This is a genomic window from Sulfurimonas sp., from assembly GCF_029027585.1.
Classification (GTDB): domain Bacteria; phylum Campylobacterota; class Campylobacteria; order Campylobacterales; family Sulfurimonadaceae; genus Sulfurimonas.
Genome location: NZ_CP093397.1, coordinates 1,038,089 through 1,095,759, shown reverse-complemented (window position 1 = coordinate 1,095,759; position 57,671 = coordinate 1,038,089). Strand labels below are relative to the sequence as shown.

General features: G+C 32.1%; 64 protein-coding genes (2 of these 64 running past the window's edge). 29 read left to right on the top strand and 35 right to left on the bottom strand.

The annotated features are described in order from the left end of the window. From MOV50_RS05740 to MOV50_RS05705, 8 genes are all read left to right on the top strand, one after another. On the top strand, positions 1–281 hold the 3' portion of the coding sequence (locus MOV50_RS05740) for an NFACT family protein (protein ID WP_321779439.1). The gene continues 1,048 nt to the left of window position 1, outside the view; 281 of the gene's 1,329 nt are visible here — the last part of the coding sequence; its start codon lies off the left edge, out of view; the stop codon is at positions 279–281. A gap of 117 nt (positions 282–398) precedes the next feature. Next, positions 399–704: a hypothetical protein gene (locus MOV50_RS05735; protein ID WP_321779438.1), complete on the top strand. Its 306-nt coding sequence runs from the start codon at positions 399–401 to the stop codon at positions 702–704. A gap of 46 nt (positions 705–750) precedes the next feature. Next, positions 751–1,515 (top strand): phosphatidate cytidylyltransferase, encoded by a 765-nt coding sequence (locus MOV50_RS05730; protein WP_321779437.1) that lies wholly within the window; start codon positions 751–753, stop codon positions 1,513–1,515. After that, positions 1,516–2,586, top strand: coding sequence for a 1-deoxy-D-xylulose-5-phosphate reductoisomerase (gene dxr / locus MOV50_RS05725; RefSeq protein ID WP_321779436.1), 1,071 nt, complete (start codon positions 1,516–1,518; stop codon positions 2,584–2,586). It begins immediately after the preceding gene. Then, a complete protein-coding gene (locus tag MOV50_RS05720; RefSeq protein ID WP_321779435.1) occupies positions 2,587–2,721 on the top strand; it encodes a hypothetical protein in 135 nt (44 codons plus the stop codon). After that, positions 2,718–3,695: a tRNA (adenosine(37)-N6)-threonylcarbamoyltransferase complex transferase subunit TsaD gene (gene tsaD, locus MOV50_RS05715; protein ID WP_321779434.1), complete on the top strand. Its 978-nt coding sequence runs from the start codon at positions 2,718–2,720 to the stop codon at positions 3,693–3,695. Before MOV50_RS05720 ends, tsaD begins: the two co-directional genes overlap by 4 nt. Positions 3,696–3,883: 188 nt before the next feature. Then, the gene (tpx, locus tag MOV50_RS05710; protein ID WP_321779433.1) at positions 3,884–4,399 is read left to right on the top strand and encodes a thiol peroxidase; all 516 of its coding nucleotides are present in this window, start codon (positions 3,884–3,886) and stop codon (positions 4,397–4,399) included. 151 nt (positions 4,400–4,550) lie between these two features. Next, positions 4,551–5,315, top strand: a complete 765-nt coding sequence (locus MOV50_RS05705; RefSeq protein ID WP_321779432.1) for a TIGR04219 family outer membrane beta-barrel protein — start codon at positions 4,551–4,553, stop codon at positions 5,313–5,315. On the opposite strand, the gene MOV50_RS05700 is transcribed toward MOV50_RS05705, so the two are convergent. Genes MOV50_RS05700 through MOV50_RS05690 form a run of 3 tightly spaced genes read right to left on the bottom strand, consistent with a single transcriptional unit; the run spans position 5,312 to position 7,266 of the window. Continuing rightward, positions 5,312–6,133: a UDP-N-acetylmuramate dehydrogenase gene (locus MOV50_RS05700; protein WP_321779431.1), complete on the bottom strand. Its 822-nt coding sequence runs from the start codon at positions 6,131–6,133 to the stop codon at positions 5,312–5,314. The two genes, MOV50_RS05705 and MOV50_RS05700, sit on opposite strands and share 4 nt — an antisense overlap. Then, positions 6,133–6,399 carry a flagellar biosynthesis protein FliQ gene (fliQ, locus tag MOV50_RS05695; protein ID WP_321779430.1) on the bottom strand — a complete coding sequence of 89 codons (267 nt, stop codon included), beginning with the start codon at positions 6,397–6,399 and terminating at the stop codon, positions 6,133–6,135. Before fliQ ends, MOV50_RS05700 begins: the two co-directional genes overlap by 1 nt. 3 nt (positions 6,400–6,402) lie before the next feature. After that, positions 6,403–7,266: a menaquinone biosynthesis family protein gene (locus MOV50_RS05690; protein WP_321779429.1), complete on the bottom strand. Its 864-nt coding sequence runs from the start codon at positions 7,264–7,266 to the stop codon at positions 6,403–6,405. A 154-nt stretch (positions 7,267–7,420) separates the two neighbouring features. On the opposite strand from MOV50_RS05690, the gene recA reads away from it, so the two are divergent. The 4 genes from recA (at position 7,421) to MOV50_RS05670 (ending at position 10,767) form a co-directional block, all read left to right on the top strand. Next, positions 7,421–8,458 carry a recombinase RecA gene (gene recA / locus MOV50_RS05685; RefSeq protein ID WP_321779428.1) on the top strand — a complete coding sequence of 346 codons (1,038 nt, stop codon included), beginning with the start codon at positions 7,421–7,423 and terminating at the stop codon, positions 8,456–8,458. A gap of 70 nt (positions 8,459–8,528) precedes the next feature. Further along, positions 8,529–9,794 carry a phosphopyruvate hydratase gene (gene eno / locus MOV50_RS05680; protein WP_321779427.1) on the top strand — a complete coding sequence of 422 codons (1,266 nt, stop codon included), beginning with the start codon at positions 8,529–8,531 and terminating at the stop codon, positions 9,792–9,794. Between the two features lie 9 nt (positions 9,795–9,803). Next, on the top strand, positions 9,804–10,082 hold the full coding sequence (locus MOV50_RS05675) for a hypothetical protein (protein WP_321779426.1): 279 nt from the start codon (positions 9,804–9,806) through the stop codon (positions 10,080–10,082). A gap of 37 nt (positions 10,083–10,119) precedes the next feature. After that, complete coding sequence (locus tag MOV50_RS05670; RefSeq protein ID WP_321779425.1) at positions 10,120–10,767, top strand: AMIN domain-containing protein; 648 nt, start codon at positions 10,120–10,122, stop codon at positions 10,765–10,767. 1 nt (position 10,768) lies between these two features. Here MOV50_RS05670 and MOV50_RS05665 read toward each other — a convergent pair whose 3' ends face one another. Together MOV50_RS05665 and MOV50_RS05660 are read right to left on the bottom strand one after the other, a co-directional pair. Further along, positions 10,769–12,451 (bottom strand): DUF4105 domain-containing protein, encoded by a 1,683-nt coding sequence (locus MOV50_RS05665; RefSeq protein ID WP_321779424.1) that lies wholly within the window; start codon positions 12,449–12,451, stop codon positions 10,769–10,771. Between the two features lie 195 nt (positions 12,452–12,646). Further along, complete coding sequence (locus MOV50_RS05660) at positions 12,647–13,030, bottom strand: DUF3015 family protein (RefSeq protein ID WP_321779423.1); 384 nt, start codon at positions 13,028–13,030, stop codon at positions 12,647–12,649. 126 nt (positions 13,031–13,156) lie between these two features. Here MOV50_RS05660 and mgtE point away from each other — a divergent pair, with 126 nt between their 5' ends. Both mgtE and MOV50_RS05650 read left to right on the top strand, forming a co-directional pair. Next, on the top strand, positions 13,157–14,485 hold the full coding sequence (gene mgtE, locus MOV50_RS05655; RefSeq protein ID WP_321779422.1) for a magnesium transporter: 1,329 nt from the start codon (positions 13,157–13,159) through the stop codon (positions 14,483–14,485). Positions 14,486–14,499: 14 nt separating this feature from the next. Continuing rightward, positions 14,500–15,540: a CNNM domain-containing protein gene (locus MOV50_RS05650; protein ID WP_321779421.1), complete on the top strand. Its 1,041-nt coding sequence runs from the start codon at positions 14,500–14,502 to the stop codon at positions 15,538–15,540. A 189-nt stretch (positions 15,541–15,729) separates the two neighbouring features. Here the strand turns inward: MOV50_RS05650 and MOV50_RS05645 are convergent, their stop codons facing one another. Together MOV50_RS05645 and MOV50_RS05640 are read right to left on the bottom strand one after the other, a co-directional pair. Then, a complete protein-coding gene (locus tag MOV50_RS05645; RefSeq protein ID WP_321779420.1) occupies positions 15,730–16,905 on the bottom strand; it encodes an NAD(P)/FAD-dependent oxidoreductase in 1,176 nt (391 codons plus the stop codon). A gap of 55 nt (positions 16,906–16,960) precedes the next feature. Next, complete coding sequence (locus tag MOV50_RS05640) at positions 16,961–17,824, bottom strand: DMT family transporter (protein WP_321779419.1); 864 nt, start codon at positions 17,822–17,824, stop codon at positions 16,961–16,963. 19 nt (positions 17,825–17,843) lie between these two features. On the opposite strand from MOV50_RS05640, the gene MOV50_RS05635 reads away from it, so the two are divergent. Genes MOV50_RS05635 through MOV50_RS05615 form a run of 5 tightly spaced genes read left to right on the top strand, consistent with a single transcriptional unit; the run spans position 17,844 to position 21,378 of the window. Further along, entirely contained in the window at positions 17,844–18,275 is a 432-nt protein-coding gene (locus MOV50_RS05635) for a hypothetical protein (protein ID WP_321779418.1), read from the top strand. Continuing rightward, positions 18,272–19,513, top strand: a complete 1,242-nt coding sequence (locus MOV50_RS05630; protein ID WP_321779417.1) for a dicarboxylate/amino acid:cation symporter — start codon at positions 18,272–18,274, stop codon at positions 19,511–19,513. Before MOV50_RS05635 ends, MOV50_RS05630 begins: the two co-directional genes overlap by 4 nt. Continuing rightward, positions 19,506–20,207: a tetratricopeptide repeat protein gene (locus MOV50_RS05625; protein ID WP_321779416.1), complete on the top strand. Its 702-nt coding sequence runs from the start codon at positions 19,506–19,508 to the stop codon at positions 20,205–20,207. Before MOV50_RS05630 ends, MOV50_RS05625 begins: the two co-directional genes overlap by 8 nt. A 51-nt stretch (positions 20,208–20,258) precedes the next feature. Further along, positions 20,259–20,942, top strand: a complete 684-nt coding sequence (locus tag MOV50_RS05620; protein WP_321779415.1) for a multiheme c-type cytochrome — start codon at positions 20,259–20,261, stop codon at positions 20,940–20,942. A gap of 34 nt (positions 20,943–20,976) precedes the next feature. After that, a complete protein-coding gene (locus MOV50_RS05615; protein WP_321779414.1) occupies positions 20,977–21,378 on the top strand; it encodes a hypothetical protein in 402 nt (133 codons plus the stop codon). Here the strand turns inward: MOV50_RS05615 and MOV50_RS05610 are convergent. From MOV50_RS05610 to MOV50_RS05555, 12 genes are all read right to left on the bottom strand, one after another. After that, positions 21,368–22,066: a response regulator transcription factor gene (locus MOV50_RS05610; protein WP_321779413.1), complete on the bottom strand. Its 699-nt coding sequence runs from the start codon at positions 22,064–22,066 to the stop codon at positions 21,368–21,370. The two genes, MOV50_RS05615 and MOV50_RS05610, sit on opposite strands and share 11 nt — an antisense overlap. Next, complete coding sequence (locus MOV50_RS05605; protein WP_321779412.1) at positions 22,056–23,540, bottom strand: ATP-binding protein; 1,485 nt, start codon at positions 23,538–23,540, stop codon at positions 22,056–22,058. The genes MOV50_RS05610 and MOV50_RS05605 overlap by 11 nt, the downstream gene beginning before the upstream one ends. Then, on the bottom strand, positions 23,533–24,273 hold the full coding sequence (cobA, locus tag MOV50_RS05600; RefSeq protein ID WP_321779411.1) for a uroporphyrinogen-III C-methyltransferase: 741 nt from the start codon (positions 24,271–24,273) through the stop codon (positions 23,533–23,535). The genes MOV50_RS05605 and cobA overlap by 8 nt, the downstream gene beginning before the upstream one ends. Continuing rightward, complete coding sequence (locus tag MOV50_RS05595; protein WP_321779410.1) at positions 24,273–25,412, bottom strand: cytochrome D1 domain-containing protein; 1,140 nt, start codon at positions 25,410–25,412, stop codon at positions 24,273–24,275. The genes cobA and MOV50_RS05595 overlap by 1 nt, the downstream gene beginning before the upstream one ends. 39 nt (positions 25,413–25,451) lie before the next feature. Beyond that, positions 25,452–26,573 (bottom strand): radical SAM/SPASM domain-containing protein, encoded by a 1,122-nt coding sequence (locus MOV50_RS05590; protein WP_321779409.1) that lies wholly within the window; start codon positions 26,571–26,573, stop codon positions 25,452–25,454. Beyond that, positions 26,573–26,878, bottom strand: a complete 306-nt coding sequence (locus MOV50_RS05585) for a cytochrome c (RefSeq protein ID WP_321779408.1) — start codon at positions 26,876–26,878, stop codon at positions 26,573–26,575. The genes MOV50_RS05590 and MOV50_RS05585 overlap by 1 nt, the downstream gene beginning before the upstream one ends. A 153-nt stretch (positions 26,879–27,031) precedes the next feature. Then, the gene (locus tag MOV50_RS05580; RefSeq protein WP_321779407.1) at positions 27,032–28,672 is read right to left on the bottom strand and encodes a cytochrome D1 domain-containing protein; all 1,641 of its coding nucleotides are present in this window, start codon (positions 28,670–28,672) and stop codon (positions 27,032–27,034) included. Positions 28,673–28,732: 60 nt separating this feature from the next. Then, positions 28,733–28,885 carry a hypothetical protein gene (locus MOV50_RS05575; protein WP_321779406.1) on the bottom strand — a complete coding sequence of 51 codons (153 nt, stop codon included), beginning with the start codon at positions 28,883–28,885 and terminating at the stop codon, positions 28,733–28,735. A gap of 11 nt (positions 28,886–28,896) precedes the next feature. Then, complete coding sequence (locus tag MOV50_RS05570; protein ID WP_321779405.1) at positions 28,897–30,330, bottom strand: cbb3-type cytochrome c oxidase subunit I; 1,434 nt, start codon at positions 30,328–30,330, stop codon at positions 28,897–28,899. Next, positions 30,320–31,006, bottom strand: coding sequence for a c-type cytochrome (locus MOV50_RS05565; RefSeq protein ID WP_321779404.1), 687 nt, complete (start codon positions 31,004–31,006; stop codon positions 30,320–30,322). The genes MOV50_RS05570 and MOV50_RS05565 overlap by 11 nt, the downstream gene beginning before the upstream one ends. Positions 31,007–31,048: 42 nt before the next feature. Continuing rightward, on the bottom strand, positions 31,049–31,375 hold the full coding sequence (locus tag MOV50_RS05560) for a hypothetical protein (RefSeq protein ID WP_321779403.1): 327 nt from the start codon (positions 31,373–31,375) through the stop codon (positions 31,049–31,051). Between the two features lie 158 nt (positions 31,376–31,533). Beyond that, complete coding sequence (locus MOV50_RS05555) at positions 31,534–31,722, bottom strand: hypothetical protein (protein WP_321779402.1); 189 nt, start codon at positions 31,720–31,722, stop codon at positions 31,534–31,536. A gap of 138 nt (positions 31,723–31,860) precedes the next feature. On the opposite strand from MOV50_RS05555, the gene MOV50_RS05550 reads away from it, so the two are divergent. After that, positions 31,861–32,175 carry a hypothetical protein gene (locus MOV50_RS05550; protein ID WP_321779401.1) on the top strand — a complete coding sequence of 105 codons (315 nt, stop codon included), beginning with the start codon at positions 31,861–31,863 and terminating at the stop codon, positions 32,173–32,175. A gap of 1 nt (position 32,176) precedes the next feature. Here MOV50_RS05550 and MOV50_RS05545 read toward each other — a convergent pair whose 3' ends face one another. The 6 genes from MOV50_RS05545 to MOV50_RS05520 form a co-directional block, all read right to left on the bottom strand. After that, positions 32,177–32,566, bottom strand: a complete 390-nt coding sequence (locus tag MOV50_RS05545) for a thioredoxin family protein (protein ID WP_321779400.1) — start codon at positions 32,564–32,566, stop codon at positions 32,177–32,179. Beyond that, positions 32,567–34,402, bottom strand: a complete 1,836-nt coding sequence (locus tag MOV50_RS05540) for a multiheme c-type cytochrome (protein WP_321779399.1) — start codon at positions 34,400–34,402, stop codon at positions 32,567–32,569. Beyond that, entirely contained in the window at positions 34,399–35,616 is a 1,218-nt protein-coding gene (locus MOV50_RS05535; protein ID WP_321779398.1) for a cytochrome-c peroxidase, read from the bottom strand. The genes MOV50_RS05540 and MOV50_RS05535 overlap by 4 nt, the downstream gene beginning before the upstream one ends. A 47-nt stretch (positions 35,617–35,663) precedes the next feature. Next, the gene (locus MOV50_RS05530) at positions 35,664–36,476 is read right to left on the bottom strand and encodes an SDR family oxidoreductase (protein ID WP_321779397.1); all 813 of its coding nucleotides are present in this window, start codon (positions 36,474–36,476) and stop codon (positions 35,664–35,666) included. 102 nt (positions 36,477–36,578) lie between these two features. Then, on the bottom strand, positions 36,579–37,499 hold the full coding sequence (locus tag MOV50_RS05525) for a helix-turn-helix transcriptional regulator (RefSeq protein WP_321779396.1): 921 nt from the start codon (positions 37,497–37,499) through the stop codon (positions 36,579–36,581). A 9-nt stretch (positions 37,500–37,508) separates the two neighbouring features. Beyond that, positions 37,509–38,309 carry an SDR family oxidoreductase gene (locus MOV50_RS05520; RefSeq protein ID WP_321779644.1) on the bottom strand — a complete coding sequence of 267 codons (801 nt, stop codon included), beginning with the start codon at positions 38,307–38,309 and terminating at the stop codon, positions 37,509–37,511. 107 nt (positions 38,310–38,416) lie between these two features. Between MOV50_RS05520 and MOV50_RS05515 the strand changes: the two genes are divergently transcribed. Together MOV50_RS05515 and MOV50_RS05510 are read left to right on the top strand one after the other, a co-directional pair. Beyond that, positions 38,417–39,310 (top strand): glycosyl transferase, encoded by an 894-nt coding sequence (locus MOV50_RS05515; protein ID WP_321779395.1) that lies wholly within the window; start codon positions 38,417–38,419, stop codon positions 39,308–39,310. A 200-nt stretch (positions 39,311–39,510) separates the two neighbouring features. Then, positions 39,511–39,651, top strand: a complete 141-nt coding sequence (locus tag MOV50_RS05510) for a hypothetical protein (protein WP_321779394.1) — start codon at positions 39,511–39,513, stop codon at positions 39,649–39,651. 72 nt (positions 39,652–39,723) lie between these two features. On the opposite strand, the gene MOV50_RS05505 is transcribed toward MOV50_RS05510, so the two are convergent. The 4 genes from MOV50_RS05505 to MOV50_RS05490 form a co-directional block, all read right to left on the bottom strand. After that, a complete protein-coding gene (locus tag MOV50_RS05505) occupies positions 39,724–39,942 on the bottom strand; it encodes a cold-shock protein (protein ID WP_321779393.1) in 219 nt (72 codons plus the stop codon). Between the two features lie 756 nt (positions 39,943–40,698). Beyond that, positions 40,699–41,574 carry an AraC family transcriptional regulator gene (locus MOV50_RS05500; RefSeq protein WP_321779392.1) on the bottom strand — a complete coding sequence of 292 codons (876 nt, stop codon included), beginning with the start codon at positions 41,572–41,574 and terminating at the stop codon, positions 40,699–40,701. A 157-nt stretch (positions 41,575–41,731) separates the two neighbouring features. Then, positions 41,732–43,201, bottom strand: coding sequence for an acetyl-CoA carboxylase biotin carboxylase subunit (locus MOV50_RS05495; RefSeq protein WP_321779391.1), 1,470 nt, complete (start codon positions 43,199–43,201; stop codon positions 41,732–41,734). A gap of 236 nt (positions 43,202–43,437) precedes the next feature. Continuing rightward, positions 43,438–44,838 carry a GH1 family beta-glucosidase gene (locus MOV50_RS05490; RefSeq protein ID WP_321779643.1) on the bottom strand — a complete coding sequence of 467 codons (1,401 nt, stop codon included), beginning with the start codon at positions 44,836–44,838 and terminating at the stop codon, positions 43,438–43,440. Positions 44,839–45,068: 230 nt separating this feature from the next. Here MOV50_RS05490 and MOV50_RS05485 point away from each other — a divergent pair, with 230 nt between their 5' ends. The 4 genes from MOV50_RS05485 (at position 45,069) to MOV50_RS05470 (ending at position 50,066) form a co-directional block, all read left to right on the top strand. Beyond that, complete coding sequence (locus MOV50_RS05485) at positions 45,069–46,955, top strand: TIGR03768 family metallophosphoesterase (RefSeq protein ID WP_321779390.1); 1,887 nt, start codon at positions 45,069–45,071, stop codon at positions 46,953–46,955. Positions 46,956–47,421: 466 nt separating this feature from the next. Beyond that, positions 47,422–47,673 (top strand): helix-turn-helix transcriptional regulator, encoded by a 252-nt coding sequence (locus MOV50_RS05480; RefSeq protein ID WP_321779389.1) that lies wholly within the window; start codon positions 47,422–47,424, stop codon positions 47,671–47,673. 2 nt (positions 47,674–47,675) lie between these two features. After that, complete coding sequence (locus MOV50_RS05475; protein ID WP_321779388.1) at positions 47,676–49,085, top strand: HipA domain-containing protein; 1,410 nt, start codon at positions 47,676–47,678, stop codon at positions 49,083–49,085. Between the two features lie 315 nt (positions 49,086–49,400). Then, positions 49,401–50,066: a site-specific integrase gene (locus MOV50_RS05470; RefSeq protein WP_321779387.1), complete on the top strand. Its 666-nt coding sequence runs from the start codon at positions 49,401–49,403 to the stop codon at positions 50,064–50,066. A 254-nt stretch (positions 50,067–50,320) separates the two neighbouring features. Here MOV50_RS05470 and MOV50_RS05465 read toward each other — a convergent pair whose 3' ends face one another. Next, entirely contained in the window at positions 50,321–52,171 is a 1,851-nt protein-coding gene (locus MOV50_RS05465) for a caspase family protein (RefSeq protein ID WP_321779386.1), read from the bottom strand. Beyond that, on the bottom strand, positions 52,164–52,685 hold the full coding sequence (locus MOV50_RS05460; protein WP_321779385.1) for a hypothetical protein: 522 nt from the start codon (positions 52,683–52,685) through the stop codon (positions 52,164–52,166). Before MOV50_RS05460 ends, MOV50_RS05465 begins: the two co-directional genes overlap by 8 nt. Positions 52,686–52,799: 114 nt before the next feature. On the opposite strand from MOV50_RS05460, the gene MOV50_RS05455 reads away from it, so the two are divergent. Then, positions 52,800–54,005 (top strand): IS3 family transposase, encoded by a 1,206-nt coding sequence (locus MOV50_RS05455; protein WP_321777475.1) that lies wholly within the window; start codon positions 52,800–52,802, stop codon positions 54,003–54,005. Positions 54,006–54,505: 500 nt separating this feature from the next. On the opposite strand, the gene MOV50_RS05450 is transcribed toward MOV50_RS05455, so the two are convergent. The 4 genes from MOV50_RS05450 to MOV50_RS05435 all read right to left on the bottom strand — a co-directional run bounded on the left by MOV50_RS05450 (position 54,506) and on the right by MOV50_RS05435 (position 56,883). Further along, on the bottom strand, positions 54,506–55,753 hold the full coding sequence (locus MOV50_RS05450) for a type II toxin-antitoxin system HipA family toxin (RefSeq protein WP_321779384.1): 1,248 nt from the start codon (positions 55,751–55,753) through the stop codon (positions 54,506–54,508). Beyond that, a complete protein-coding gene (locus MOV50_RS05445) occupies positions 55,753–56,055 on the bottom strand; it encodes a hypothetical protein (RefSeq protein ID WP_321779383.1) in 303 nt (100 codons plus the stop codon). The genes MOV50_RS05450 and MOV50_RS05445 overlap by 1 nt, the downstream gene beginning before the upstream one ends. 122 nt (positions 56,056–56,177) lie before the next feature. Next, positions 56,178–56,507: a winged helix-turn-helix domain-containing protein gene (locus MOV50_RS05440; RefSeq protein WP_321779382.1), complete on the bottom strand. Its 330-nt coding sequence runs from the start codon at positions 56,505–56,507 to the stop codon at positions 56,178–56,180. Positions 56,508–56,616: 109 nt separating this feature from the next. Then, positions 56,617–56,883: a helix-turn-helix transcriptional regulator gene (locus tag MOV50_RS05435; protein ID WP_321779381.1), complete on the bottom strand. Its 267-nt coding sequence runs from the start codon at positions 56,881–56,883 to the stop codon at positions 56,617–56,619. Positions 56,884–56,978: 95 nt separating this feature from the next. Here MOV50_RS05435 and MOV50_RS05430 point away from each other — a divergent pair, with 95 nt between their 5' ends. Together MOV50_RS05430 and MOV50_RS05425 are read left to right on the top strand one after the other, a co-directional pair. Then, positions 56,979–57,539, top strand: coding sequence for a hypothetical protein (locus MOV50_RS05430; RefSeq protein WP_321779380.1), 561 nt, complete (start codon positions 56,979–56,981; stop codon positions 57,537–57,539). A 1-nt stretch (position 57,540) separates the two neighbouring features. Beyond that, positions 57,541–57,671, top strand: partial view of a hypothetical protein gene (locus tag MOV50_RS05425; protein ID WP_321779379.1) — the start only. 364 nt of this gene lie beyond the right edge of the window; only the first 131 of its 495 coding nucleotides appear in the window; the start codon lies at positions 57,541–57,543; its stop codon lies off the right edge, out of view.

Genomic DNA, 57,671 nt, shown 5'->3' with positions numbered 1-57,671 from the left:
ATGAAAAAGGCAATATAGAAGTTTTAAAAAATGCAAGAGCAAGAGATATTTGGGTTCACATGAAAGAGCGTCCATCTGCTCATGTTATCATCACAACTGATAAGCAAAATCTACCTTTAAAGATTATAGATGCGGCTGGAAGGTTGTGTGTAGATTTTACAACAATTCAAAAAGATAAGTTTTTGGTCGATTATACTCCTAGAAGAGAAGTAACTATACAAAGTGGTGCAAATGTGTTGTACAATAAGTACAAAACAATAGAGGTAGATACAAGAACATAAATTTAAAATAACTTTAGTCGCCTCAGCGGCGCAAGCGGAATAAAGGGACTAGTTCCTTTATGGGACTATTAGAGTAAAAGGTCCCTTGAATTTATGAAATAAATTAAAGGAAACATTATGGCTGTTGGTGCGATAGGAAGTGCAATCTTTACAAATCAAATGACAGCAAGTGTATCTTCTGTACAAAGTGCTCATAATAATCGTGTTGATTTTCAAAACATGGTCGCTCAAGCTGCTGTAAATGAAAAAGATGAAAAAGTTTTAGAAGTTCGTCCTGCTGAAGAAAATCATGAAGTTGATCCAGATAGAGAACATGAAAAAAATGAAGCTGACCAAGAAACAGCAAGAGCAGAACATGATGAAGATGAAGAAGATGAAAAAGAAAACGAGTTCCCCATTTATAAACTAGATATTAAAGTGTGATTTGGTATAATTCATAAATTACAAATTATAATATTTAGGAAATTTCATGAACTTTTTAAACTCTATGAATGTTAGTAAAGAAAGAGTTGTCACAGGTTTTTCGCTTATTGGTTTTGTTTTACTCATAGGTTTTATAGACAACTTTTTTATGATGTGGGCATTTCTTGGCGTAGTTTATCTTTTAGCTTTTAAAGAGGCTCAAAAACTTTTTGAAGTAAAAAATGATTCTCTTCTCGTTATTGCTCTTGGTGTTTGGCTTATGGCTGGCATCTATCCTTATGGTGATGACCTTTTTGTTTTAGCTGGAGTTGCTTATGCAAGTGCTATCGCTTTTAACAAAGAACTAACTTGGAATAACTTTTTTCCTTTTATATATCCAACCGCTGGAATGCTTTTTATCTTTACAATGTACCAAGAGTATGGCGTCATTTCACTCCTTTGGTTACTAGCAGTAGTTGCTTTGACTGATGTTGGTGCTTACGCCGTTGGTAAAAGCATGGGTAAAACACCATTTTGTGAAACTTCTCCAAACAAAACTATGGAGGGTGTTGTTGGTGGCATAGTCGTTGCAACACTTGGTGGAATGTTTGTAGGTTTGAGCATAGTTGATTTAAGTATATCTTTTATCATCTCATTTATGGTTGCAACAAGTTCTATTTTTGGTGATTTATTTGAGAGTAGTTTAAAAAGAAGTGCTGGAGTAAAAGATAGCGGTGACATTCTCCCCGGACATGGTGGCATACTCGATAGAATAGATGGTTATCTTTTTGGTTCGATTGTGATGTTGGTTTTACTTCGTGGGCTTGTATAGGTGATACTTTTAGGCTCAACAGGTTCAATAGGTGTAAATACTTTAAAAGTTGCTAAAAAATTCAATATAAAAGTTGAAGCCTTAGTTTGTGGAAAAAATATTAAACTTCTAAATGAACAGATTTTAGAGCATCAACCAAAAGTTGTTGTTGTTGCAGATGCAAAAGATATAAAAAATGTAAATCATAAAAATGTTTTTTCAGGTCAAGATGCTATTTTAGAAGTTATAAAAGATGCTAAATCAGAGTTAGTCGTTAATGCTCTTGTCGGTTTTTTAGGTCTTCGTCCTACACTTACAGCCATAGATGCAGGTAAAAAGGTTGCACTTGCAAATAAAGAAAGTTTAGTTGCTTGTGGAGCATTTATAGATGTAAGTAAAATCCAACCCATAGATAGTGAACATTTTGGGCTTTGGTATTTGATGCAAGATAGACCAGTCCAAAAGATGATTATCACGGCAAGTGGTGGAGCTTTTCGTGACTGGGATATTAACAAACTTCAAAATGCAACTTTGGCAGATACACAAAAACATCCAAACTGGTCGATGGGGCAAAAAATAACCATAGACAGTGCAACAATGGTAAACAAAATATTTGAACTACTTGAAGCAAGATGGCTTTTTGGGGAAGGTCAATACGACGCTATCATCGAAACAAAATCCCTTATTCACGCACTTATAGACTTTAAAGATGGCTCAACTACGGCTCACTTTGCAAACGCAAGTATGCAACTCCCAATAGCGTATGCTCTAGATGAACGGATGGATGAGCAGATTTTAAAACATGTTGATTTGCTAGAAGTCGGAAACTTAGAATTTAGAAAAATAGAGAAAAATCGTTATCCTATTTGGGAAATCAAAGAAGAACTACTAAAAAATCCGATAAGAGGCTTAGTAGTAAATGCTGCAAATGAAGTTGCGATAGAAAGATTTATAAATAAAGAAATAGGTTTTATGGATATTAGTAAAACAATCATAAAAGCTTTTGAGAATTTTTCGCAGATGCCTAATAGTGTTGATGATGTTTTTGCTTTAGATAAAGAAGTAAGAGAGTTTATTAAAGGAATAGAATAGATGACTGATCAAATAGATAAAGCTACTAGTGGTGGCGACCTGCTTACATGGGGAATAATGTTTGGTCTACTTGTAGTAGCTGCTATTGGTCTAGCTATTTGGGATAAGAAATTTCGAGAGGAACAAGGAAAATGATTCTTAGTATAGAAAGTAGCTGTGATGATAGTGCTATAGCCATTACAGATATAAAAACAAAAAAACTCATTTTCCATAAAAAAATATCTCAAGAATTAGAGCATAGTGTTTATGGCGGTGTTGTTCCTGAACTCGCAGCCAGACTTCACGCTGAAGCTTTACCAAATATTTTAGCAGAGTGTGAACCTTATTTTAAAGACTTAAAGGCAGTAGCAGTAACTTCTACTCCTGGATTAGCAGTAACTCTTGTTGAGGGCGTAACGATGGCAAAGGCTATTGCAGTTGCTCTTGATATACCTCTTATTGGGGTAAATCATTTAGTTGGTCATATTTACTCTTTGTTTATAGATAAACCAACACTGTTTCCGTTAACAGTTCTTTTAGTTTCTGGTGGACATACTCAAGTTATGCAAGTAAAATCATTAACAGATATACAAACCGTTGCAAAAAGTATGGACGATAGTTTTGGAGAGAGTTTTGACAAGGTGGCTAAAATGATGGGGCTTGGTTATCCCGGTGGTCCACTTATAGAAAAATTGGCAAAAGATGGAGATAGAAAAAAGTTTAACTTTACTATTCCTCTTTCACAATCTCCTCTTATAGCTTTTTCATATTCTGGACTTAAAAATGCAGTTAGATTAGCGATTGAAAAAACACCAAAAGAAGACTATAAAGATATTGCTGCTTCATTTGAGCATATAGCATCTGCTCATCTTACACAAAAATTAAAAAAATATTTTAAAACTACTGCTCCAAAAACTTTCGCTATTGTTGGTGGGGCTAGTGCGAACCTTTACTTACGCTCTCAGATAGAAGAACTTTTAAAACCACATAAGGCAAAATTACTTTTAAGTGACCTAAAGTGGTGTTCTGATAACGCGGCAATGATTGGAAGAGTAGCAGTAGAGATGTATGAAAAAGAGATGTTTAGTGACTTAGAAAAGTTAGCCATATCTCCAAGAAGCTCTTTATAATCTTAATCAAAACTTAATAAAAAATAGCATAAATCTAAACAAGACAATTTTTATCCGATTTAACATATAATTCCCCCGTCCAATTAATAAATCACTTATAATCTATAAAAGTGATTCTCTTTTTGCTCATTTAAGTATGAAGCAATAAAAGCAAAAATAAAATTTAAACTAAAACACAAGGAGCCAAAATGGCAACAGTAACTTTCAAAAATGACATCGTATGTAATTTAGCAGGAACAGAAATAAATGTAGGTGATGTAGCACCAGTAACAACAGTAGTAAACTGTGATCCAATGCTTCAAGATGAGCAAATCGGTGGAGAAGGTAAAGTTCAACTAGTAGTAGCAGTACCATCTTTAGATACAGGTGTTTGTGACGCTGAAACAAGAAGATTTAACACTGAAGCAGCATCTTTAGAAGGCGTTGAAGTTATTACAGTTTCTATGGACTTACCTTTTGCAGCAGCAAGATGGTGTGGAGCAGCTGGAATCAGTAACTTAAAAGTATGTTCTGACTTTAGAAACAAAGATTTCGCTAACAACTATGGTGTTCTTTTAGCTGATGGTCCTTTAGCTGGTATCACTGCAAGAGTTATTTTTGTAATCGGTAAAGATGGAAAAGTAACTTATAAGCAAGTTGTTCCAGAAATTACAACTGAGCCTAACTATGAAGAAGCTTTAGCAGCAGCAAAAGCAGCTTTATAAGATAACCCCTCAACATAACTAAAAGATTATTTTCATAAAAGCTACTTTTCTTCCCCCTGAGTAGCTTTTTCTTCCACTTTAGAGCTTTTGCTCTAAAGATTCCTTTTAAAACTCTTTGATATAATGATATAAACAATCAAAGGATATTTTAATGAAAAAAATATTGACAACATTAGCATGTGTAGTTATTTTAGCCTCAAGTTTAAGTGCAAATGCTATAAAAGTTGAATTAGGTGTTGGTGCTTGGGCTCAGGCTTCAAGTGGAGAGCTTAGCTATACAGATGCTAGTAATGTTACAGCTACTGATAAATCAAAAGAGGATTCTCAAACACAAGCTTATTTGTGGGTTTTACTAAAACATCCAGTACCTATTTTACCAAATTTAAGACTAGAGTATGCAAACTTAAATAACAATGGTTTAGCAACAGGTTCATTTAAAAACTTTACTGCTCCAACAAATTCAAAAACAACTTTAGGTGTAACAGAGTTTGATATTATTCCTTACTACAATATACTTGATAATACATTATGGATAACACTAGACTTAGGACTAGACTTGAAAGTGGCAGATATAAAGTATGAGGTAGATGCCGTTGTTGTAGATGCAGTAACTACAGACTATAGCGACTCAAAAACAGTAGTTATCCCTCTTGTATATTTAAGAGCAAGAGTTGAGATTCCTAAAACAAATATAGGCTTAGAGAGTGATCTAAAGTATATTTCTTATGGGGGCAACACCGTATATGATGCTCGTGTTAAAATTGACTATACTTTTGATATAAAGTCGCCTATAAAACCAGCAATAGAATTAGGATATAGAATACAAAAAATCAAACTTGAAGACGATAGTGCAGGAGATGCTAATGTGGATTTAGATTTTTCAGGTGTTTATGCAGGTTTAATGCTTCGTTTCTAACTCTTTTTTATGAGTGGCGAAGAGTCACTCATATAGTCTTTATCCAAAATCTTTACTTCACACTCTAGCCAAATATTAAATTTTTCATAAACTTTTTTTTGAGCTTCTTGTATGAGAGAGATAGCATCTTCAAATATTCCATTTCCATGATTTACTAAAAAATTTGCATGTTTTGTACTAAACTCCATATCCCCAATTCTTTTGCCCTTTAGTCCAACTTCTTCTATAAGTCTTCCTGCATAATCGCCTTTAGGGTTTTTAAAACAACTACCTGCCGATGGTGTACTTGGTTGATTTAAGCGCATCTTTTTAAACATATCTATTTTATCTTCATTAAATCCAAAGTTTAGATGAAAGGTAGCTTGTAAAATAGGAGAGTTAATATCTGTATATCTATAACCAAAATCTATATCTTTTTTTAGTTTTTTACCATTACAAGTTTTTATAGATATGAGTTGATTAAAGATTTCATACTCTTTTAGGCCAGCATTCATAAAAAGCAAACCACCTAATGTCCCTGGCAGATGAGATACAAATTCAAAATTTGCAATATTGTTTTTTTTACAAAAAGAAGCTATCTTACCAGATGGTGTTGCCGCGCCGATTTTTAAAATAGCATCTTCTATTTTTATATAATCATATATTTTAGAGAGTTTCATTAGTTTTGGAGGGTTATTGCCAAGTAAAATATTATTGCAAGAGCCTATGAGATAATACTCTTTTGTAAAATCATTTACCTCTTCTAAAAGTTTTACATCAAGGCTTGGACCTATTTTTATAGAAGAAAATGTTGAGAAGTTTATTTTTTTAGAACTCATCACTCTATAAATTCAGTCATCATACCAAAGACATTTGTTGCAAAGTCTGTCATTACATTTAGCATCCAAGGCATTGTTAAAATAATCACAACAACAACACCAATAATCTTAGGAATAAAAGATAGAGTCATTTCATTTATTTGCGTAGTTGCTTGAAAAATACTTACAGCCAAACCTATAAACATACCTGTTAGTAAACCAGGAAGAGCTAAAATAAGGGCTGTTTTAAAAGTTTCAACTCCTAATGCGATTAGTTTTGCTTCCATTATTTATGAGTTCCTAAGTTCTTTATATTCTGTTGGAATCATAAAGTCTTGCACATTAACTTGTGCATCGTAAAAGCCATGTTTATACCCTATCTCAAAAAGTTTATTTATCGCTTTGTATTGAATATCGCTAAGAGTTATAGAGTCATCATTTGCATAAAGTTCTAGGTATTTGTCTAAGGTTTGGGCATCAATGCGAACTAAATCTCTTTCAATAAGCATTTTAGAGAGTCTATCTTTATGTTCTCGTGCTACTTTTACAGCTTTTGTTAAAGTTGCTTCATATTCAATAGCTTTGTTTAGTGGAAGTGAACGGCGAATTGCCATGCCCCCAAGAGGAAGAGGTAAATAATCTCCCGCTAACTCTTGCCAAATATCCCACATCTCTCTCTCAACTTCTAAGGCTTCATCATAAGTTAAGATGCTCTCATGTATCAAAACACCTGCATGAACAACTCCATCTAAAACTGCTTGTTCTATTTCTAAGAAGTTCATGTATGTTATTCTGGCATCTGGGTAGGCTATACGAAAAAGCATAGCATTTGTAGTGTGTTTTCCACTAAGAGCTACTTTGAAGTTTCTTTTGAGTTTAACGCCTTTTTTCTTGATGAGTTTAGGACCATAACCTTCACCAAAACTAACAGCAGTTCTTAGTGGGGCATAATCATCTTTTATGTGCGGATAAAGTGCAAAACTTATAGCAACTATGTCATAAACACCATTTAATGCGTCTTCATTTAAAGTTTGAATATCTTTTGCAACATTATCAAAAAGAGTATTTTCCATATCTACCCAACCAAATTTTATGGCATAGTACATAAATATATCATCGGCGTCAGGAGAGTGGGCTATTAAAGTTGTTTTCATAACTTATATTTTAACCAAATTAGGATAAAATCCTGCCAATATAGAAAAAAGTTATAGAGAAATAAGATATAAAATATGACAAATTGCAATACTTTTTAAAAAGTTTCGTAAATTCATATACAATTACTCAAAATTTAAAATAAGTGAGCCACAAATGGACGCAAATAAACAAAAAGCATTAGACTTAGCGATGAAGCAGATTGATAAAGCATTTGGTAAGGGTGCTTTAATGCGCCTTGGTGATAAAGATATTCAGCCAATGCAATCTATTAGCACAGGCTCTATAGGGCTTGATTTGGCACTTGGTATTGGTGGAATTCCTCAGGGTCGAGTTGTAGAAATTTATGGACCTGAGAGTTCTGGTAAAACTACTTTAGCACTTCAAATAACAGCAGAGTGTCAAAAAGCAGGAGGAATATGTGCATTTATAGATGCAGAACATGCTCTTGATGTTGTATATGCTAAAAATCTTGGTGTTGATGTTGAGAATCTACTTGTTTCTCAACCTGATTATGGTGAGCAAGCTCTTGATATTGTTGAAACAATTGCTAGAAGTGGGGCAATTGATTTAATCGTTATTGATTCTGTTGCAGCACTTACTCCCAAAGTAGAATTAGAGGGTGAGATGAGTGATCAGCAAGTTGGTCTTCAAGCTAGATTAATGTCAAAAGCACTTAGAAAACTTACTGGGGTTCTTTCTAAAATGAACTGTACAGTTATTTTTATTAATCAGCTTCGTATGAAGATTGGAATGATGGGGTATGGTTCTCCTGAAACAACAACTGGTGGTAATGCTCTAAAATTTTATTCTTCTGTTCGTATAGATGTAAGAAGAATCGCTTCTTTGAAACAGGGTGAAAGCCAAATAGGTAATCGTGTTAAAGCAAAAGTTATCAAAAATAAAGTAGCACCACCATTTCGTCAGGCAGAATTTGACATAATGTTTGGAGAAGGAATCTCAAAAGAGGGTGAGCTAGTTGATTATGGTGTTAAATTGGACATAATTGATAAAAGTGGAGCTTGGTTTTCTTACGAGGAAACAAAACTTGGTCAGGGGCGTGAAAATGTTAAGGCTAAGTTTAAAGATGAACCAGAATTAGCAGCTGAGATAGAAGAAAAAATAAAAATAGCTATGGGTATTAGTAATGTTATGGTTATGGATACAAGTGAGATAGATGATTCAGATGCTTAGGTTGAAATAAACTTACTCTTAACAAATTTTAGATAAAATGCTAAGAATATAAAAGCATAAAGGTAGATAGATGTTTATTGATAGCGTTAGTGCAATTGAAGTAATGGATTCTCGTGGAAATCCTACAGTTAAAGCGACAGTAGAGTTAAGTGATGGAACAATTGAGAGTGCTATTGTTCCTTCTGGAGCAAGTACAGGTAAGCGTGAAGCATTAGAACTTCGTGATGGAGATGAACGCTATAAGGGGAAGGGTGTTTTAAAAGCTGTTTCTCATGTTAACAATGAACTCTCAGATGCTCTTATTGGACAATCTCCTTTTAACCAAGCGATGATAGATGCTATTATGAAAGAAGTTGATGGCACAGAGAACTATGGAAATTTAGGAGCAAATTCTGTTCTTGGTGTTTCTATGGCTGTTGCTCGCGCGGCTGCTAAAAGTTTAGGTATGCCACTTTATCGTTACCTTGGTGGTGCAAATGCTATGACTATTCCTACTCCAATGTTAAACATCATAAATGGTGGTTCACATGCTGATAACTCTGTTGACTTTCAAGAGTATATGATTGTTCCTGTTGGTTTTACTGATTTTGCAGAAGGTTTACGCGCATCTGCTGAAGTTTACCACAGCCTAAAAGCTATACTAAAATCTAACAAACACAATACTGCTCTTGGTGATGAAGGTGGATTTGCTCCAGATTTATCTTCAAATGAAGAACCAATACAAGTTATTTTAGAAGCGATTGAAAAAGCTGGATATAAAGCAGGTGAACAAATCGCAATCGCTTTAGATGTAGCAGCATCTGAGCTTGTTGTAGATGGCGGATATAGACTTGACTCGGAAAATCGTACAGTAAGTTCTGCTGAGTTAGTTGATTATTACGCTGATTTATGCGCTAAATATCCAATAGTTTCTATCGAAGATGGTTTAAGTGAAGATGATTGGGATGGATTTAAGCTAATGACTGAGAAGCTTGGCGATAAAATTCAAATAGTTGGAGATGACCTTTTTGTTACAAATGTAAATATTTTAAATGAAGGTATCAACAAAGAGATAGCAAACTCAATCCTTATAAAACCAAATCAAATAGGTTCAGTAAGTGAAACTATGTTGACGGTTCGTTTAGCTCAAAGAAATGGGTATACTTGTGTTATGAGTCATCGTTCTGGTGAGAGTGAAGATGCTTTCATAGCTGACTTTGCAGTAGCATTAAACTGTGGTCAAATTAAGACAGGTTCAACCGCTCGTGGTGAGAGAACTGCTAAATACAACCGTATTTTAGAAATAGAAAATGAAGTTATGTATGGCGAGTATTTAGGGTCAAGAATCTTTAACTAAGTAAAAATTATGCAGAATGAAGAACTTTATGAAGATATAGACGACTCCCAAAGTATTACACAGAAATATTTGGGGCTCTCTTTAGCAAAGTTTTTATTTTTATTTTTAATAGTTTTAGTGGTTGGCATCTATATAGGGATATTACTTTATGGAACAAATTCTTTAGAAGTTCTCTTTGAACTTCAAGATTATGAAGACTATCTTCAAAGTGAAGTTTATAGACTTAAAGATGAAAATGCTGAACTTCAAAGAGAGTATTTCGAACTCAAAGAAATTTCTGCACAATAACTTGATATAATGCTTAGAGATAAATTTAGGGGTAGATTTGATTAAAGTTTTATTTGTTTCATCCTTGCTACTTCTGTCATTAGAAGCTAGAGAAAATCCTTTTTTCCCTCCCAAAGGAGAAAAGGATATGACCTACACTTCAAACACTGTAAAATCACTCTCCCCACTAAAGCGTTCATCAATCACTCTACCCTCAAGTGCGAGAATAATAAAAAAAGTAACTATTGAATATGAAAACCTAGATGCATCAATACAAACAAGAAGTATAACCCTTAACAATAGTGTTGACTGGCATCTACCTGTATTTATATCACAAAGTTATGAAGCACCAATCGTAGAATCTAAAAATATAGCTATTAAATCTAAACAAAAGAAAAAAACTAAATATAAAAAAATAGCATCTATAAAATATGCAACTTTCTTATCATCTAAAAAAACTCTTAAAATAATAACAAAAGATAAAATCATTAGAAACTTTTTGCTCCCAGCGCCACACAGAATAGTTATAGATTTTAAAAGAGATACAAGTTTAAAAAGTTACTCTAAAGAGAACAAAAAAGGAATCTTTTGTAAGGTTAGAGTTGGAAATCATGAGGGTTATTACAGAGCGGTTATCGAACTTGATGGAAGATATAGATACAAAATGAGTAAAGTATCAAATGGGTATATTTTTAAGCTTAGATAATCTAAAAAAAGTAGTTCAAAGATAGTTTAAATGTGTTCCAGTCAGTTTTATATTTTTCAATATATTCATACGAAAGAGATATGGCTGTATTTTGTGAAGATCTATAGTGTTGTGAAAATGAAAATAGAAGTTGATTCTCCCCTGTATGATAAAGACGTTGATTTACTTCAATATTTGTTTTAAAATCCTTTCCTTGATATAAAACAGCTCCAGCAATTCCTCCTAAGCCTAATGTCAAAAAATCATCTGTATAGAGTAATACATCTCCCAAAAGATACACATATCCATAATGATTTCCCCATGTTGCACCTAGTGAGTAATTGGCTGTAATCTCTGTTCCTTCACTTAAGAATTTTCTATCAAGCCCAAAAGAAAAACGATAGGAGTTTGGCTTAAAAAATTCACTCTTTGGCGATAGAGCCGCAACAGAAACTATGGTTGCTTTTTCAATATTGAAATCATCTTTTGAATAAGAGAAGAGAAGGTTCATAAATTCCACTTGAGCTCCAGTTGAATAACCAAGATCAAAATCTTCTATAGCATGATTAGCAGGTCGAACTCCTATAAAACTTATGGCTTTTGAATTTCTAGTACCTATCTCTGCCGTTACTCTAAATGAACGATGTGATAATACTGGGTCAATGGGAATAATAATCTCTATATGCTCTCCTTCTCCTAGAGAGGCTCTAGCTTTTAGAATTTTGTATATTTTACTTTTATATTGACTCTCATTAATATCTTTTTTTAGATAATCATACTCAACAAATTCAGAAGAAGCCTCTAATACAAAACGCTTGGTTTGTACATTAGAATCGCTATCTTTAAGATACTCTTTTGGTTCTAAATTATCTCCACTTAGGTTAAAAACATTTTTTATATCTTCACTATTTAATCGACTTTCATATGCAATTAGTTTAGTGTTTCTTGCTGGCCTATAATGATGTTTATTTACTAATCCTTCATCAATTACTGCTCTTATTGTTTCTAATGGAATTACATGGTAGTTAAAATATTTTCGTAAATTTAAACCTGGTCTTGCTGATTCCATTATCCATAACATCTTATAGGAACAATTTTTTGTGAAAAAATAGTACCATGAGTGATTAATCTCAACCTCCCAAATATGTCTTATCATTTGTTGAGTTTCTTCTTTTGTGAAGTTTAAATCATACTCCCAAATATCTCGTTCTTCTAAATCTCTATATTCTTTAATTTTTGCATAATATGGCATAAGAGAATAGAAACCTTTGTAACCACCAAAAAAACCTTTATACATGTACTCTAAGTGATTATCTTCATCATTAGATTCTGATGCATAATTAAATGCATAAGAGAGCATCTTTGGTTTAATTTTTGAATCAATTCGTAGAAATGTATGCCCAAACATAGATGATGGAGAACTTCCTTGAGTAAATGGAAAAATCAAACTAACAGAATCAGGGCTCATCTGTTCCATCAAATAATCAAACTCTTCGCAATTCACTTTAGGAAGTCCTTTCATCTTTAGTTCCTTTACAAGCCAATGTTTTCTTGCAGGAAAAAGGCAAGCAGTTGAGTTGTCATCAAAGTGTTGTTCGTTATATAAAGAATAAATTGTTGCTTCTAGTTCTGCTAAAGCGTCTGTTTTTCCATTATCTGCTAGAAAAAAATCTTTGCTAGCAAGCTCACTTTTATTTTTAGGCATGTGCAGAAGGGTGTGCCAATATGAGGATTTTGAGAGTTCTCTCTCTTTTGCTAATTTAATATAGTAGTTTGATTGTGCGAAAATAGGTAACGAAATAACTAAAAATACGAGTATTTTAAGGATAGGAATAACCTTGAGTAGATGCTAAAAATAACTCCAACCCTTCAATAAAGGATAAGAGTTAGATAGTATGAGTTATATTTTAGAAATATTTTTTAAGATATCTGCTGTTTGCATATCTTGTGATGTATAAATGTTTCCATAATTAGATTGTAGTTTTGATACAAAAACACTTTTGTTATCTACTTTTAGCATTGTTGCTAAAGTATCAACTAACTCACCATGTCCCATAGCAATCTCTTTTGCTAATTGATTGCTATTTACTGAAGCAAATTGTTCTAATCGAGCTTGTTGGGCTGCTGCATTCTCTTTCTTAGAAGAACCTCTTGTAGTAACTTTACTCTGATCAGTACTTTGCTTAGAAATTTTACTTTGCATAATATCGTCCATTGCATCTGCAAATCCACTAACTGAACTTAGTGATAGAATAAGAGCAACACTTAGTATTATTTTTTTCATTTTTCTCTCCATAATATTTATTATATTAGTTGATTTTATAAAAATTTAACTTAATTGATAATTAAGAAATCGATACAATCAAATTTATTTTAACTATATGAAAATTGTAGGGTATAATTTCACACTATGAACAAACTACAAGAATATTTAAATTCTCATGATTTAAGTGAGATTCACCCATCAGATATTGCTAAAATTTTAAAACAGCTAGATGATAGTGAGTTTGTTGATGCCTTAAAATTTGTACCAAAAGACCTTATCGGGGATGTAGCCCTTGCCCTTCCTGATAGATATTTTGATGATGTAGTTGAAAACCTTAGTGTAGATGAACTTTCTTACGCAGTAACAGAACTAGAGTCTGATGACCAAACAGATTTTATGCAAGAACTTGAAGAGCTAGATGAAAGCAAGGCTTCGCAAGTTTTTGAGACTCTAGATGAAGATGATAAGCAAGAGATAACTAAGCTTAAAACATACAATGAAGATGAAGCTGGTTCATATATGCAATTTGAGGTTTTTACAGCACTCAAAAGTGAAAAAGTTCAAGATGTTGTAAGACGCTTTGCAATTTTAAGAAAAGCAAATGAGATTGAAAATGTTCAAAATCTTTTTATTACAAATAAAGATAATAAATTAAGATTTACGATTGGTTTAGATGACCTTCTTATTTTTGATTTTTCTAAAACCATTAACGAAAACATTGAGTTAAGTGATGATAGTTTTGAACCAAAATTGGCAGTAGATACAGACGATATAAAAGATATAGTTCAGCAATTTGAAGAGTATGACCTCTCTGTTTTACCAATCGTTAATACTTATGGAGTCTTACTTGGTCGTATCACTTCTGATGATATTTATGACATCATTCAAGATGAAGCAACTGAACAGATGTACAACCTTGCTGGTGTTGATGATGATGCAGAAGAAGATGATGGCATATTAAAAGCGGGACGAAAACGCGCTACTTGGTTGTCTTTAAACCTTTTAACTGCTATTGCAGCTTCTTTGGTCATAGCGATGTTCTCAGATACCTTAGAGAGTATGGTTGCTTTGGCGATTTTAATGCCAATAGTTGCGTCTATGGGTGGAAATGCGGGAACTCAAAGTTTGACTGTTGTTGTAAGACAATTAGCTTTAGGTGAGATTTCTCAAGGTGATGCAAAGAGAATTATAAAAAAAGAAGTTTCTATCTCTCTTATAAATGGTTTCATCTTCGCTATAATTATGGCTATTGTATCTGCACTTTGGTTTGATATGCCTCTTCTTGGAGTAGTAATTGCTCTTAGTATGCTCATAAACCTTTTTGTAGCAGGTTTTTTCGGTGCGACTATCCCTCTGTTTTTAAAAAAAATGGATATAGACCCAGCCATAGGTAGTACAGTTATTTTAACTACCGTAACAGATGTAGTAGGATTCTTTAGTTTTTTAGGACTTGCTACATATATTTTACTATAAGGAATTTGTAAAACTTGGATTTATTAATACTATATTTCACTCTTGCAATTGGAATATCATTTATATGCTCAGTACTTGAGGCAGTGCTTCTGTCTGTAAATATGTCATACATATCAGTACTAGAAAAAGAAAAACCAAAAGTCGGAAATCTTCTTCGTCTTCAAAAGACAGAGATTAGCAAGTCTATTGCATCTATATTGATTTTGAATACTATTGCCCATACTTTAGGAGCTGCTTCTGTTGGTGCACAAGCTGCTGCTTTATTTGGAAATGATGCGGTTGTGATTATTTCAATGATTATGACTTTTGCTATTTTATTTTTATCGGAGATTATTCCAAAGACCATTGGGGCTGTATATTGGAAACAGTTAGCTCCTGCATCTGCATATGTAATTAGGTTTTTTATATGGATAACATACCCTATTATCTTAACAACCCTTGCTGTTACAAACAAAATCTCTAAAGGTAACGATGACGCTAACTCTTTAACAAAAGAAGAACTTTTAGAAAGTATGCTAATCAGCGAAGATGAAGGCGTAATCGATGAAAAAGAATCAGATGTAATAGAAAATATTTTAAATCTTGATAATATAAAAGTTGGAGAAATTTTAACACCAAGAAGTGTTGTTTTTGCTCTTGATGAGGCACTAACTATTAAAGAGATTATAGAAACAAAAGAGGATATATTTAAATTTTCTCGTATTCCAGTTTATCGTGAATCAATAGAAGAAGTTGTTGGAATTGTTATGACAAAAAGAATTTTTCAACAAGCCTTGCAAGATAATAGTGTTACACTTGGAAGTATAAAAAGAAATATATTTTCCATAAATGAAAATATACCTGTTTCAAAAGCGCTTGATTTGTTCATCGATAAAAAAGACCACATGTTTTTAATAACTGATAATTATGACCAAACAGAAGGAATTTTAACACTAGAAGATTGTGTTGAAACTATTTTAGGTGTTGAAATTGTAGATGAAAGTGATTCTACTGTTGATATGCGTGAACTTGCAAAAATGAAAATGAAAGCAAAGAGAAAAACGAAAGAAAAGTAACTCTCGTACCAGGAAAGGGGGTAAGTAGTACGAGGTTGCTTTGAATTTTAAGGGTTTGTGACTGAAAGAAATTTATACTTCATTTGGACATTAAGTCCTATATTTCTCTTTCTTGTGTGTATTATAATGGCATATAGTGTAGAAAAAGTGTGAGGAAAAAGAAATTTCTCACACTTTTTCTATATTTCTCTACATACCAGGTATTCTTGGGATTTTCCCTAGTTTTGAATATCTACAATAACTCCCCCAGCCTTTTTTAAGCCAGTGACCAATGATAGGCAGTGGAATCATAAAAGATTTTTTAGCATCTCTATATACAAAAGCTGCCCCATCCCCACTATCCATAACGCAAAGAATGTTTAGATGCTCTTGATAGCCTTTAAACTTATTTATTCCTTTATCTCTTTGCTTGATGTTATGAGCTACATTTCTAGCCATTACCTCTGCTATATGACCTTGTTTCGCTCTCCACTCATCTCCCTCAAGAGCAGTAATATCACCTACGGCATATATATTATTAGCTTCACTATGAGTAACTTGGCAGTAATCATCAATGCTTATAAATCCAGCTTCATTTGTTGGTAGGTCAGAGTTTTGAATAACTTTATGCCCATTTCCAGCAGGAATAAACATAGTAAAATCAGAGTTAAGTTTTGAATCATCTTCAAAAATAATGCCATCTTTTTCAAATGATTTTATTTTTTTACCAAAATGTTGTTTTATTTTTAGTTTAGTAAAAAATTTCTCTAGCATCTCTAAAGATTTAGCGCCCATTCTTTTCCCTGGTTGTGCCATAGGAGCAAAAAAGGTTAGTTCATAATTATCTCTAATACCTTTTTTCTCTAAAAGATGATGAACATTAAACAGTAACTCAAAAGCGGGACCACCACGAACAGCAGAACTATCCTTTGGATTTCCACCAAAACCAAAACAAATTTCCCCACTTCCTTTAGTTATTATTTCATCTATTTTAGCTCTAATATCTAAAGAAGTTTCTGGAGCACCACAGATAGAAAGAGTATGCTCTAAGCCTTTATGATGAAGCTTTGAAGAACCCATAGCAAGGACAACATAGTCAAATCCTTTTAATTCTTCACCACTTGAAAAAGTATAACTGTTTGCTTTAGCATTTATGTTTGAGAGTTTATCTATGATGAGTTTGAAACCATGAACATCTTTTAGTTCGTTTAAATCAACGCAAACATCTGTAAATTTACTTTCTCTTGTTGGAACCCAAATAGAAGTAGGGTAGATATAAAAATAATCTCTATCACTTACTAAAGTTACATCATAGTTCTCTTTTTTCAAAAAGATGGCAGCTTCAAGCCCAGCAAAACCACCACCAATGATTAAAATAGTTTTCATAATCACACCTTATAAATATAATAAATATTTTACATTAATAGATGTTAAAAGCCTATTAATTTTTTTTATTTATGAGAAAAACAGCAAATAAACTTAATGTTCCACCTATAATAATGTGCATCTGAATAACTTCATCTAAAATAAGCCAAGCACTAAAAAGAGAGAAAAGAGGCACTAAAAACATAAATGAACTTGTTTTTTGGCTTCCAAGTTTCCCAGATGCTATGAAAAATATAGTGGTTGCCACGCTTTGTCCAAGAACAGCCAAGTAAATTAAAGAGATCCAAAACCTATTTCCTTGCTCAAATACAATCATCAAATCTACATCTTTTGCGTAAATAAATGAAGCAGTAGTCGCAACTAAAGCTATATAAAAACTATAATGAATTGGGTGAACATGTTTGTGAGAATGTTGAGCAAGTATAGTAACTCCTGCCCAAGAGATAGCACAGAGTAAGAAGTAGATGTTAGAACCATTTAAAAAGAGGCTTAGGTCATTTAACTCTAACATTATTACTCCACCAACTAAGCCAAGGAAAAGTCCGCCGTATTGATATGAAGAGAGTTTTGTTTTAAAAATAAGTGCAACTAAGATAAAAGTCATAACTGGAGCAAGGGTTGTAATGATAACACTTCCTGCTCCTGCTAGTCCATATTTTACGCCATAAAATGAAAAAACCATAAAAGCAATGTTTAAAACAGAACTAGATGCAACAAACTTAGCTCCAGATACATTAAGTATAAGAGGTTTTTTTAAAAATAAAAGTATAGGGATAAAGGCAAGGCTCATAATAAAAAAACGCCAAAAAACTATAACTTCTATGGATAAGTCGCTAGTGATAATTTTTAACGCACTCCAGCCGCCACCCCAAAAAAACATTGCTAAGATAAGGAGGTAAGTAAAGTGTATATTTTTCATAATTTTGTTATTATACCAAATGAGTTACGAGAAATGGTTTAATGCTCACGCACAAAAGCATAAAAAAATAGTAGAAAAATTACAAAAATCAAACTTATCTGCTAATGAGATAGTAGAATATTTTTATTTTGATAATATGGTTAAAAAAGAAATTGATTTTTGTCCACTTTACAAAGAGAATAAAAAGTGTCATGATATGGACGAGTTAAACTGTTATATGTGTGCTTGTCCAAATTTTAGATTTAATGATGATGGCATAGATACCTATAGTGAGTTTAAAATACTTAGTAAGTGCGATATAAATAATGGCGAAAAGTTTAAAGGCAAAGGTGTTATTCATCAAGATTGCTCAACTTGTACAGTACCTCACCACAAGACTTATGCAATTAAAAATTTTTCTCTTGATTGGAAACAAATGATGAAAAATGTAAGGGTTAAAAGTAAACTATGATACAAAAAATCAAAAAATACTCAACGACAAATACTTTAGTTATTTTAGGCATAATCTTAGGTGTTTTATTTGGAAGTTTTTTACCAGAACTAGCATTGCAACAACAAGTTATAGGACAAGTTTTTATAAGTTTTTTAAAGATGCTTGTAGTGCCTCTTGTATTTTCTAGCATCTATGTATCTATTATGGGTTTGGGGAGTTTAGATGAGCTTAAAACTATTGGTTTAAGGACTATTTCTCTTTATATTTTAACAACTGCTTTAGCTGTTTTACTTGCTATTGTTGTTATGAATATTTTTCCTATTGGTGTACCTGTATCTGTTGAAGGCTTAGAGTTTGAAAAAGCTTCTCAAATAGCAGAATTTTCATTAAAAAGTATGATACTTAGTTTTATTCCCGTAAATGTTTTTAACTCTTTTGCAAATGGCTCAATGATGCAAATAATTATTTTTAGTATTTTGTTTGCCATAGCATCTTTGCACCTAAAAGAACACAGACAAGTTTTAATGCTTGACTTTTTTACAGGTGTTACAAATGCTATGTTAAAAATGGCAGAATGGATTATAAAGCTTACTCCTATTGGTGTGTTTAGTCTTATATCTTATGTTATAGCGGACCAAGGGATAGAAGTTATTTTAGGACTTTGGAAGTATATGTTAATGGTGATTGGTGTTTTACTTATTCACGCAATTTTTACGCTGCCTCTTATTTTAGCGTTCTTTGGACGCACAAATCCTTACAAATATTTAAATGCTATCCGTGAAGCTCCAATTATGGCATTTTCAACCGCGTCAAGTGCTGCAACTCTTCCTGTGTCTATGCGTATAGTTGAAGAAGTTGGTGGTGTTGATGAGAAAAATGCTTCTTTTGTTTTACCTTTAGGTGCAACAGTTTCTATGGATGGAACAGCGGCATACTTAACTATTGCAGTTCTTTATATTTCACATTTAGCAGGAGTTGATTTAAGTTTTATGGATCAAATACTCTTAGGTATAACAGTTGTTGCACTTAGTGTTGGCGTCGCTGCCCTCCCGAGTGCATCTTTGGTTATGATGGTTGTTATTTTAAATCAAATTGGACTTCCTGTTGAGTACATCGCTCTTATAGTAGCGGTTGATAGAATCTTAGATATGGCTAGAACCTCTCTAAATGTGACCTCTGATTTGGTCGTAGTTAAAATCATAGACCAGATGCAAAAACGAAATAAACCTACAACTAAAAAGGAAATCAATGTTTAAACTTATATTATCATTACTCATGCTCTCTAGTATACTTTTAGCTGACACAAAAGAAGCTCTAGATGCATTTAAAAAACAAGATTATGATTTAGCTTTTAGACTTTACCAAATAAGTGCAAAAGCAGGAGATACAACTGCTCAAAATGCACTGAGTTATCTTTACTTTAACGGTTTTGGAGTAAAGAAAAGTGCAAAAGATGGACTACTTTGGTTAAAAAAATCCGCTAATAATAAAAATGTAACTGCTCAGTATGACTTAGGAATGATGTACTTAACAGGACAAAATATAAAACAAGACTCTTCTTCAGCACTAAAATGGTTAACACGCGCATCAGACAAGGGAAGTGCAAATGCTCAGTTTAACTTAGCATTAATGTATTATAGAGGAGATTCCACAGATATAAATGTTACAAAATCTGCTCAGCTTTTAGAAAAATCTGCTCTTAGTGGAAATGCAAAAGCAAAGAAAAATGTTGGTCGCATCTATATGCAACTTTTGAAGTTTGACAAGGCTGCCCTTTGGTTAGAAAAAAATGCTCAAAATGGAGATGTTGACGCTTATTATTTTTTAGCAGAAATTTATTGTGAGCAAGATAAGTTTAAAAAAGCAAAAAAATGGACAAAAAAAGCAATAGACTCGGGGAATAAAGATGCAGAGTTATTATGGCTTAAATATAATCTAAATAAATATTAATTATAAGTAAATTACGATACAATATTTTAAAATATTGTATCGGAGTTCTTTATGAAGTTTCTTACCTCTCTTTTATTTTTACTTGTTTTAAGTTTAAATGCTAGTAACTACCCATCTTCAAAATCATGCAATGAATGTCATGAAAACATATATCGTGAACACATTTCATCTATGCATCATAAATCTTCTATCTTTAAAGATGAGGTTCATAGAAAAGTTAAAAATGCTGTAAATAAAGATAAATACTCTTGTGCAATATGTCATATGCCTGCTACAAAAAATCTTCGAGCGGTTATGAGTGGAGAGGAACAACCAAATCCTCAGAGTTATAGACAAACAGATGGTGTTTCTTGTTTTTACTGTCATCAAATTAGTAAAATTTATGATTCTAAAGCACATAAAATTAACTTCTCAAACTACAAGGGTGAGAAAAAACCAACAGTTTTTGGAAATCTTAAAAAACCTTATGAAAGTAATGAACACAATTCAAAAAGCAATGAGATATATAAAAATTCTCAAGTTTGTATGGGTTGTCACTCACATAAACAAAACAAACTTGGCTTTGAAGTATGTAACACAAAAAATCAGCACGACAAAACAAGTGACTGTATTGGCTGTCATATGCCATCAACGACAGGAACGATAGAAAAAGAAGATAAGGGAATGCGTGAAAACTATGTATCCCATAAGTTTTTAGGTATTCACTCACAGCAGATGGTTAAAAAAGCGGTTTAAATTAGAGTTGTCTTATGAAGATGAGGTATTGACCTTGATTATTAATAATAAAATGGGGCATTCTATCATTACGCACCCAATGCGACTAAAATTTGCTAAAACGGTTATAAAAAGGGGTTCTAAAATCATTTGGGGGAACTTCAAAAAAAGTCCACTTGAAGATAAACAAGCAACTTTTATCATAGTTCTTCAAGATATAAAAGGTAAACCGTCTCTACCAAATAAAGCCGTAGCCTATAAGTTAAATAGAAACCTCAAAGCAATGAGTTCAAAAACCATAAACTATAAAGTACCAAAACTACAAAAAGGTGATGAAGTAATAACAAAGTGGATAAGTTATATAGTAAATCCTAAAGTTGCTAAAAAATTACAAATAACAACAAAGGACATAACCAAGCAATATATAGGCGTTGAAGAGTCTTTGTTTATCTATTAAAAGGCAAGATTTTATAACCTGCTCCATATTCATTTTGGATTAAATTTTGTGGTAGCTTAACTCTTAAGCGTTTTATAAAAGAGGTAATAGAATGCTCAGAAAACTTTTTGTCATTTTGCTTTTCATATAGATGCTCAAAAATCTCTTTTGCTGTAAAGATTTTATTTGTTTGTGAACAAAATAGTTTAAAAAGTAATAATTCTTTTTCTTTTAAAAATATTTGTTGATTATTTTGCCATAAAGTTTGACTTATTTTATCCCAGTAAATATCACTACTTAGATAAATTCTTTTCTTAGAAGCTCTTAGTTTTTGCGTGAGTTCTAACAAAATTTCTTTTAATTTTTGTGAGTTTATCGGTTTTATAAGGTAGGTTATAAGCCCTAGTTCTACAGCTCTAAGAAGTTTTTCTCTATCAGAATGAGCACTCATAATAATGATATTTGTTTCACTGTCTGATTCTCTGATTTTTTTAGCCATACTTAGTCCATCTATATTTGGCATATTTATATCGCTAAGTATTATGTCTGGCTTTTTGTCAAGGTATGTTTCATAAGCTGTTTTACCACATCTCGCTACGAAAATATTTTTAAAAAAAAGTTCTAAATACTCTTTGAGATATTCTCTTAATTCTGATTCATCTTCAGCGATTAGTATTGAAATATCATCAATTATTTCTTTAGTTTTCACACTTTATCCTTATTGTAAATGTTGCGCCATTTTTATTATTTGTTGCATCTATTGAGCCATTCATGTTATCTTCGATTATCATCTTAGCAATATGAAGACCCAATCCCGTTCCCATTGCTTGATGTTTTGTTGTAAAGTATGGGTTAAATAGTTTTGAGATTATATCCTTTTGTATGCCACCAGCGTTATCGCTTATGGACAAAATAACATCTTCATCATCACTTAGCATTGATATATCTATTTGTATCGCTGTAAGCTCTCTAGCTTCTTTTACATCATAAATATTTGTTAGTATTGAGATTATGACTTGGACAAATTCATTCATAAGTCCATAGATGCTAAGTGTTTTATCCCCAGTTATGTTTATAACTATTTCTTCATCTTTCTTTGTATAACTAGTTAATTCTAAGGCTTTTTGAAGTGCGTCAAAAATGCTAAAAATCGACTTTTCTTTATCTGGTTTATAGTAGTTCATAAAATCTTCGATAGTATCAGACATATATATAACTCTTTTTTCCATCTTCTGTATTTTATCGGCAATCTCATCTTGAGTAAGAGCATCTACGGAGTTTTTTTCTTTTAGTATGGCTAAAATAGTATTGACAATTGCTAATGGTTGTCGCCATTGATGAGCTATGTTTCCTATCATTTCCCCCATTTCAGCTCTTTTTGCTTGTTCAAAGAGTCTTATATCTTGTTCTTGTATAGTTTTTTCTTTAATTTTTAGCTCGTTTATTGTGTCTAATAGCTCTAGGTTATACTTTTTATCTATGTATAAACCACAATCAAGATTTTTCATATCATCTATGAGTTTAGAAATATATTGTTTTTTTATTATGGAACCATGTTGTGGAGCGATTAGCTGTATATCTAGTTTTTCTATTTTTTTAAGTGCGTAATTAAAAATATCTTTACTTGGCATATACTCTTCGTGAAATTGTTTAGCTTTTTCAAAGTAGCTCTCATCTGCATAAAATTCCCAGCTTTCTTCGATACCACCAAAAATATCTCCAGAAAAAAGAGTCTTAGTATTTGGCTCATAACTGACAAAAGCTCCAGGAGAATGACAGTAGGGAGTTGTGAAAAAATCAAGTCTAAAACCATTTGAAGCTACAAGTTTGTTTTCATTTTTATCTATCTCATAGTAAGAAGAACTTACAAGATAATGTTTTATAAGGACAGACATTCTTGAGTGAGTTACGATTTGTAAATCATCTCTATCTATGAGTTTTTCTATTTCAGGAACAGCAGCAGCTAAATCAGGGTCTTGATGATGAAGTACAATATATTTGATAGATTTAATGTTAGTAATACTTTTGATTTTTCGTACTGTTTCATCAAACTCTAGCATTGAGCCTGGATCGATTAAGATAGATTCATTTCCATTCTTAATGAAATATGGGTGGCACTGAAAAGGGTCATTTTCAAGATGCATCCCAACCCAGTAGATGTTTTTCGCTATTTCTTTAGGCATTATCCTCAAACCACTTTAGTTGTTCTCTAAGTTCAACTACACGACCAACAACGATGAGTGCTGGAGTAGGAATACCTTTAGCTTTTTGGACAATATTTTCTAATGTTCCAACTACAACGATTTGCTCTTTTGTAGTTCCTTTAGAAATAACGGCAACAGGAAAGTCACTAGACTTTCCAATTTCTATAAGTTTTTTACTTATTTTGGGTAGATTATGAAGCCCCATCAAAAAGATAATAGTGTCATCTGTTTTAAAAGTTTCCCATGGAATCTGAGATACTTTTTTGTTTGGTGACTCATGTCCCGTAACAACTCTAAAACTTACTGCAATTCCTCTATGAGTTACAGGAATCCCAGCATAAGCAGGAGCAGAAATAGCAGAAGTTATACCTGGAATGATTTCAAACTTTACATTTCTTTGTAAAAGATAAAGGGCTTCTTCTCCTCCACGACCAAATACAAAAGGGTCACCACCCTTTAAGCGGACAACATTTTTATATTTTAAAGCGTTTTGATAGATGACTTCATTTATATCGTCTTGTGGAACAATATGCCTTCCATCTTCTTTGCCAACATAGACAAACTCACAGCCATTTTTTGCTTCTTCTAAAATGTCAGGGTTTGCTAAACGATCGTAAATAATAACATCAGCTTCTTTAATTACTCTAAGTGCTTTAATAGTTAGTAGCTCGATATCGCCAGGACCTGCTCCTGTTAAATATACCTTACCCATTATTTTTTCCCTTCGTATATAAATATACCAGATGGTTTTTTAATATTGAACATCTCTCTGCTTAAGTACCAACTATTTGTATTTATAACAGCAACTTTATTAGCATCGTTAACTGATACATAAAGATTTGGTCTGACATTTGACCATCTAACATGTAAAACTTTACCATTAAATTCAAATCGTTTTATGATTTTTAATGTTGCTGTATCTATGATTTGAATAACAGGAAATTTTTTACCACTAAAAGTGACTGCTAGGTATTTCTTATCTGGAGAAAGAGCTGTAAAAACTGGTAATCCCTCAGTTGTTATATTTTTTACAAATTTAAAGTCAGGTGTATAAACTAAAACCTTATTATTCCCAACTGCAGGGATAAATACATATCCAGCACCAATACTCCAAAAACCAAAATGAGGTACTTTTAAAACAGGTTTTCTATCTTCAAGAAGGATTTTAATTTTAGAGTATTTCATTGTGTCTAAATTTACGACACCAAAGAAAGGACTTTGAAAAAATCCTGTTATAAAGTTATTGTCTTTTATCATTGCATCAAAAGGCATAACCCCAACATCTTCAAACTCTTTATGAATTACAAATTTAGGAAGTCCTTTGCCGTAGTTTATATCTCTTAAAACTGTGATTTTATCATTGTCCATTTGTGAAAAAATTAAGTAGTTTTTATAAGTTTTAATACCAACATTTTTTGAGCCTGTTTGGAATGATTGTAAAGGATTTAAATCTCTATCTAAAATATCTACACTTTTTTTAGCGTAGTTTGCAACAGCAAGAAAGTTTTTAGTTATAGTAAAGCCAATAGCACTGTCACTAGTCTTTAACTCTTTTACAATAACCTCTTTTTCTGGGTCAAATTTTACAACCCAGCCATCTCTACTTATAACATAACCATCTTTGCCTTCAAACTTTACAACACCATGATTCATGTTGTGCATTCCAACTAAATGACCTCTTGTTAAACCTTTTTCTATGATTGCTAAAGATTCACTCTCTCTCTCAACAACAAATATTTTTTCATCTGTGTTAAGCATAGCAGTTATTGGGTTTACACCTTTTGCATCTAAGCTAACAAAAGCTAAGGCTGTAATTATTGTACTAAATAATATTTTTTTAAGACTCGGCATTTAGTGCCTCCCTGTATTGAACTTTAGTTCTTATCATCATTAATCTCTCTTTCTTTCTGATTCACTTAAATAACAAGATGGGTCTTCACTCCACAAATCACCAGTTATCGCATAAGCTCTTGCTCTTGAGCCACCATTACAAATATCAAGTTGTTCACAAGAGGTACAGATGCCACTTATATGTTTTCTTGGGTGAATTCTTAACTTGTCTAGTAATTCGCCTTTTTGCCAAATATCGCCAAAATCTTCTTCTATTATATTTCCAACAGTAAGTGGAAAAAATGGGTCAGGTCTTACATCGCCTTCGCTATTTATATTTAGCAGTTTTCTACCAGCAGAATTACCACCCCAAGATACAAGTCTTTTTCTCATAGTTTCTTTTAGCTCTGGATATCTAGATGCAAATTCATTTAAAAATAAAACAGCGTCCATCTCCATGTTTCCAGTTACTATCTCAATATCTCGACCTGTTTCATAATATTCAAACGCTTTTTTAAGTATAAACTCAACTGCTTTTCTTCTTTGTTCTTTAGAAAGATCCATTTCTAAGTTATCTAAACCTCGTCCTGAATAGACTAGATGAGAGATATAAATTTTCGGGATATTTTCTTTTTCTGCTAAGTCAAAGATATATTCTAAAGAATTAATAGTATCTTTTGTCATAGTAAAGCGAATACCTACTTTTGCTCCTGTGGCATTTGCTAACTGAACAGCCTTTAGTGTTTCGACAAATGCACCTTTTAAGCCACGAAAATAATCATGCGTAGGTTCGTCGCCATCTATGCTCACTCCGACATAGTTAAAAGTATCTACTATTCGTTGTACATTGCCTTTTGTAAAGTAAAGTCCATTACTTGAAAGGTAAGTAATGATTCCATTTTCTTTACAAAAGTTAGCTATCTCAAATAAATCTTTTCTTGTTAAGGGTTCTCCCCCTGAAAAAATAATAAATTTCACTCCATTTTCTTTCATTTGTAAAATTGTTTTTTTGATTTGCTCAGTCGTAAGTGTATCAACTTCATCTAAAGTTGATTTTGAGTAACAGTGAAGACAAGATAGATTACAGCGGTTTGTAAAGTTCCAAATAGCGATGCTACCATCTAAAACCCTCTCTTTTTTATCTTCAACTACTGAAGATATAAGATTTGATAGTCTAAACATTATTTACCTTTGTAAGAGAGAATATAATCACTAATAGCATTTATCTCTTTATCGTTTAATTTTAGTTTTGTCATAACAGTTCGTTTGTAGCCAAAAGCTTTATACATTGCCTTTGGTTCTATAATGTAAGCTTGAATTTCTTCTTTTGTACGTTTGTTTGCAATCTCTGTAAAAGGAGGACCAAAGGCAACAGCAGTTTGATGATGACAACCCCAGCAGTAAGTTTCAAAGACTTTTTTACCATCTAAATCATTGGCTTGAAGTGAGAAACAGAGTGTTAAAAGTAATAAGTATATTTTTTTCATCTAGACCTCTATTTTTAATGCATCATTTTAGCAAAAAAAAACTTTTTATAAAGCGTTATAAATCAAGAAAAATAAAATTTAAAATTAGTTTAAAATTTGAAGGTTTGAAAGTTGTAAGATTTTCCCCGAGAGGGGAAAATAATCTAGACGCGATTAAGCACCTGGAATAGTTTGTCTATGCTCGATAGAGTAAGTAAAAGTAGGAGTTGTTAAACCTTTGATATATTTAACAAATTTACCAGTTTTAGCTTCATAGATACCAATTCTTCCACAATTCCACTCAGAAATCATAGTCCAGTGACCGTGATTAGCTGGCTCAGCGTGAAGGATTCTAGGAGTAATAGCTTTACCTTTAGCATTTTTTACAGTTGGAACATTCCACTTGTAAAGAACTTTGTGAGTTACAGGATCTGTAACAGTACCTTTTGTAGTACCAACAGTAATGATTCTATCTAACTCTAAAGTTTGCTTGTTAATTAAGTGAACTTTGTTCCAGTTAGAAGATCCACCAAGAACATTATCAGCCCATAGGAATGGAGTGTGCTCAGAAGTACCGATGAATAATCCACCACCACCTGTAGGAATCTGACGGATTACATCAAAGTTGTCATCCCAAATAGTAACTTGACCAAGATTCATGTTAACAGTAGCACCAAGTTGTTGACCTAAATGCTCATTGTACCATGAAGAACCTTGACCTGGATGTGGCTTAGCTGAAGGACCTGTATAGATTTTAGTAACTAAAGATTTAGTTTTAAAATCAACTACACCGATAACATCAGAACCTTGAGAAGCGATAAATAAATATCTACCAATCTCTTTACCTTCATTTAAGAAACCATCATGAAGAATTTTACCAATATTTGGAATATCACCAACGATTGGGAATCCTGGTTTAGAATAATCTATGATATATACATGTCCACCATCTTTAAGTGCAAATGCAATATATGGACCATATGGAGTATCAAAAATACCAGCTACACGAGAAGAACCGATGTTACCATCAATATCAATAACGCTTGAAGTTGGATATACTTTTAATGGCTCAAGAGTCATAGCATCCATAAGAATTGCTCCACCTGGAACATAGTTTCCTGCCATTAGGTATTTACCATCTGGAGAAACTGCAAGACCACGAGAATCAGAACCAACTTGGATCTGAGCAATTTTTTGTTGACCTGGAGTGTTAAGGTCGAACATTGTTACTAAACCTGAACGAGAGATCGAGTAAGCATAACGAGGTTGACGCTTGTTAGTTACTGTAACATGTACAGCAAAACCAGCAGGGTGCTTAGATAAAATCTTACCTGAAGTACCATCAACAAATGCAACTCTTTCCGCATCTCTTTCTGTTACGAAACAGATATCAGTATTTTTCTTAACATCTACAGCATGTGGATATTTTTTGAAAAATGCCATTCTGTCATTTAAAGGCTTCCACCCAGCTTTAACAGCGTCCATTGTAAGAACACCCATTTTTTTACCTTTAAAATGTTGAAGATAATCAACCATTTTATCAGCGTCGTCTTTAGAAAATTTTTCTTTAAACTCTGGCATTGCTGTACCAGGAGCACCATTAAGAATAGTTTCTGATAGTGTATAAGCATTTTTCTTGGCGATTACACCAGGGCGTAAATCAGAACCAACACCACCTTCGTGATTTGGACCGTGACAACCTTGACACTCTTTCTCAAATACTTTTTCAACATCCATGTTAGATGTTCCAGCAAATAAACCTGAACTAACTACTGCTAAAGCAGCAACTGACATAACTAATTTGTTTAATCTCATTTTATTCTTCCTTTAAATTAAGATACAGCGGCCACAAAGTGGCCCGCCGACTAGTCGATATTAACTTTCACTCTCTAAACGAGCTTTCTCTTGTTTATAAATCCAAATCATTGGAAGTATGATAACAGTGTGAAGAAAGATAGTAAGAGTTAACGGACCTTGATTTAACATACCAAAAAAACTTGGTACTACATCTGTAAAAGGTTCAAACATTTTTTATCTCCTTATCTTATATGTACTTGGCTTTTGCCAGTACTTAAGAAATCTTTAGCTAGGAATAAGAAACCTGTAAAAGTCACAAGACCCATAACTAATCTCCAATCCATAGCTTGTGCAAACCACATACCACTTTGTCCGTCAAAGTAACCTGCCCATGTAGCACCCATTTGAGCACGAGAAACAAGAACTTGAACATAACCAGCAATAGTAAGCGCAACAGTCATACCCATAACACCACCAACTATTAAGCTAAGTGCAATAATAGAAGACTTTGTATTTTTCATAATTTTAATACCATTTGTACCTTGAATAGCAAGATACATCATACCGATAAGAATAGTTGCATAAGCACCAAAGAACGCAAGGTGTCCGTGAGCAGATGTAAACTGTGTACCGTGTGTATAAAGATTTACTTGTGGTAATGTGTGGAAGAATCCCCAAACACCAGCACCTAAGAAGTTACCAAATGCATTCATCCAAAACCATACAAAAGCAGGTTGGTTGTTTACAACTGATTCAACACTTCCAGAAGCAGCTTGTTTTCCTTGTTGTTTACCCCAGTCATACATAACATGAATAAACATAGCAACAAGTGGTAAAGGTTCTAGCGCACTAAATAATGCTCCGATTTCCCACCAGTACTCAGGTGTACCAATCCAGAAATAGTGATGTCCGATACCAAGTATCCCTGAACCAAATAGCATTGCTACTTCAATCCATAACCACATTTCAACAACTTTACGAGATGCTCCAATCATAGTGATAAGACCATAAGCAGCAATCGCACCAACGAAAACTTCCCAAGTAGCCTCAACCCATAAGTGAATTACCCACCACCACCAGTACTGATCAACAGAGATATTATCTGTAAAGAACATACCTGCTAAGTAAAGACCAGCAAAAGCAATCATATCTGCCATAAGAACTGTAACGATACCTGAACGGTTACCTTTCATTCCTGTTAAGAAAAGATTAGCAACAAATCCAAGAGCAACTACAACGATACCGAAGTCAGCCCATCTTGGAGCCTCGATATACTCACGACCCTCATGAATAAACCAAATTGACATTTCATCTGCAGGTCCAACTTGAATAAATAAATATACTAAGATAACAACAACGATAGCTGCTACAAATACCCAGTATAATAGTTTACCAATTTTAATACCAACAGTTTCGATTCCAGTTTCATCAGGTAATAACCAATAAACTGAACCAAACATTGCAAAAACCATCCAAACAACTAGCGCATTAATGTGTAACATTCTAGCAACAGAAAAGTCAAGTAACTCAAATAAGAAACCTGGCATTACATATTGAATCGCTGCAACTAGACCAAATAATAATTGTGCTCCAAAAAGGATAAATGCAAAGGTAAAGTACCATGTTGCTAATTGCTTAGACTCACTTCCTACACCTGTTAAAAATTTACTTGCCATGAACTGCTCCTTTGATTTTTCCGAAGTTTCTTGGGAAACCATTAGTATCAATTGATGACATATGTTTCAAGAAAACAACTAAACCTTTAGCCTCTGCAGCAGTAATACCAAGATTTGGCATCATACGAGCATGAGTAGGATAAGTTGATGGATGTTGTAAAAACTCCGCCATTGCTTCTTCTTTTGTATCTTTACCAGTCATAGCCTGCATAGAACCTTCTGGTCCCCATGCTGGATCTAACCAAGCTTTTGTTAAGTCTGGAGCATAGTATGCACCATTTCCAAGAAGCGTATGACAGTTCATACAGTTTTTAGTTTGAGAACCTAGTTTACCTAAGTGAAGTAAAGCACCTGCTTCTTCCTCAGTCCAGTCATCTCTTCCAAAAAACTTTTCTTTTTCTTGAAATAAAGACATCCCTTTACCATCGTTACCACCAATGATTGGCACTTCGTGCCCACGCGATGTACTCATTTCGTAAGTAATTTTATAGTTTATAACCGTAGGTCCTGGAACCCTTTTAGTTACGCCATTTTTTAAATCTTCATCAGTACCCATTGCTATTTGACCCGCTGTGTCAAATGTTAACCAAATAAGTAGTACTGCTGCAAACCCTGTGATCCATGCTGCTGAACGCTGCCAGAAACGGTTGTCACTCCATACAGATACTTTAGCCACTGTAACCTCCTAAAAATTGTTGTTGACATATATGACAATAAATCAATGTTCATTCTCTTCGTGAACTTGATGTTGCATATAGTAAACTGCGTGAGGAAGAAGAAACAATCCAATCCCCGCAACTACTAATGCTTTCGCTGTAAATTCGCCTACCATCATTAAACTTCCCATTAAATATAAACAATAGGCAGTTAACATCCAAAATATGTATGCGATAGGCATAGCCCATTTTTTGAGTAAATTAACTTTTACAGCGGTATATATACCAACATAGAATCCTCCAAATACCATAACAAGCGCAGAAGATACAAAGATAGGTAGAAAATCGTCTAAAGGAATATCTTGTCTCATAACAACTTCTTCAATCATTTTATATCTCCTTCGTATAGTATATAGTTCTTCAGAATCAAATAGTATTTTATTCCTATTTGGATTAAAATAAGTTGACTTATATCAATTTTTTTGATTAATTTAAAATTTAAGTAAAGTTTTATATTTGATGTAACATTATGAAACAAGTGAAAAGTTTATAGGTAGTATAAAAGAGAGGATAATGTTAGTGTAAAAGTAATGGTTGTGCTGATTATTACTTTTCTTTTTGTGCTTTCATCAATGGCATACTTCTTTTCTAGATAATCGCCTAGTTTAAGCCCAGGATAGACACTAAAGAGTAACATGGGTAATGTCATTACAAGTATTATAACTAAGTCTTGCATTGTAAATAACCTTTTTGATTTTGGAGATTTTTACTTGATTTACATCAATTCTATTTAAGAATTCTTATTATATCATTGATTTATTGAATTTCTTTGTAAAATTTATATTTTATTAAGAAAATAAAAAAAGGAAGTAAAATGAAAAAAATCTTATCTATAACCTTAATCTCTGCTCTTACTCTTTTGTTCTCAGTTGGTTGTGGCGGAACACTTGATGTAAAAAAGTATGATAGCAAAAAAATAGAACATGCAATTATAAAAGCAGGGGAAAAAACAGGTTGGAGAATGACTGAATTTAAAAATAACGAAATTTTAGCTGAAAAAACTGAAGATGAAAAAACAGTTTCAACATCGATAAAATATTCTAGAGGTGAGATAGCATTTGATGAAAATGTAAATACATCAGACCTTCAAGATGCTATTGCAGAAGAACTTAATAAAACTTCTCACTAACTCACTTACAACTCTTCAGATGGATATTTAGTTTATCTGGAGTTATCCCTCCTCTAATTGGTTCACAAATAAATAATTCCTTATTGTCTAAAAAAAATAGCGATGGATATGTAAAAGTATAAAGCATCTCAATAGGATAACTTGCTTTTTGATTTTTTGTAACTATGACAGATATATAATTTTTGTTAATATTTTCTATATAAGTTTGATTTAAAAATGCTGTTTTAAGTGTTTGTTTACATTTTGGACAATCTTTTTTTATAAGCAATACCATAAGCTTTTTGTTCTGCTTTAAAGCTTCTTGATGTGCTTTATCAAAATCTCCATACCAACTTACATGATTGGCATAGACTGATGACAAGAGTAAAAGGGAGAGTATAATAATACGCATCTACTTAGCTTTTACAAACTCTTTTTTTACAGTTTGTAGCGTTATAACAGGTGGATTTGGCAATTGTGGATAAGCTCTTTTAACTATATCTGTTACCCACTGAGGATAAATTCTAAAGTTTAGTCTTACCTCTACGCTTAAAGGATATTTTAAATTTTTATGATTTGAAATATCAAAAGATTCAACTCGTCTTTCACCAGCAGGAATCCTTGTATCGCTTATGAGTTTTTTATATCTCCAAAAAAGCAGTCCTACAGGCTTATAGTTTTCATCTCCAAAAACCTTCATAAAAGGTCTAGCATCTGTATCTAAATTACCATCTTTTTTTAGTTTACCGCTACTAAACACAATCTTAGAGTTTTTGTCTTTGATGGTAATATCAAGCCAAAGCTCTCTAAAGTCTGAAACACCAGTTGGTAAATGATGTCCAGCACCAACATTTTTAACACCAACTACTACCTTGCCTTTTTGAATTTCTACATCAACTTTGGCAGAAGTACGAAGAAGTTGCAAAGTTTGATCTTCATGTTCTTTACTTTTTAAGCCAGACAAGAAATGATTTGATCCTGCGAAGTAATGAACTTTTATGTCATCTTTTACTTTTCCACCAGTTGTTGAAGTTCCCTTCAATGGCGAGTGCTTATCGTCTTTTAAGTAGGTCATGTGACAATCTACACAAGTTTTATGTTTTTTAGGGTCCTTAGGGTTATTAAAGGGTGATTTTTCCCACTCTTTAAAGGTAGAGACTATCGGTCTTTTTGAGTCATCAGGAAGAAATTCATCATGGCAAGATGCGCAGTAAGAACTTTTTTTATAAAGCTCTTTTGAGTAGCTCTCTTTGTGAACTAAAGGATTAGAGTTTATAAACTTTTCACTTAAAAAAGTAGCAACATCAGAATTACTATCTTCAAAAACATATTTTTTTCTATTTGTTAAGTCAAGAGAGTAAGAACTGTTTCCTTTGGATTTTGTCTCTGTAATTCTATGGCAAGTTACACAAGATACGCCTTGTTCAAGCTTTGAGTTGCCATGAGTTTTTAAGTCACTTATTAAGTCTTTTGCACCACTTTCAAAAAGAAAACTTGGCATATTGTTAATATCCATATTGTGGGTAGTTCTTTTTTGCTTTGTAGTAACAGCACTAGGATTATGACAGCCCATACACCACTGTCTAAATTCATCGCCCATATCTGCTGCAGCTAGGTTTTCCATGACCATATAGTAAGGATTTGTTCCTGTTAGATGCCTATGGTTGGAGTCTGCCCATTGATTAAAAATCTCTGTATGACAAGACTTACATTTAGCAGAATTAGTCCAGTCTTCATTATGATATCTATCCACACCAGCTTCAAGTTTTATATTTGTCAATTTTTCTATATCAGCACTGTATGAGATACTTGGATAAGAGATGCTAAGTAGTAAAGCAATAGCGAGAGTTGTTTTTATATTTGAAGATATTTTTTTCTTTGCATGTAAAAATAAAAAGAAAAGTAATACAAATGAACCGTAAAGATGGATATAGTAAGAGTAGATGCCAAGATTATCTGAGCCTCTATTTCCAACTAAAAATAGGTAAAATCCACTAGCAATGATAAAAAAGAGTAAAAGACCAAGGATTACACCACTTGTACTTTTAGCCTTTTTGACAATCATATACTCATAAGTATGAAGATTTACATAAGGTAAAAGAAGAAAGATAGCCACAAGAGCAGAGCTTAAAATATGAACTGCTTGAACCATCCTAAAATACTCCCAACTTAGGTTAAAGATACTAAGTTGAAATATACCACTTAGAAACATTAGTATGATATATATTTTCATATGTATATTTTTCACGACTCACCTCTATCAACAACTTTATAATCAACTATATCACCTTCAAGAGCTTTAAAAAACTCAACTATCTCATCAACCTGTTCATCTGTAAGGTTCATTCCAAGTTGATGTTTAGCCATAAGAAAAATAGCATCTCTTATGTCTTTAATCGCTCCATTATGAAAGTATGGTGAAGTTTTTGTAACATTTCTTAGCATAGGAACTCTAAAGAGTCTTTCGCCGTCTTTACCCATAAAACCGCCTTTGTTTTGGAAAGGAAAAGGGTGATACATCTTTGCATTGAAGTTAAATTGGCTAACTTCTCTACCTTTTTCTGACTCATTAAAAGAGTTTGTAACATCAATGATACTGTTGTAATCTCTAAGCGGAAATTTTTGTATGCTTTGCCCACCAACAGTTACTCCCGTATGGCAGCCTTTACATCCAAAATTTAAAAAATTTGCTAAACCTTTTTTGGCTGATTTGCTCATGGCATTGTTATCACCATCTAAAAACCTATCATAATCGCTTCTAGTGACAAGTGTTTTGAGATAAGCACCTATCGCTTTTTGGATATTTTGGAAGCTTATATTTTCATCTTTAAAAGCAAGAGCGAATTTTTTCAGATAAACATCATCTTGAGATAACCTTTTCTCAGCCTCAGATGCTGATAGGTTCATTTGTTCTTTTGCTTGTATAGATGCACCAACTTGCTCTTCAACAGTTTTTACACTTCCGTCCCAAGTTTGGTACTTGGCAAGTGCTGCATTAAGAGTTGTTAAAGTATTTAGATGAAAAGGATTTTCTCTTCCAGCATCTCCAACTGCTACTTCAAATCTATCAACCCCGCTTTGATCGGAGAGATGACAGATAACACAGTCTGTTTTGTCGTTTGTTTTAGAAGTTAAAGCATCTAGGTAGATATTTTTATCGTTTTGATTTTTACTTATAACATGACAAGTTGCACAGCTTATATCTTTACTTTTTGAAAGTATTTTATCAAAGTATAAATCTTTGCCTAGTTCTATTTTGGCTCTAGAGAGCTTGTTTTCTTCTGTGTCAACAAGCTTTAAAAGTTCTTCATAAGTACTAGGCGTACTTGACATATCTCTTGAAAGTGCAGCTTTTCTCAGCTCATCATCACTGTATTGAGGTTTCTCTTTTGTTGGTAACAAAATAGATACAACAAAGACACCTATCAATAAACCAATAAAGACATAAACAAAAAACTTCATAAATTTTTCCTAAACATATTTTTTATATTATACACTAAAGAGATTTCTTAGATGCCAAAAGTTTCTTTCACTTTTGTCTCAAAATCTTCATCACTTAACTCTTTTCTTAAAGGAACAAAAGTCTCAGCTTCCCCACCAACTGGCACGAATATTTTAGAATTTTCATCTTCGATAATATTTTTTACAGCATCTGCGATTGGTTGAGGAGAAGGTCCTTCGTTTATAGCCTTTGCAACGATTGGAACAAAGTGAGAAACTAAATCTTTATATGGTGAATCCTCAGCAGTAGTTTGAGCATTTGCTACAAGTCCACTTTTTACAAAGTTAGTACCAAAAAGACCTGCTTGAATAGAATGAACTCTAACATTAAAAGGAAGAGTTTCAAATCTTAATGAGTCAACTATCCCTTCAACCGCATATTTTGAAGCGTTATAGTGAGCTAAAAGAGGAAGACCAATTTTTCCTAGGAAAGAAGAGATGTTGATAATTACACCACTTTTTGCTTCTCTCATATGAGGAAGAACCGCTCGAGTAACTTTTAAAAGTCCAAATACATTTACATCGAACTGGTTAAACATTTCTTCATCAGTTCCATCTTCAACAGTTGCTAAAAGACCGTAACCTGCGTTGTTTACAAGAACATCTATCTTGCCTTCGTTTTTAATGATAGTTTCTATCGCACTGTTTATGCTATCTGTCTTTGTTACATCTATATAAATATTTTTAAGTGAAGAATCATCTGGAGTAGCACTTGTGTCTCTCGTTCCAGCATATACAATATATCCATTATCAGCTAAAGTTTTAGCTGTAATCTCACCCATTCCTGAACTGGCACCTGTTATTAAAACTACTTTTGACATTTTGACTTCCTTGTGATTTTATTTATTAAAGTATATATCAATTAAAAGTTATCATCAATAGTTTTTTAGCAGTAGAAGAATTTTATTTTAGCAGAGGAGGGATTATTTTTTTAATAAATCTTTTGGATAAACTCCATAAAATTCATAAAATAGTTTTGAGAAATGACCTTGATGTTTGTAACCAACTTCTTTGGCAATCTCTCCAATATTTAAAAACTGCTCTTTAAGAAGTATGTTTGCTTTTTCAAGACGCAGTTTTTGAACATAACCATAAATAGTTGTTTTATGCACCTTTTTAAATACTTTTTTTAATTTAGATTCATTTGTTGCGCATAGATGTGCTAAAACTTCGATGCTCGGAGGCGTGCTAAAACTACGCAGTAAAATAGCCTTTGAAGACCTTGCGATGCAAATCTCATCATTGCTAAGTTCATCATCTTGCATATCAAGCAGTCCAAATCTGTGAATCATAAACTCTAAAATATTATGTTCACATCTTATGCTATTCATATAGTCATCACTTGAAGAGTTTATAATCTTTTCTATGATGTGTAAACTTATGGCATCTAGGGGCTGTGAGTTGATAAGTTCGCAAGAAACTTCTTCTTGAATGTTGTTGTATAAAAAATCTATAACCTCTTTTGAGTTTGAACTTAGATATCTCTTTAAAATAAAATCAGCAATAAAAAGCACAAAAAAATCTGTCTTTTTCCCTTCTTGTATTTTAAGTGTTAAGTCTTGTCTAGAAGATGTAAAAACATTTATACTATCTTCCTTTACTCCGTAAGTTTTTTTTGCAATATTGTCCTCAAGAGTAAAACTACCTTTTTTACAAACTGCTATAACAACCATTCTATCGAGATTTTTTACTTTAAACTCTTTTGTAGATGCTGGGTTTAAATGCATATCAAAAAATACTATGCCATTAGAGATATCAACCCTAGTAATATGCTCATTTTTATTTTCATATATTTTAGTTATTTTGTAGCTGGTGTCTGTTATGTTAAAGAAGAAACTATCCATAGAAGCTCATCATAAGTTGTAATATTCTCGAACTCTTCTCTCAAAATCTTCATCACTCAACTCTCTTCTCATTGGTATAAATTTTTTAGCCTTATCGCCAATAGTTGCACGAGCGGGGAATTTGTCATTTTGAATAATTTCTAAAATCATTTGGGAGATTTCTTGTGGGGCATTGCCATTGTTTATTTGCTCAACTATCACAGGTGCAAGATTTGAAACAAGAGATGCATAAGGAGAGTTTTTATCAAAAGTTTCAAGGTTTGTAACGAGATTATCTCTTGCAAATTTAGTATTAAAAAATCCGGGCATGATAGAGTGAACTCTTATATTAAAATCTTTTAATTCATAACGCAAAGAGTCTGTAATGCCTTCAACTGCATACTTACTAGAGTTATAAAGAGTTAAAAGAGGAAGACCAATTTTTCCTAAAAATGAAGATATATTTATAATAATTCCATCTTTATTCTCTCGCATTATAGGAATAACTGCCTTGCACATTCTTAAAACCCCAAATACATTAACATTGAACTGAGAAAACATCTCCTCTTCGCTGACATCTTCAACTGTTGAAACAAGTCCATAACCAGCATTATTTACAAGAATATCTATTCGTTTATGTTTAGAATGGATTGTTTTTATGGCTTTTTTAACACTTTTTTCATTTGTAATATCAAGTTGTATTGGAATAATATTTTCATTTTTAATATCCTGTAGCTTTTTAACATCTCTTGTTCCCGCATAAACTAAAAAATTATGTTCTGCTAAAAATTCTACGGTAGCTTTGCCCATACCAGAGCTAGCACCTGTTATTAAAACTATTTTTCTAATGCTAATACCTCATTGAAGATTAAGTATATGAGTATATCATACACAATTATAAAAAATATAGATTTATATCAATATAGTATGGAGAAAAAATGGACTTTTTTAAGTATATACACGCGGTAGGAACGGGACCTAAAGGCAATAGAGATTTAAGCTTTGAAGAATCAAAAGATATGATGCAACAGATATTAAATCAGAGTATTCCAAGTGAACAAGCTGCTGCCTTTCTTTTGGGTTGGCGCTTAAAACCTGAAACAGTTGAAGAGTTTCGTGGAGCCATAGATGCTTGTGATGGTTTCATACAAAAAACTACTATCGCTAACTCTCTTGAGCTAGGTTATCCTTTTGACGGCAAAGCAAAAAATCCTTATATATTTCCTCTTGTTGCAAAAGTTTTACAAGACTCTAGTTTAAACTTAGTTTTAATAGGAGATGATTTAACTCCAGCAAAGGGGGGTATAACTATTAAAGATATATGCTCTAAAATCGAGTTAAGTTCAAATGCACACTATTTTGACAGAAAAGATTTCTTTGCGAAACTAAGTGATTTAACTGATCTTCGCATGAAACTAGGACTTCGTACAGGATTTAATACCATAGAAAAACTTCCTCGTGTTGCAAATAGTGAGTACGCAATTACAGGTGTTTTTCATAAACCTTATGTAAAAAAATATGTAGAAATCTTTTCAGACCGTTACAAAAGATTTGCTCTTATTCAAGGAAATGAAGGAACACCGGAACTCTTTAGTAAAGGAAGACTTTGGGTTTGTCAAGGCGAAGAACTTGAAGAGTTTATAGTTGACCCTGAACACTTTGGCATCAACTACACAAAATCTTGGGATACTATTTCACTTGAAGACTCTCTAAATCAGTTAAATAATCCATCTGATGAGTATTTAAAACTAGCAAAACTAAATGCCGCTGTCTATCTTTTTGTTACTCAAAATGCTACAAATATTGATGAAGCTTGGGAGAAGTTGAACTAAATTTTTATGTAATCGCTAATTTTAAGCTTTAATTGTATAAAATATGAAGAAGAATACACGATTTACAAATTTAAATCAAAGGAATAGATTATGGCAAAAGGTAAAGACTCTCAAAAATCAGTTAAAAAAGCACCAGCAAAAACCTTAAAAGAAAAGCGTAATGACAAAAAACTGAAAAAACAACAAGGTTAGGACTACTAATGGCTAAAACAAACTATAGTTATGCAAAACATACACGCGAGCTAGAAAAAGAGAAAAAAAAAGAAGAAAAGCGTAAGAAAAAGTTAGCTCAAAAAAATGATGAAACATCAGATGAAGATAGAAGTAATATAGAAAAGTAAAACTTTAAATACTATAAGTTTAAAATATATAGATTTAGAACAGTATGAGCGGATAAACCGCTCATATAAAGATTACAGACCTGTAACGTTTTCTGCTTGAGGGCCTTTTTCGCCTTCACCAATTTCGAAAGTTACTTTTTGACCTTCATTTAGTGAAACGCGTCCATGACTTGAGTTGTTAACTTGACGGAAATGTACGAATATATCTTTTCCACCATCTTCTTGTTCGATAAATCCGAAACCTTTATCTTCGTTAAACCATTTAATTGTACCATTTACTAATGTTCCCATTGTAATTCCTTTGTGTTTGAATATACCACATTTCTGAGGTAGTTTAAAATCTAATATGAAGCTTTTCTGTTAGGTGAATCATACTGTATAACTTGGAGTCATCAATGCAAAGCAGACTAAATATGTAACTTAAATCATCTTTTATTGATGACAGTATAGCTAAATAAAATATTAAATATATGGGTAAGTTAGTTTATTTAGATTTTTACTTAGATATAGTGAGTCAAAAGATGAAATTTAAGTAATTTATTTTGTATTACAGTGTGACAAATTTGCGACCAATTTTTCAATAAAATTGTAAATGCTCCTATAAGAATTTATTATGAAAAATCTTTGTAAATATCGCCTATAAGGGGATTATATAAAAAAAATAGTGGACTATCATGGAATTGAAGGTATCTTATTTAAGGAACTAATGAGATAATATTTATTTTTTAGCCCCTAAAAATTAAAGTTACTTGTTTTATAACAGAGCATTTTTAAATATTTTAAACTTTTCTAAATATTTTTCTTTCTCTGACCACCCTTGAACTGATTTCAAGTCAAATTCATTCTTCTTGGCAACCCAAATAGCTTGTTGAAGACATTACTCATCATCCCAATGATAATATGTCGCAAATTTATTTTTTAACTCAGACTTGTAGTATTGTTTGGATTTATATCTCTGAATTCCTAACTTTTTGCCATTCTTTTTAGCTACCAATATATCGTAGTTTTATGTACTTTAAATCCTTTATCACAAAGAATAAAGATTTATTAAAATTTAATTGATATATAATAACTAATATCAAATAAATTTTCATTATTTAGATAATTATTCTTGTGATAAATAATATATGAAGGCTTTGTTGTTGTCTCATACTCACTATTAACTAGCCAATCGTGATATACCCATTGTATAAATCTTAGTATATCTTCACCCTTACCTTGTAAATCAAATTTTGCGTATACACCATTTGATATTTTGAATTTGGGTAATCGTTGTGTTAATATATCTTCTTTTTCGTCTGTTTTGATACAAGCTATATATTGATAGTTATTTAAATCAGTTATAGTCGGATTTTCATGCAATAAAGCTATCATTTGATACTTTTTTACTTTATTGTTTAAAATCAGCGTATATAGTTTCTGCCAAGTCTCTTTAACATTATTTATATAGCTATTATTTCGTATATAATAACTTTTCATTTCTGGCATATCAACAATAGTAGCTATAATATTTGAAAAATCAATACTAGTTTCTGTAGATATATTAGAATCTTGTAAGATTGAATTCGAGTATTTTTTATATGCTCCATTTCTCCACTCTTTTGGAGAAGATTCAAACTTGTTTCTAAAAGCTTTTATAAATGAAGAATGGGAACTATATCCGCATAAGTTTGCCACTTCCGAAATAGTTGAATATTTATTCGTTAAAAGCAAACTAGCTGCTTTTTGAAGTCTTATAGATTTTATACTCTCATAAATATTTTTTCCAAATATATTTTTAAAAACTTTATGCATATGAAATTTACTAATATTAAGATTTTTACTTAACTCATTTATATCAATATCTACATCTATATGAGTGTAAATATAGTACATTATACTATTAGCAATTTTAGTGTTTTTTTGCAGTGTATTTTTATGCATAAAAAATTATAGCAAAAATAAGTAATTAACTGTATTAGTTGTATTAGTCTATAGCATTTGTAGTGTCATGAGCGGAGTTAAAATAGGCAGTATGAAAGCTGCCTAAAAAGTCTTTTTTCAAGTTATTGAAAGGAGATAGATGCTTAAAAAAGATAACTTAATAAAGAATAAATTTATTTTTAAGTGATACTAAATTATTTTCTTTTATTTTCTTAATTAAATTTTTTAATTCAAGAGATTTCTCCTCTTCATTTGCGATAGAGCTTTTTGCCCCTAAATCAAACTTATTCATATTCATGTCTAAATATCCCGTATCGAATTTTCCATTTTTAAAACTTTCATCTTTCGCAATCTCTCTATGGAGTTGTATATTTGTTTTGAACCCTTCTATGTGGAACTCATCCAATGCTCGTCTAGCTTTTTGAACTGCACCTTTCCAGTCAAGCGCCCAAACAATCAACTTTCCAAGCATTGAATCATAGCATGTCGGTAATTCATATCCTGAATACAAACTAGTATCAAGCCTTACTCCAGGACCACCCGGTGTTAAATATTTTTTTACCACTCCAGATGTAGGCATAAAATTATTTTGAGGATCTTCAGAATTGATTCTAAATTCTATAGCGTACCCTCTAAATTGTATTTCGCTTTGTTTATATTTTAATTTATCCCCAGAAGCTATCTCTATCATTCTTTGGATAATATCAACACCAGTCACTATCTCTGTCACGGGATGTTCAACTTGCACTCTCGTATTCATCTCTATAAAGTATGCATTATCTTTTTCATCAACTAAAAATTCAACAGTTCCTACACTCTCATACCCAAGTTCTTTCATAGCATTAACAGAAATATCACAAAGACTTTGTCTAACTTTATCATTTAATAGCGGGGAAGGTGTTATCTCTATTACTTTTTGATGTCGTCGTTGAATAGAGCAGTCTCTTTCACCTAAATGAACTACATTTCCATATTGATCGGCAATAACTTGTATCTCTATATGTCTAGGGTTTTGAACATATTTTTCTATAAAAACATCCCCTTTACCAAAATATTTTATAGACTCATTAGTAGCAGATTCAAACATTTTAGAAAAATCATTAGCAAAATGAACAATTCTCATACCCCTTCCACCACCACCAAATGCTGCTTTAATTATAATGGGATAACCTATTTCTAAAGCAATTCTCTTACCTTCTTTTATATCAATAATAGGGCTGTTTGTCCCTTCTAATACAGGAACATTTATCTTTTTCATAGCAACTTTTGAAGCCATTTTATCTCCAAATAGTTCTATGTGTTTTGGTTTTGGTCCTATAAAAATCAAATCATTATCTATACACGCTTGTGCAAATTCAGCACTCTCTGACAAGAAACCGTAACCTGGATGGATAGCATCACAGTTTGATTTTTTTGCTAGATCAATTATTCTATCATACTTCAGATATGCATCTACAGGATTACCAAGTATAGGATAACACTCATCAGCTCGTGGCACCCATATTCCATTTACATCATCTTCGGAAAAGATAACTACCGATTTTATTTCAAGTTCTTTACATGCTCTTATAATTCTCAGAGCTATTTCTCCTCTATTGGCTACTAACACTTTAGAAATTCTTTTCATAACAAGTCCTCATATTAAATTTAAACGCTATTATAATAGATAGAATACTAAAAAATCTTCTTTTTTTTTGTCAATTTATTTATTCATTAAAATAGAATAAATTGTCCATTATTGTTATTTTAGGCTTAATGAAAAATACGAGAGTCTGAAAAGTAGATTTAAAGTAAAATATTTCAGGCTAAATAATTATTTTTAGTAGCGAAAATGTTCTACTATCCAGAGTGTTTGTTATTTATTTATACTACCGCATTGCATCTTGCAGCTTCTTTGAACCAAGCTGCACTCAATTTTGGAGTACGTTTTTGCGTTTCATAGTCTACATGTATTAAGCCAAAACGTGTACCATAGCCACCTGTCCACTCCAAATTATCGAATGCACTCCATACAAAGTTACCTTTTACTGGTATGCCCTCTGAAGTTGCTCTTTGCAATTGCCCCATTGCATTACGCAAGTACATAACACGATCTTCATCGAAAACTTTGCCATTAGCATCTACCACATCACTTGTAGCACAACCATTTTCGGTAATATAAATTTCCTTTGGATTCCATATTGAGTCTGTTAGGCGAGCTGCCCAGTAAAGTACTTCTGGTGAAAATGTATGCCAAGGTGATGACATCTTAGGATGAGATACATTCATGGGTATTTCTTCATAACCTGCTTTATTATCAGATGCCATAACATACATTTTTGGTATATATACATTAATACCTATGAAATCTACTGGAGAAGAGATTATTTTTAAGTCTTCATCTGTGAATTCTGGTGCATCTTTGCCAGCTTCTTCGAGGTACGATTTGCAATATTTACCAGTTTGCATAACATCTAAAAATCGTGCGTTTAGGTGTCGCGTCACTTTCTCGGCTGCTTTAACATTTTCAGGTGTATCAATTATTGGCACACCACAGAACATCACTTCTGCTGGTCCAACTTTAGTGCCAGGTTTTCCTGATGCACGTATTGCTTGGACTGCCATACCATGAGCAAGTACGGCATTGTGAGCAACTTGATTCAGCGATTTTTGATTGAGCTTTAAGCCTGGTGCGAGCTCAATTTTAACAGGTTTGCCTTGAACTACCATATCTATACCACGGTGTCCCATGTCGACAAGATTTTGAAACTCATTGATTGTGAAGAAGTTATTTACTCTATCACTTAGATTTTCAGCAATATAACCAGCATACTCTCCAAATGCGTAAGCAGTATCACGAGATTGCCATCCTCCTTTATCTTGAAGTGCTTGTGGCAAATCCCAGTGATATAGCGTAGCAAATGGCTTAATGCCAGCCTTGAGCAATTCGTCAACAAGTTTACTATAAAAATCAAGCCCTTTTGGATTTGGCATCCCATCGCCATTTGGAAATATGCGAGGCCAAGATATGGAAAATCTGTAAGCATCTACTCCCATTTCTTTCATTAACCGTATATCTTCTTTGTACCGACGGTAGTGATCAATGGCAATATCTCCAGTATCATTATTTTTCATCTTACCAGGTATGTGTGAGTAAGTATCCCAAATTGATTTGCCTTTGCCATCTGCATCTGGTGAGCCCTCAATCTGATAAGCAGCTGATGCGACACCCCAACAAAAGTCATCTGGAAACTTTGGCTTTGCGTATGTTGCGGCTTGTAATATCTTTTTTTGGTCGTAAATTATATCTATGATAATGCTCCTAAAATGACTTTGTTATATGTTGAAGTCTTATATTAATTATTATATTTTCATTAGGATAATTGTAGCATATTTCCAAAAATTGCACTTAAAATTTAAAAACTTGAGCATTTGTTGTTAATATAATCTTTATAGAATAGTTGCTATAATTTGCGGATTTCGAATCTATATATAATTTAAAATAGGATACTTAAATGTCAAGTAAAAATATTGATACTCTAGCACGACGAGATTTTTTAAAATATTCATCTGGTGCGCTTTCTCTTATATATTTAGGAGGATGTAGTAGTTTAGATTCGTCAGAACCTTCTGTAGAGCCATCTGGATATCCAATTGATTCTACTGTTTTAACGACACTACAAAGAAGAGTTAAATTAAGTCAAACTTTTTCCTCAATTATTGTTCCAAAAAATCTTCAAAATATTTCAGAATATGATTCAAAAGGATATGGGGTTTGGTCATATGATGAAAATGTGCTTAGTGCTCCAGTTCGTTTAGATATTATGCCTACCTCTTACACAAAGCCAGTAGCTAATGAATCTGTTAGATTATTAAAGTTCTTCGCTATTACTGATATACATCTTATTGATAAAGAATCTCCTTCTCAGTTGATGTATTTACAACCCGCAAATGTTGTTGGAGATAAATTTGGCGTAGATTTTGAGGATAAAATTACTTCAGTCTATTCACCATCAATGCTCTATACAACTCATGTGCTTGATGCTGTAATTCAGACGGTAAATGCTCTACATAAACAAGATTCAATTGATTTTGGAATTTCACTTGGAGACACATGTAATAGCACTCAGTATAATGAAACTAGATGGTATATAGATGTACTAGATGGCAAGGTTATTACTCCAAGTTCTGGAGTTCATGTTGGCGAGAAGACTATCGACTATCAGAAGCCTTATAAAGCAGCTGGACTTGATCCTGAGATTCCATGGTATCAAGCAATTGGTAATCATGACCATTTTTGGATGGGTTCAATTCCTCCAGATGAAGGAAATTTAAGAGAAAGTTATGTTAGCGATGAAATTATTGCAATGTCAAACTCTCTTGCTAATGCTGGTAAGATATACAACATGAATCCACCTCTTTACTATATGGGTGTTTTAGATGGCTCAACTCCTAGGGGTGATATGATAAAAGCTGGTCCAGTTACAGATTTTGTCTCAGCACCTACTGTAGTTCCTGATGTTAATCGTCGCTCATTGACAAAAGCACAATGGGCTCAGGAATTTTTCAACACAACAAGTAGTCCAGTTGGTCATGGTTTTAACTTAGTTCCATCTGGGAAACAACCTGACTTTGCTTGTTATAGTTTTATACCTAAATCAGAACTTCCAATAAAGGTTATTGTTCTTGATGATACTCAAAGAGAAGACGATGGTGATCATAGTATTCATGGGCGTGGTTTTCTTGATGAGGATAGATGGACTTGGTTAAAGGAAGAACTTGCATCTGGCAGTAGTGCTGGACAACTAATGATTATTGCTTGTCATGTTCCAATAGCTGTAAGTCCCTATGCAAATGAAGATGGCTCAGGTGATACTTTTATGGACTGGTATGAGAATAGTCGTACTCCATCAGCAAAAATAGAAAATGCCGTAACGCTAACAGATTTAATAACTGAGCTGCATAGTCATCCAAATCTTTTGATGTGGACAGCAGGTCATAGACATGTAAATACTGTTAAAGCATTTGTTCATGATAATGCAGAGCAAGGTTTTTGGCAGGTTGAAACATCATCTTTATTTAACTTCCCTCAGCAGATGCGTTTATTTGATATTAGCCTTAATAGTGACTACACAATTTCAATATCTGTAACTAATGTCGATTCAGCTGTTAAAGAGGGAACTCCAGCTTGGACAGCACGAAAATATGCAGTTGCCACACAGCAGATAGTAAAAACAGTGCTTAATCCAAATTTAATAGGAGCAGATCCTAGGTATCCCGGTGTTGCAGATCCTACTATTAAAACAATAGATTCAAATATTGGTTCATATAATGCCGAACTTTTAAAACAGTTAAATACAAAGATGAAAGCGAAAATGCGATTATTGTTTCCTACGATTTAGTCTAAATGAAGGTAATAAAATCAGTTTTCTTATTCCTAAAATAACAAATAAAAAAACTAGGGATATGAAATTAGTGTAAAAAGAAAAATGGAATGTCCCCTATAGATTAGACATCTTCTAGCTTTTTGCAGTAATGAATTAAGAAATATTAGTTCTGAAGCAAAGAAGTATATTAGGTAGCAGTTTAACTAGGTGTTGCGCTTACTATTTGAATTGGCGGACCCTCAGGGAATTGAACATGCCCTATTTATAGATGAATGTATTAGTTGTAAGTATCTCATATATCAATTTTCTAGTAGACTATCTTTGAACTAAGGGAACAATAGATTATTAAATAATATTAAAGTATTAATATATATAAATATTAGTAGTTAATTTATTATATTAATACTTTAGTATATGATAATTGACTTTTCCCCTACTTCTTAGCTATAATAATACTAAAGTATTAATAAAAGGCTATTTGATGGCAAAAGGTAAAAAAGTTGTAGCGACCCCAAAAGTTACATTTACGCATATAAAAAATGAAGAAGATTTTGCAAAAGTGATTAAAGCAAAAAGAACAGAGCTAGGTCTTACTATCATGGAAACTTCCTCGTTTTGTCAAATTACTAATGTCACTCTTCAGAAACTAGAAAAAGGTTTTAAAGGTGTTCGACTCTCTACAGCACTTCATGTTGCAAAAATGCTAGGTATAAAAATAAAGTTTGAGGATTAATGATGCAAAAACTATATGTCTATTATAAAAAAACTCTTGTAGGATTACTTCAATATGAACCTTTATTAAAAAACTTTAACTTCGTTTATGATGATAATTGGATTAAAGAGGGATTTGAGTTAAGTCCATCTTTAAAATTCAGCGGTTTTGAGGATTATGCTTTTAAACTTTTTGTTGAAAATCTCTTACCAGAGGGAGAGGGTTTAGATGAAATGAGTATTTATTATCAAATTTCTAAATCCGATAAGTTTTCTATACTTAAACATATTGGTGCTGAAACAACAGGGGCATTAACTTTTACACAGAGCAGAGAGCTTGATATACCAACAAGTTTTAGAGAGATACCACTAGATGAACTTGAAGAGAGGGTATCTCAAAAAAATGTTCAATCTATTATACTTTGGGATGAGGAACTAAGACTGAGTCTTGCAGGTGTTCAAGAGAAATTAGCTGTTGCGATTATTGATGGTGTTATCGGTTTAGGAGAAGGAGATATTTGCTCTACTCATATTCTTAAATTTAATCGGAAAAATGAGAATGTAATTTTAAATGAGTACTTATCTCTTAAACTCGCAAAAGCTGTAGGAATAAATGTTGCCCAAGTTGAGTATAAGAAGTTAGGAAGCGAGAATGTTCTGTTTGTAGAGAGGTTTGACAGAAAACTCATCAATGATAAGCATATAGAACGGTTACATATTATTGACTCTACTCAAGCATTAGGTTACCCATCAACATATAAATATGAGCGATTATATAACTCTAAAGATATACGAGATGGTGTCTCGTTTGAAAAACTATTTAATCTTGCAGAGGAAGCAAAAATCCCTCTTTTGTTTAAAAAAGAGTTAGTGACTTGGAATATGATTAATCTCATTTTAGGAAATAGTGATGCTCATGGTAAAAACATATCTTTTTTTGTTGATAAAAATGGCTTAGAAATAGCTCCGTTTTATGATATTGTGAATGTAAGCATGTATAAAGGTAAGTATGCCCAAGATATGGCAATGGCTATAGATGATGAGTTTGAGTTTGAAAAAATAGGTCTATTTGATATGCTAGAATTTTTACAACTGAATAAAATATCAAAAATTCAATACTTTAATGACTTTAAAAAATTAGCTCGAAAAATATATAAAAATTTAGATTTTAGTTTTATTGACAACAGTTTAAAAGAGGAAGAAAAAGGGTTTATTCAAGAATATAAAAATAACATCATACAAAGATTAGACAAACTAAGTGATGTTGTAAATAGAATGAGATTTGATTTACCATTTGAGGATGAAAGCTATGATGATTTTTTTGATAGCTACGAAGATACAGTACTCAAAAGAGTTGGTAAAAGTGACTATTCTAAACAAGAAGCTGTAGAAAAATATTTACTTTCAATAGAGAATGAGTTAATTCCTTCTTAGAGCACTCTTGAACTGATAGAAATTCTATAAATAGTTTTGATTGATTAAATCTAATCTATTTTTCATAGTGGTTTTTCCGCTCTTCTTGGTCTTTTTCTTTGCATCTCAAATTTATTTTTTAACTCAGGCTTGTAGTATTGTTTAGCTTTATTTAGTAAAGATGTAAGTTCATCTAAAATACAGATGAACCTACCTTTGGAGATGTTGCAGAACTGGCTCTCAAAGAAGCTCAAGGAACTCAAAAACAAATTTCTCAAAGTCGTTTTAACAAGAAATTTTATGTTCTAAAGAGAGTGCTAGATTACAGCATAGAAAATGGATACATTAAAACTAATCCAATATCCTATTTCAAAGCTTTTCAAAAAGCAACAGAAGAAAGATGATAACTATTTTTCTAAGGAACAAATGAGAGTGATTTTAGATGATATTTGTGAGGATGGAACTGCCATTGATAAAGCTAAACATGCTTTTATCAATACCTATATGTATGTTGCGTTTTTTACAGGCGGAAGAGTGGGTGAGATAGCAAGTTTGAAATGGGATGATATTGACTTTGACAACCACCTGATTACTTTTGCAACTAGCATTCATAAGGGAGTTTTAGATGTAACTAAAACTGATGAAGTTCGTAAAGTTCCAATGGTAAAAGAGCTTGCTAATGCTTTACTGAAGTATAAAGAGAGTTCTACAGCGGAGTATGTATTTGTTAATCCTAAAACTGGAAGTTATTACAGGGATACGAGGTCAATTACAGATACTTACTATAAGCCAATGCTTAAGCGACTTAAGTTACCTACAATTGTACTCTATCAGACTAGAAGTTCATTTGCCAGCTTATCCATTGAAAAAGGAGTTCCTATCTCTACTGTGTCAAAGTGTTTAGGACACAAATCGACCGAGATTACTAGTAGATATTATTTGAAATTTGGTAAGCTTAATCAAGATGACACTAGAAACCAGTTAGAGAGTTTGTCAGCTTAGATTATTATTTTCTTGAAGTTAGTGAATGGCTTAGTGTTATTCACTAGTTTTTTTGTGCTTCTTGTTGATAATGCTAATATCCATTTTTTTTTGCCAAATCTACCTCAAAATCATCAAAAGACTCCAAAAAAGACACGAAATAAGTCATACACAACTTTATCAATTGCTAGAGATGTAGTGAGGCCTTTGGTTTCTGGAGAATGGCTCGCCGGATATATTATCTAGCGAGATAAATTTATGAACTAATTAAATAGCTAAATAGTTAAAATTGGAATTCTATTTGGTTGAATATATGAACTTGCAATACAACAAACATTTAGTAATTCATCAGTATTGTTAAGCTTATCTTTAATCGCATCTTGGTAAATAGATAAAAAGTCTGCAACTGTCCAAAAATGTAGCCCACATTGTAATATTAAGTTATGACCGTCTCGTATAATAGGTGCTGAAAAATCATATAAGTTTTTTGGAATGAATAATAAAAAGTTCTTTCTGTCTAAAAGGTGTATATGAAGATTAAGATATTTATCTAATTTATAATCTTGTGAAATCAATATAAAGACAGATCCCGTTTGAGATGGAACTGCAAGCAGATTAGTTTCAATCTCTTCTTCTGAGTGTCTTTGAAAAAGATATTTAAATGTATCTTCTGCATCTATCCCAAACTTAGCAATATTTCCGTTAATATCAAGAAAGTTCTTAATGTAATTTTCTAGAATATCTTTTACATATTCTTGTAAATGTAATTTACTGAATACCTTAAAAAAGATATATAAATTTGCTGCTTGAAGATCGTTTAAAACTATGAAATGATTAAAATAATACTTCTTAATATTATCAATTAGTTCTAGAATGTTTGCTGTTAATAATTTATCAAGTAACAGTAGTTGAGCACTGATAGATAGTAATTTTGATATACGAATAGGTAAGAAATAATAGTTTGAAAGCATTTCATTTTTACAAATTAAGAAATTTTTATCTATTTCAAATTTTTCATTTATACCTAGAATACTTTTTACACCAAAATATTTAAAATAATCTGTTAGTCTTTCAACTTCTTCTTTAATATTTGGATTGGTTAAAAATGGTAATAGCAAAGATTTAAATACATTTATCAATTCCAATTTTTTCATATTAATATCATTGTCGATTTTTTCGATAAATCTGTATCCCACACCTCTTATAAAAAAAATTTTATCTTCATCATTAATTTCATCAAAAATACTTTGCATTAAATGTAATAATTCAGCATAATCTGAAATATTATCAATATCTTCATAGTATTTCCATAGTTCATTTTTAAATGATTCTAAAGTTGTACCTAATCTTGATATAGAGGGAACATAGGAAAAATTATGTATACCTATTGAATCATCAGCATTAAAAAATAAGTTCTTTGCAAATACACTTGGACCATACAAATTCAAACCCCAAGCTGAGGGTGTTTGTGCTATACCTTCTTCATTAAAAAGATTAGAAATGCTTTTCCCTAATGTCACTAAATCTAGATATTCAATTTCTGAACTTATTTTTTTATTTCCATTAATAAAATTGATTAAATTACTAGTAAAAACACCTTCTCCATTCTTTTCGATGGCATATTCATCGGAAGCTGCTGCAGCAAGGATTGAGACTCCTATACTACCTTTTTTACCAATAATATCAGGCTTGATGATGCTCATTAAATCATTAACTAATCCACCGGTATTACAAGCATCTATTACTAAATTAATATGCTTAATATTTGAAGAGGATATGATTCTGAAAATTTCACTTAAAGAAATAGCAGATAAACTTAATCTATCAGGGTTAGAATCTTTTAATAAAAGGTAGTAGGTTGAATCTATTATTCCACCATGCCCAGCAAAGAATAATGTAAATATATCAGGACAAGTAGCATCATATAATATATTTTCTAATGAATTACGTATGTCTTCAAGTCTAGGTGATTGAAGACATTTTGAAATATCATTATTGTATATTGAATATTTAGATTTAACCAAGCAATTAAATATATTTGAGGCATCATTTTCTGCTCCCTCTAGATTGTTAATTGAAGAAGAATCATATTCATTGCATCCAATGGATAGTAAATAATTATTCAAGTGTTACTCCTTCGTATTTTAGTAGTCTTTCATTTTCTTTTTTTATAGCTTGCTCACTTTTTTCTTTTGTGATATCTTCAACTAAATTTTCATATTCTTTGCCTTGTGCCTTAATTTCATCCATGAATTTTGTGGCTTGACTTGGATGTAAATGAATACTAGGGATCAAAACCTTGCCATTTTTATCTACCCCAAATTCAACTTTTTTTATCATTTCTAAAAATGCTTCAGAATTACTCATATTTTTTTCTTTTACATCAATTGTATTACCCACTTTATCACAGGTATCATTAAGTGTTTGGTACATGCTTTTTATCATTTGGGAACTCATTTGTTCAATAAAATTAGTAATAAACAGATAAAATTGTTCAATTTTATAAAGTCTAATATTACTGTATTCAAATTCTATATTTACTGTATGCTCTGTTAATTTTGATTCATTGTTATCTACAGAGCCAAATGAACTACCATGGTGAATTGTGTAACTATTTTCTGCAGACATATAAGTTGACATTTTTTTTCTATTTGCTTTGATAATAATATAATGAACCCCTAAAACTGAACCAGTAAAATTTGTTTTCTTATTTCAAAAATGATAAAATTGAAATAGAGAATATAGGAATTAAATATGAATGCAAAAAGAAAAAGTTATAGTGCAAATTTTAAAGCAAAAGTAGTACTGGAAGTTTTAGAGGGTGAAAAAACTGTTAATGAAATAGCTAGTGGATATGAAGTCCTACCTCTAAGTTTAAGAAATTGGAAAAAACAGTTTCTTGAGAATATGTCATTAGCATTTGATAAAAGTACTGTTGTAAAAGAATACAAAGATGAAATTGATACTCTTAAATATGAAAAAGATGCAATTGCAAAAAAACTTGGAGAGACAATTGTTGAGAAGGATTTTCTTGTGGAAAAGCTAAAAAGCTTGGCCTCATCTAAAGAGAGAAAAACTCTACTTGATGCTAAGCATAAATTATCACAGAATAAGCAGTGTCAATTGCTACAGGTAAGTAAGTCGAGTTTGTACTATACTCCAACTAAACCGTTTAGTAGAGGTAAAGACTTGAAAATATTAGATGCTATAAATAATATATATTCAGACTTTCCATCATATGGAAGTAGAAGAATTCATGCTCAACTTTTAAGAGATGGGTATAGCATAGGGAAAAAGTTCGTTAAGAAAGCTATGAAGTATATGGGTATAGAAGCCTTGTATCCTAAGCCTAAGACCACTACAGCAAACAAAGAACATTATAAGTATCCATATCTCCTAAAAGATTTTAGAGATTATGCTGGACGTGTTGTAATTGAAAAAACTAATCAAGTCTGGAGTACAGATATTACTTATATCAAACTGGAAAAAGGCTTTGTATATTTAGCCGCAATAATAGATTGGCATAGTAAAAAAATACTCTCATGGAAACTTTCTAACACAATGGATATTTCCTTAGTTAAAAGTGTGTTAAATGAAGCACTCGCATTTTATCCTAAACCAGAGATATTTAACACAGACCAGGGAAGTCAATATACTTCAAAAGTTCATGTTGATATTCTCAAAAAACACAACATTAAAATTTCAATGGATGGAAAAGGTAGAGCTACTGATAATATTTGCATCGAAAGATTCTGGCGAAGTATTAAGTATGAAGAAATTTATCTGAATGAATATAAGAATATAAAATCTCTCAATCGAGCAATAAAAATATATATGAACTCTTACAACAAAAAAAGATTACATTCGGCGATTGGATATAAAACTCCAAATGAAGTTTATTATAAAGCTGTCAATAATTTAGATCCTAAAGGAGCAAAACTGTTACCACTGGTATCGTAAAGAGGTAAAATAAGAAAACTTGTTTTACTGGTCTTGAAAAAGGGAACCATTATATAAAGTCATTTAATGATTTTGCAAATAGTTCATATTCTTTTTCATTTGAAAATGGAATGCACATAACGATGTATCCTTTGATTTTAAACTAGACTCTACTATTATAGCTTAAGTGAGTAAGTCTCGATGAATATATTTATAATGTGAATTGGAGAAGTAAGTTAAACGTAGAGATAGAAAGATACTTGGAAATAGAACGCCAATAGAAGTCAAATCTACGACCACTTTGCGACCAAAAATCACAAATACTACGGTTTTATAACCGGCGAGCATCCAATATTAATATAAATAATAGTTATGTAAAATGATTTTCTAAATTGCTGTAAGTATCGTGTATAAGGGGATTGTGTAAAGAAGTGGTGGACCCTCAGGGAATTGAACACAACCTATATATAGATACTTGAATGGAATATAATTTTTTAAGCCCCTAAAGTAGCCCCTAAAAATTAAAGTGACCTCATTCTGTTATCTATATCATGTTTTACTAGGATAACCAAATCTTCTCTAATCCCTATCTTTTTTGCTCTCTGCGAAAAAGAAGAAACTACCGTTATTGTATTTTCTATTATTTCTATTGTTCTTTCTTTTTTAATACCATTATTTACTCCAAGTTGAACAAGGTCTTCTTGTTCAAAATTATTTACCTTACCAACTATGCTCATTTGATGATTTTTCGTATAATGTTTACCATTTGCATAAGTTATATCGTAAGCAGGAGATAAAGACCACTCGCCTTTGTAATTCATAAGAAAAGATGTATTTTTAGCATGGTCATCTTGGTTTACAGCAACTACATTAAATACTGCCCTTTTATAAAATTCTTCTATATCATTTGCATCTTTGGTAATATACCTAACCACTCTCATTGCTTCATCATAACTATAATGAAGCGGTTCATTGAAATTAACATGAACAATGGAAGCTAAGGAGTGCATGTGTATTCTATTTAGACCATTTCTATCAAACCTTTTTATTGCAAAGTGGCTTAAACCATTATCTTTAATCATATCAGTTAAAGGTATGTTTATATCGCAATCTTTCGCCATATCCATATATACATATTCTAATTTTGTAAAATCTGTAGGAATAGCATTTTCATCTACACTGTCAAATTTAACTAACCATTGTTCATAATCTGCATCAGTGTTCTTAGAGTTAGTAATAATATTTTTATCTCTATTCCATCCAATAGTTGATTTAGGTCTAGCTCCACCTGCTTGAATAGCACTATCCATCAATGCTAACATCTCCTTTATACTCTGAGTAGTTTCTCCTTTAACAATTTTTTTGGTGGACTCGTAAAGTTCCCTTATCTCAATAGGCTCAACACTCATACTATCATTTGAAAACTTTTCACTAGGCTCATATTCTAATGCTCCCATTCCTGTGTTTCCAATGTAGATTAGTTTTTGTAGCAATGTTAAATCTTTAACCGCCATATTTTTACTTTCATAATATCTTTCCATAACTTTAGTACCAAATTTATCTGGTAAGCTATCAAAAAATACTCCTGCTAATGTTCCAAAGTATTTATCATCTGTATTTGAATATGTTTCTCTACTAAAAGGTAATTTCAAAGGAGATAAGTTCAAGCCACTATCTAAAAATCCTTGTTCATATTCAAAGCTTATTACTCCATTTTTTTCATAAAGAACACCAACTTTATGGTTAAATATATTTACTATTACTTCCATTATTTTTTACTTCCTCTTACTCTATGTCTTACTTTATCTTCATTTTTCATTTCTTGTATTGTTTTAGGTTTTTTAATTTTTGTAAGTTCTTCTAGTTCTGATAATAAGTCTAAAGTGTGAAGTATTGAAATGAAATTAATTAATGATATTTTTTGAATATCTATAAAATTTCTATATGCTCCATAGGTAATTCCTGCTTTTGAAGAAAGTTCTTTTTGTGTAATATTTTTCCGTATCCTACTATCTTCAATTTTTTTAGATAGAAGTTCAATAATCTCTAATGAAGTATTTAGTTGAAGCATTTTAAATCCTAATATTGCTTATATTAGATATTATAGCGTAAATTTATACTTAATATTGTAAATATAAGACTTTATGTGATTGTGTTTTAAATAATGAATGTAAATTAAAACTAAGCTATCTATTATAGTTGTTTCTCCACTCTTCTTGGTCTTTTTCTTTGCATCTCAAATTTATTTTTTAACTCAGGCTTGTAGTATTGTTTGGCTTTATTTAGTAAAGATGTGAGTTCATCTAAAAAAGCATATCTTGGATTTATAAAGTATATCTTTGTTCTTCCTTGCATTTTACTAAGAGCCAGTCCACCCTCTTCAAAATTTTTGAGTTGGTTTTGAATGGAAGGAAGTGACATATCAAAATATTTTGCTATCTCTCTTGCATACCCCTCTTTAAATGTAAAAAGATATTGCAGGGTTAATTCACGAGCTTTTGTTCCAAGTATTACTTCTAACATGCAAACATCCTTTATGATATAAATATTATTTCATTTGATATATAAATTATATCATAAAATATTCTATTTTTAAGGTAGTTATTATTTTGCGGGACCTTGATTAACCTAGCTATTTGGGTTTTATGTCAATTTCTTGAAAAAAATCCATCAAATCGACTTCTAAGGCATCTGCAATTTTTACTAAGTGTTCTATATTAAAATGTTTTTTATTGATACATAATTCTGCCATGGATATAGTGCCAACAGCTTTATGACCAATAGCAAGAGCTAATTTTAATTGAGATACTTTTTTTAATTTTCTAATTCTTTTAACATTGAAGCCAATCTTTTTATATATATTTTGCATATCAGTATCTGTAATGCTTGTATCTTTCATAAATATACCTATAGTTAAACTTACCATAAGTATATTTTCATTAGAATTTGTTATCAACTAACTATAGTTAGTTAAAATGATTATTAGAGGTTAAAATGTACATAATAAAAAGAATAAAAAAGATATTGTTGATTTCCATTTTTATAGTAGTTAGTGGAGCAAATGCAGGAGAGATAGATATAGATGTTTATGGTCTTAGTTATCATTTAGATGCAACACAAGCTTATGCAGAAGCTCCAAGAAGGTTAGACAGTCAAGGGCAATGGGTTTTCAATCCTGGCATCGGTGTAACTTATGATTTTAGAGATAACATCTCAGAAGAGGGTTTTTCTCCTATTGTTGCTGTAGGTTATTTTCAAGATTGTGCTGATTATCCTTTTTACTTTGCAGGAGCAGGGATAAGATATAGAAATTACATTGACGATACTAACTTTATGTGGGAAGTTAATGTTGCAGGTGCAATGCTTAGTGGTGTTGATTGGGATTTTGAAACAAGAGACCAATATTTTACTCCAACAGCTAATATTGGCTTTGGTTACAAGTTGAGTGAAGATTATTTAATTAAAGCTAACTTCTCTTATATTCCTGCTGATGATAGTGCAAGTGGTACAGCAGGTACGGACTTGATATTTATGCAAGTATCTTTAGGATTTTAAAATGTCGTATAAAGCATATAAAGATAGTGATGGCAATTATGACTTAAGAAGTTCCAAAGATGATGCTATGTACGGTGTTGGTTCTTTGATAGGTTGGATGATTGGATACACTATTCTTCTTCCATTTGTACT

Bases quoted from the DNA above. Each gene is read 5' to 3' on its own strand.
- MOV50_RS05720 (WP_321779435.1), top strand. From the start codon at position 2,587: ATGACTGATCAAATAGATAAAGCTACTAGTGGTGGCGACCTGCTTACA.
- MOV50_RS05445 (WP_321779383.1), bottom strand. From the start codon at position 56,055: ATGCTTCAACTAAATACTTCATTAGAGATTATTGAACTTCTATCTAAA.
- MOV50_RS05475 (WP_321779388.1), top strand. From the start codon at position 47,676: ATGCAAAAACTATATGTCTATTATAAAAAAACTCTTGTAGGATTACTT.
- MOV50_RS05455 (WP_321777475.1), top strand. From the start codon at position 52,800: ATGAATGCAAAAAGAAAAAGTTATAGTGCAAATTTTAAAGCAAAAGTA.
- MOV50_RS05510 (WP_321779394.1), top strand. From the start codon at position 39,511: ATGGCTAAAACAAACTATAGTTATGCAAAACATACACGCGAGCTAGAA.
- MOV50_RS05705 (WP_321779432.1), top strand. From the start codon at position 4,551: ATGAAAAAAATATTGACAACATTAGCATGTGTAGTTATTTTAGCCTCA.
- recA (WP_321779428.1), top strand. From the start codon at position 7,421: ATGGACGCAAATAAACAAAAAGCATTAGACTTAGCGATGAAGCAGATT.
- MOV50_RS05530 (WP_321779397.1), bottom strand. From the start codon at position 36,476: ATGTCAAAAGTAGTTTTAATAACAGGTGCCAGTTCAGGAATGGGTGAG.
- MOV50_RS05735 (WP_321779438.1), top strand. From the start codon at position 399: ATGGCTGTTGGTGCGATAGGAAGTGCAATCTTTACAAATCAAATGACA.
- MOV50_RS05485 (WP_321779390.1), top strand. From the start codon at position 45,069: ATGTCAAGTAAAAATATTGATACTCTAGCACGACGAGATTTTTTAAAA.
- MOV50_RS05595 (WP_321779410.1), bottom strand. From the start codon at position 25,412: ATGCCGAGTCTTAAAAAAATATTATTTAGTACAATAATTACAGCCTTA.
- MOV50_RS05605 (WP_321779412.1), bottom strand. From the start codon at position 23,540: ATGCCTAAAGAAATAGCGAAAAACATCTACTGGGTTGGGATGCATCTT.
- MOV50_RS05645 (WP_321779420.1), bottom strand. From the start codon at position 16,905: ATGAAAACTATTTTAATCATTGGTGGTGGTTTTGCTGGGCTTGAAGCT.
- MOV50_RS05560 (WP_321779403.1), bottom strand. From the start codon at position 31,375: ATGATTGAAGAAGTTGTTATGAGACAAGATATTCCTTTAGACGATTTT.
- MOV50_RS05550 (WP_321779401.1), top strand. From the start codon at position 31,861: ATGAAAAAAATCTTATCTATAACCTTAATCTCTGCTCTTACTCTTTTG.
- MOV50_RS05630 (WP_321779417.1), top strand. From the start codon at position 18,272: ATGATACAAAAAATCAAAAAATACTCAACGACAAATACTTTAGTTATT.
- MOV50_RS05675 (WP_321779426.1), top strand. From the start codon at position 9,804: ATGCAGAATGAAGAACTTTATGAAGATATAGACGACTCCCAAAGTATT.
- MOV50_RS05450 (WP_321779384.1), bottom strand. From the start codon at position 55,753: ATGGAAGTAATAGTAAATATATTTAACCATAAAGTTGGTGTTCTTTAT.
- MOV50_RS05525 (WP_321779396.1), bottom strand. From the start codon at position 37,499: ATGGATAGTTTCTTCTTTAACATAACAGACACCAGCTACAAAATAACT.
- MOV50_RS05545 (WP_321779400.1), bottom strand. From the start codon at position 32,566: ATGCGTATTATTATACTCTCCCTTTTACTCTTGTCATCAGTCTATGCC.
- MOV50_RS05435 (WP_321779381.1), bottom strand. From the start codon at position 56,883: ATGAAAGATACAAGCATTACAGATACTGATATGCAAAATATATATAAA.
- MOV50_RS05620 (WP_321779415.1), top strand. From the start codon at position 20,259: ATGAAGTTTCTTACCTCTCTTTTATTTTTACTTGTTTTAAGTTTAAAT.
- mgtE (WP_321779422.1), top strand. From the start codon at position 13,157: ATGAACAAACTACAAGAATATTTAAATTCTCATGATTTAAGTGAGATT.
- MOV50_RS05585 (WP_321779408.1), bottom strand. From the start codon at position 26,878: ATGAAAAAAATATACTTATTACTTTTAACACTCTGTTTCTCACTTCAA.
- MOV50_RS05430 (WP_321779380.1), top strand. From the start codon at position 56,979: ATGTACATAATAAAAAGAATAAAAAAGATATTGTTGATTTCCATTTTT.
- MOV50_RS05590 (WP_321779409.1), bottom strand. From the start codon at position 26,573: ATGTTTAGACTATCAAATCTTATATCTTCAGTAGTTGAAGATAAAAAA.
- MOV50_RS05625 (WP_321779416.1), top strand. From the start codon at position 19,506: ATGTTTAAACTTATATTATCATTACTCATGCTCTCTAGTATACTTTTA.
- MOV50_RS05700 (WP_321779431.1), bottom strand. From the start codon at position 6,133: ATGAGTTCTAAAAAAATAAACTTCTCAACATTTTCTTCTATAAAAATA.
- MOV50_RS05495 (WP_321779391.1), bottom strand. From the start codon at position 43,201: ATGAAAAGAATTTCTAAAGTGTTAGTAGCCAATAGAGGAGAAATAGCT.
- MOV50_RS05640 (WP_321779419.1), bottom strand. From the start codon at position 17,824: ATGAAAAATATACACTTTACTTACCTCCTTATCTTAGCAATGTTTTTT.
- MOV50_RS05480 (WP_321779389.1), top strand. From the start codon at position 47,422: ATGGCAAAAGGTAAAAAAGTTGTAGCGACCCCAAAAGTTACATTTACG.
- tpx (WP_321779433.1), top strand. From the start codon at position 3,884: ATGGCAACAGTAACTTTCAAAAATGACATCGTATGTAATTTAGCAGGA.
- MOV50_RS05690 (WP_321779429.1), bottom strand. From the start codon at position 7,266: ATGAAAACAACTTTAATAGCCCACTCTCCTGACGCCGATGATATATTT.
- fliQ (WP_321779430.1), bottom strand. From the start codon at position 6,399: ATGGAAGCAAAACTAATCGCATTAGGAGTTGAAACTTTTAAAACAGCC.
- MOV50_RS05535 (WP_321779398.1), bottom strand. From the start codon at position 35,616: ATGAAGTTTTTTGTTTATGTCTTTATTGGTTTATTGATAGGTGTCTTT.
- MOV50_RS05505 (WP_321779393.1), bottom strand. From the start codon at position 39,942: ATGGGAACATTAGTAAATGGTACAATTAAATGGTTTAACGAAGATAAA.
- MOV50_RS05460 (WP_321779385.1), bottom strand. From the start codon at position 52,685: ATGTCAACTTATATGTCTGCAGAAAATAGTTACACAATTCACCATGGT.
- MOV50_RS05730 (WP_321779437.1), top strand. From the start codon at position 751: ATGAACTTTTTAAACTCTATGAATGTTAGTAAAGAAAGAGTTGTCACA.
- cobA (WP_321779411.1), bottom strand. From the start codon at position 24,273: ATGGGTAAGGTATATTTAACAGGAGCAGGTCCTGGCGATATCGAGCTA.
- MOV50_RS05440 (WP_321779382.1), bottom strand. From the start codon at position 56,507: ATGTTAGAAGTAATACTTGGAACAAAAGCTCGTGAATTAACCCTGCAA.
- MOV50_RS05665 (WP_321779424.1), bottom strand. From the start codon at position 12,451: ATGCCTAAAAATAAAAGTGAGCTTGCTAGCAAAGATTTTTTTCTAGCA.
- MOV50_RS05470 (WP_321779387.1), top strand. From the start codon at position 49,401: ATGGATACATTAAAACTAATCCAATATCCTATTTCAAAGCTTTTCAAA.
- MOV50_RS05660 (WP_321779423.1), bottom strand. From the start codon at position 13,030: ATGAAAAAAATAATACTAAGTGTTGCTCTTATTCTATCACTAAGTTCA.
- MOV50_RS05500 (WP_321779392.1), bottom strand. From the start codon at position 41,574: ATGCATAAAAATACACTGCAAAAAAACACTAAAATTGCTAATAGTATA.
- MOV50_RS05635 (WP_321779418.1), top strand. From the start codon at position 17,844: ATGAGTTACGAGAAATGGTTTAATGCTCACGCACAAAAGCATAAAAAA.
- MOV50_RS05555 (WP_321779402.1), bottom strand. From the start codon at position 31,722: ATGCAAGACTTAGTTATAATACTTGTAATGACATTACCCATGTTACTC.
- MOV50_RS05570 (WP_321779405.1), bottom strand. From the start codon at position 30,330: ATGGCAAGTAAATTTTTAACAGGTGTAGGAAGTGAGTCTAAGCAATTA.
- MOV50_RS05575 (WP_321779406.1), bottom strand. From the start codon at position 28,885: ATGTTTGAACCTTTTACAGATGTAGTACCAAGTTTTTTTGGTATGTTA.
- tsaD (WP_321779434.1), top strand. From the start codon at position 2,718: ATGATTCTTAGTATAGAAAGTAGCTGTGATGATAGTGCTATAGCCATT.
- MOV50_RS05580 (WP_321779407.1), bottom strand. From the start codon at position 28,672: ATGAGATTAAACAAATTAGTTATGTCAGTTGCTGCTTTAGCAGTAGTT.
- MOV50_RS05515 (WP_321779395.1), top strand. From the start codon at position 38,417: ATGGACTTTTTTAAGTATATACACGCGGTAGGAACGGGACCTAAAGGC.
- eno (WP_321779427.1), top strand. From the start codon at position 8,529: ATGTTTATTGATAGCGTTAGTGCAATTGAAGTAATGGATTCTCGTGGA.